General features: G+C 68.5%; 49 protein-coding genes and 1 tRNA gene (2 of these 50 cut by a window edge). 34 read left to right on the top strand and 16 right to left on the bottom strand.

The genetic code is table 11. The features are described 5' to 3' along the window. The 7 genes from mutM to BM355_RS03165 form a co-directional block, all read left to right on the top strand. A protein-coding gene (gene mutM, locus BM355_RS03200; RefSeq protein ID WP_091695293.1) for a bifunctional DNA-formamidopyrimidine glycosylase/DNA-(apurinic or apyrimidinic site) lyase crosses the window boundary here: on the top strand, positions 1 to 415 show its 3' portion. Its footprint begins 557 nt before the window's first position; only the last 415 of its 972 coding nucleotides appear in the window; its start codon lies beyond the left edge, outside the window; it ends in the stop codon at positions 413 to 415. 35 nt (positions 416 to 450) lie between these two features. Continuing rightward, a complete protein-coding gene (locus BM355_RS03195) occupies positions 451 to 1695 on the top strand; it encodes an LCP family protein (RefSeq protein WP_177227809.1) in 1245 nt (414 codons plus the stop codon). A 12-nt stretch (positions 1696 to 1707) separates the two neighbouring features. Continuing rightward, complete coding sequence (locus tag BM355_RS14525) at positions 1708 to 4677, top strand: glycosyltransferase family 4 protein (RefSeq protein ID WP_245760566.1); 2970 nt, start codon at positions 1708 to 1710, stop codon at positions 4675 to 4677. A 120-nt stretch (positions 4678 to 4797) separates the two neighbouring features. Next, on the top strand, positions 4798 to 6042 hold the full coding sequence (gene wecC, locus BM355_RS03180; RefSeq protein WP_091694452.1) for a UDP-N-acetyl-D-mannosamine dehydrogenase: 1245 nt from the start codon (positions 4798 to 4800) through the stop codon (positions 6040 to 6042). Positions 6043 to 6053: 11 nt separating this feature from the next. Then, the gene (gene galE / locus BM355_RS03175; protein WP_091694448.1) at positions 6054 to 7043 is read left to right on the top strand and encodes a UDP-glucose 4-epimerase GalE; all 990 of its coding nucleotides are present in this window, start codon (positions 6054 to 6056) and stop codon (positions 7041 to 7043) included. A 2-nt stretch (positions 7044 to 7045) separates the two neighbouring features. Continuing rightward, a complete protein-coding gene (locus BM355_RS03170) occupies positions 7046 to 8662 on the top strand; it encodes a heparinase II/III domain-containing protein (protein WP_091694444.1) in 1617 nt (538 codons plus the stop codon). Positions 8663 to 8695: 33 nt separating this feature from the next. Next, positions 8696 to 13006: a glycosyltransferase gene (locus BM355_RS03165; RefSeq protein WP_091694440.1), complete on the top strand. Its 4311-nt coding sequence runs from the start codon at positions 8696 to 8698 to the stop codon at positions 13004 to 13006. A 57-nt stretch (positions 13007 to 13063) separates the two neighbouring features. Here the strand turns inward: BM355_RS03165 and BM355_RS03160 are convergent, their stop codons facing one another. The 3 genes from BM355_RS03160 to BM355_RS03150 form a co-directional block, all read right to left on the bottom strand. Then, a complete protein-coding gene (locus tag BM355_RS03160; RefSeq protein ID WP_091694437.1) occupies positions 13064 to 14620 on the bottom strand; it encodes a hypothetical protein in 1557 nt (518 codons plus the stop codon). An 81-nt stretch (positions 14621 to 14701) separates the two neighbouring features. Beyond that, the gene (locus tag BM355_RS03155) at positions 14702 to 15592 is read right to left on the bottom strand and encodes an ABC transporter ATP-binding protein (protein ID WP_245760565.1); all 891 of its coding nucleotides are present in this window, start codon (positions 15590 to 15592) and stop codon (positions 14702 to 14704) included. After that, a complete protein-coding gene (locus tag BM355_RS03150) occupies positions 15576 to 16460 on the bottom strand; it encodes an ABC transporter permease (RefSeq protein ID WP_177227808.1) in 885 nt (294 codons plus the stop codon). Before BM355_RS03150 ends, BM355_RS03155 begins: the two co-directional genes overlap by 17 nt. A gap of 329 nt (positions 16461 to 16789) precedes the next feature. Between BM355_RS03150 and wecB the strand changes: the two genes are divergently transcribed. Together wecB and smc are read left to right on the top strand one after the other, a co-directional pair. Further along, positions 16790 to 17932, top strand: a complete 1143-nt coding sequence (gene wecB, locus BM355_RS03145) for a non-hydrolyzing UDP-N-acetylglucosamine 2-epimerase (protein ID WP_091694430.1) — start codon at positions 16790 to 16792, stop codon at positions 17930 to 17932. A gap of 19 nt (positions 17933 to 17951) precedes the next feature. Continuing rightward, a complete protein-coding gene (gene smc, locus BM355_RS03140) occupies positions 17952 to 21611 on the top strand; it encodes a chromosome segregation protein SMC (RefSeq protein WP_177227807.1) in 3660 nt (1219 codons plus the stop codon). On the opposite strand, the gene BM355_RS03135 is transcribed toward smc, so the two are convergent. Beyond that, positions 21559 to 22872, bottom strand: a complete 1314-nt coding sequence (locus tag BM355_RS03135) for an MFS transporter (RefSeq protein ID WP_091694423.1) — start codon at positions 22870 to 22872, stop codon at positions 21559 to 21561. The genes smc and BM355_RS03135 overlap by 53 nt on opposite strands. A gap of 66 nt (positions 22873 to 22938) precedes the next feature. Here BM355_RS03135 and ftsY point away from each other — a divergent pair, with 66 nt between their 5' ends. The 18 genes from ftsY (at position 22939) to BM355_RS03045 (ending at position 39400) form a co-directional block, all read left to right on the top strand. Continuing rightward, positions 22939 to 24135 (top strand): signal recognition particle-docking protein FtsY, encoded by a 1197-nt coding sequence (ftsY, locus tag BM355_RS03130; protein WP_245760564.1) that lies wholly within the window; start codon positions 22939 to 22941, stop codon positions 24133 to 24135. A gap of 182 nt (positions 24136 to 24317) precedes the next feature. Beyond that, entirely contained in the window at positions 24318 to 25661 is a 1344-nt protein-coding gene (locus BM355_RS03125; RefSeq protein ID WP_245760589.1) for an ammonium transporter, read from the top strand. A gap of 154 nt (positions 25662 to 25815) precedes the next feature. Next, a complete protein-coding gene (gene ffh / locus BM355_RS03120; RefSeq protein ID WP_091694417.1) occupies positions 25816 to 27408 on the top strand; it encodes a signal recognition particle protein in 1593 nt (530 codons plus the stop codon). Between the two features lie 161 nt (positions 27409 to 27569). Beyond that, on the top strand, positions 27570 to 28499 hold the full coding sequence (locus BM355_RS03115) for a VOC family protein (protein ID WP_091694414.1): 930 nt from the start codon (positions 27570 to 27572) through the stop codon (positions 28497 to 28499). Between the two features lie 163 nt (positions 28500 to 28662). Continuing rightward, entirely contained in the window at positions 28663 to 29130 is a 468-nt protein-coding gene (rpsP, locus tag BM355_RS03110) for a 30S ribosomal protein S16 (RefSeq protein WP_091694410.1), read from the top strand. Positions 29131 to 29132: 2 nt separating this feature from the next. Next, positions 29133 to 29372, top strand: coding sequence for an RNA-binding protein (locus BM355_RS03105; protein ID WP_091695273.1), 240 nt, complete (start codon positions 29133 to 29135; stop codon positions 29370 to 29372). Positions 29373 to 29508: 136 nt separating this feature from the next. Beyond that, positions 29509 to 30120, top strand: a complete 612-nt coding sequence (rimM, locus tag BM355_RS03100) for a ribosome maturation factor RimM (RefSeq protein WP_091694406.1) — start codon at positions 29509 to 29511, stop codon at positions 30118 to 30120. Then, positions 30117 to 30866, top strand: coding sequence for a tRNA (guanosine(37)-N1)-methyltransferase TrmD (gene trmD / locus BM355_RS03095; RefSeq protein WP_091694402.1), 750 nt, complete (start codon positions 30117 to 30119; stop codon positions 30864 to 30866). Before rimM ends, trmD begins: the two co-directional genes overlap by 4 nt. Before the next feature lie 240 nt (positions 30867 to 31106). After that, complete coding sequence (rplS, locus tag BM355_RS03090) at positions 31107 to 31475, top strand: 50S ribosomal protein L19 (RefSeq protein WP_091694399.1); 369 nt, start codon at positions 31107 to 31109, stop codon at positions 31473 to 31475. Between the two features lie 104 nt (positions 31476 to 31579). After that, positions 31580 to 32317 (top strand): signal peptidase I, encoded by a 738-nt coding sequence (gene lepB / locus BM355_RS03085; RefSeq protein WP_091694396.1) that lies wholly within the window; start codon positions 31580 to 31582, stop codon positions 32315 to 32317. After that, positions 32317 to 33111: a signal peptidase I gene (gene lepB, locus BM355_RS03080; protein WP_091694393.1), complete on the top strand. Its 795-nt coding sequence runs from the start codon at positions 32317 to 32319 to the stop codon at positions 33109 to 33111. The genes lepB (BM355_RS03085) and lepB (BM355_RS03080) overlap by 1 nt, the downstream gene beginning before the upstream one ends. Continuing rightward, on the top strand, positions 33108 to 33863 hold the full coding sequence (locus tag BM355_RS03075) for a ribonuclease HII (protein ID WP_245760563.1): 756 nt from the start codon (positions 33108 to 33110) through the stop codon (positions 33861 to 33863). The genes lepB (BM355_RS03080) and BM355_RS03075 overlap by 4 nt, the downstream gene beginning before the upstream one ends. Beyond that, positions 33860 to 34180 carry a DUF2469 domain-containing protein gene (locus BM355_RS03070; protein WP_091695264.1) on the top strand — a complete coding sequence of 107 codons (321 nt, stop codon included), beginning with the start codon at positions 33860 to 33862 and terminating at the stop codon, positions 34178 to 34180. Before BM355_RS03075 ends, BM355_RS03070 begins: the two co-directional genes overlap by 4 nt. A 149-nt stretch (positions 34181 to 34329) precedes the next feature. Next, the gene (locus tag BM355_RS03065; protein WP_091694390.1) at positions 34330 to 34761 is read left to right on the top strand and encodes a YraN family protein; all 432 of its coding nucleotides are present in this window, start codon (positions 34330 to 34332) and stop codon (positions 34759 to 34761) included. A gap of 44 nt (positions 34762 to 34805) precedes the next feature. Further along, the gene (locus BM355_RS03060) at positions 34806 to 36392 is read left to right on the top strand and encodes a YifB family Mg chelatase-like AAA ATPase (protein WP_091695261.1); all 1587 of its coding nucleotides are present in this window, start codon (positions 34806 to 34808) and stop codon (positions 36390 to 36392) included. Continuing rightward, positions 36389 to 37624 (top strand): DNA-processing protein DprA, encoded by a 1236-nt coding sequence (gene dprA, locus BM355_RS03055; RefSeq protein WP_091694387.1) that lies wholly within the window; start codon positions 36389 to 36391, stop codon positions 37622 to 37624. Before BM355_RS03060 ends, dprA begins: the two co-directional genes overlap by 4 nt. Before the next feature lie 23 nt (positions 37625 to 37647). Next, a complete protein-coding gene (locus BM355_RS03050; RefSeq protein ID WP_091694384.1) occupies positions 37648 to 38682 on the top strand; it encodes a tyrosine recombinase XerC in 1035 nt (344 codons plus the stop codon). Between the two features lie 214 nt (positions 38683 to 38896). After that, positions 38897 to 39400, top strand: a complete 504-nt coding sequence (locus BM355_RS03045) for a DUF3145 domain-containing protein (RefSeq protein ID WP_091694379.1) — start codon at positions 38897 to 38899, stop codon at positions 39398 to 39400. Between the two features lie 89 nt (positions 39401 to 39489). Here the strand turns inward: BM355_RS03045 and fabF are convergent, their stop codons facing one another. The 6 genes from fabF to aceE form a co-directional block, all read right to left on the bottom strand. Next, positions 39490 to 40740 (bottom strand): beta-ketoacyl-ACP synthase II, encoded by a 1251-nt coding sequence (fabF, locus tag BM355_RS03040; RefSeq protein ID WP_091694375.1) that lies wholly within the window; start codon positions 40738 to 40740, stop codon positions 39490 to 39492. A gap of 123 nt (positions 40741 to 40863) precedes the next feature. Beyond that, entirely contained in the window at positions 40864 to 41109 is a 246-nt protein-coding gene (locus tag BM355_RS03035) for an acyl carrier protein (RefSeq protein WP_091694372.1), read from the bottom strand. A 93-nt stretch (positions 41110 to 41202) separates the two neighbouring features. Further along, entirely contained in the window at positions 41203 to 42258 is a 1056-nt protein-coding gene (locus BM355_RS03030; protein ID WP_091694369.1) for a beta-ketoacyl-ACP synthase III, read from the bottom strand. 39 nt (positions 42259 to 42297) lie between these two features. Beyond that, positions 42298 to 43233 (bottom strand): ACP S-malonyltransferase, encoded by a 936-nt coding sequence (locus BM355_RS03025; RefSeq protein WP_091694364.1) that lies wholly within the window; start codon positions 43231 to 43233, stop codon positions 42298 to 42300. Between the two features lie 78 nt (positions 43234 to 43311). Next, complete coding sequence (locus tag BM355_RS03020; protein WP_091694359.1) at positions 43312 to 44511, bottom strand: PucR family transcriptional regulator; 1200 nt, start codon at positions 44509 to 44511, stop codon at positions 43312 to 43314. Positions 44512 to 44666: 155 nt separating this feature from the next. Then, positions 44667 to 47366, bottom strand: coding sequence for a pyruvate dehydrogenase (acetyl-transferring), homodimeric type (gene aceE, locus BM355_RS03015; protein ID WP_245760562.1), 2700 nt, complete (start codon positions 47364 to 47366; stop codon positions 44667 to 44669). A 389-nt stretch (positions 47367 to 47755) separates the two neighbouring features. Here aceE and BM355_RS03010 point away from each other — a divergent pair, with 389 nt between their 5' ends. Both BM355_RS03010 and BM355_RS03005 read left to right on the top strand, forming a co-directional pair. Continuing rightward, a complete protein-coding gene (locus tag BM355_RS03010) occupies positions 47756 to 48136 on the top strand; it encodes a DUF3052 domain-containing protein (protein ID WP_091695258.1) in 381 nt (126 codons plus the stop codon). 11 nt (positions 48137 to 48147) lie between these two features. Continuing rightward, positions 48148 to 48627: a redoxin domain-containing protein gene (locus BM355_RS03005; protein WP_143109401.1), complete on the top strand. Its 480-nt coding sequence runs from the start codon at positions 48148 to 48150 to the stop codon at positions 48625 to 48627. Positions 48628 to 48698: 71 nt separating this feature from the next. Here the strand turns inward: BM355_RS03005 and BM355_RS03000 are convergent, their stop codons facing one another. Both BM355_RS03000 and BM355_RS02995 read right to left on the bottom strand, forming a co-directional pair. Further along, on the bottom strand, positions 48699 to 49655 hold the full coding sequence (locus BM355_RS03000) for a phosphotransferase (protein WP_143109400.1): 957 nt from the start codon (positions 49653 to 49655) through the stop codon (positions 48699 to 48701). 63 nt (positions 49656 to 49718) lie between these two features. Beyond that, positions 49719 to 49792 (bottom strand) — tRNA-Val (locus BM355_RS02995). A gap of 129 nt (positions 49793 to 49921) precedes the next feature. On the opposite strand from BM355_RS02995, the gene BM355_RS02990 reads away from it, so the two are divergent. Next, complete coding sequence (locus BM355_RS02990; RefSeq protein ID WP_091694344.1) at positions 49922 to 50308, top strand: PadR family transcriptional regulator; 387 nt, start codon at positions 49922 to 49924, stop codon at positions 50306 to 50308. Continuing rightward, entirely contained in the window at positions 50305 to 51444 is a 1140-nt protein-coding gene (locus BM355_RS02985) for a hypothetical protein (RefSeq protein ID WP_091694339.1), read from the top strand. The genes BM355_RS02990 and BM355_RS02985 overlap by 4 nt, the downstream gene beginning before the upstream one ends. On the opposite strand, the gene BM355_RS02980 is transcribed toward BM355_RS02985, so the two are convergent. The 4 genes from BM355_RS02980 to BM355_RS02965 form a co-directional block, all read right to left on the bottom strand. Then, the gene (locus BM355_RS02980; protein WP_091694335.1) at positions 51419 to 52201 is read right to left on the bottom strand and encodes a YwaF family protein; all 783 of its coding nucleotides are present in this window, start codon (positions 52199 to 52201) and stop codon (positions 51419 to 51421) included. The two genes, BM355_RS02985 and BM355_RS02980, sit on opposite strands and share 26 nt — an antisense overlap. A gap of 42 nt (positions 52202 to 52243) precedes the next feature. After that, positions 52244 to 53086: a carbon-nitrogen hydrolase family protein gene (locus BM355_RS02975; RefSeq protein WP_218154298.1), complete on the bottom strand. Its 843-nt coding sequence runs from the start codon at positions 53084 to 53086 to the stop codon at positions 52244 to 52246. Further along, entirely contained in the window at positions 53083 to 54804 is a 1722-nt protein-coding gene (locus tag BM355_RS02970; RefSeq protein WP_245760561.1) for a flavin monoamine oxidase family protein, read from the bottom strand. The genes BM355_RS02975 and BM355_RS02970 overlap by 4 nt, the downstream gene beginning before the upstream one ends. Before the next feature lie 69 nt (positions 54805 to 54873). Then, on the bottom strand, positions 54874 to 55419 hold the full coding sequence (locus BM355_RS02965; protein WP_091694331.1) for a YceI family protein: 546 nt from the start codon (positions 55417 to 55419) through the stop codon (positions 54874 to 54876). A gap of 185 nt (positions 55420 to 55604) precedes the next feature. On the opposite strand from BM355_RS02965, the gene ppk2 reads away from it, so the two are divergent. The 3 genes from ppk2 to gndA all read left to right on the top strand — a co-directional run. Next, the gene (gene ppk2, locus BM355_RS02960; protein ID WP_091695245.1) at positions 55605 to 56516 is read left to right on the top strand and encodes a polyphosphate kinase 2; all 912 of its coding nucleotides are present in this window, start codon (positions 55605 to 55607) and stop codon (positions 56514 to 56516) included. After that, positions 56516 to 57274, top strand: a complete 759-nt coding sequence (locus tag BM355_RS02955) for an SGNH/GDSL hydrolase family protein (RefSeq protein WP_091694327.1) — start codon at positions 56516 to 56518, stop codon at positions 57272 to 57274. The genes ppk2 and BM355_RS02955 overlap by 1 nt, the downstream gene beginning before the upstream one ends. Before the next feature lie 230 nt (positions 57275 to 57504). Then, a protein-coding gene (gene gndA, locus BM355_RS02950) for an NADP-dependent phosphogluconate dehydrogenase (RefSeq protein ID WP_245760588.1) crosses the window boundary here: on the top strand, positions 57505 to 57671 show its start. Its footprint extends 1285 nt past the window's final position; the window shows 167 of its 1452 coding nt (coding positions 1–167); its start codon is at positions 57505 to 57507; the stop codon falls past the right edge of the window.

Here is a 57671-nt window from a genome sequence, read left to right as displayed (position 1 = left end):
TCGCCTGCGGAGACGTCGGACCGGACTGAAGCGGGCGCTGCTGGACCAGTCTCTGGTGTCCGGCATCGGCAACATCTACGCCGATGAGGCCCTGTGGCGCGCACGTCTGCACTATGCCCGGCCGACGGAGACCATCAACCGCACGGAGTCCTCACGTCTGCTGGCCGCCGTCCAAGAGGTGATGAAGCAGGCCCTGGCGGAGGGGGGAACCAGTTTCGACTCCCTGTACGTCAACGTCAACGGCGCCTCCGGATACTTCGACAGATCGCTGCAGGTCTATGGCCGAGCCGGAAAGCTGTGCTCACGGTGCGCCGGTGCTGGTCGTGAGACGCTGATCAGACGAGAGAAGTTCATGAACCGCTCCTCGGCCTTCTGCCCCGTCTGCCAGCCGGTTCCGCGCCGAGCTCGACGATGATCCCGCGCTACCATGGGACAGATCCGAATCCGTCGATGGGAACCACTGTGTCGTCTGACTCGCAGCACTTCTCGCCGCGACGCGCCGCTCGCCACCGCGCCAAGCGGCACACCTGGCGCAATGCCTTCCTGCTGGTCGGCGGCCTGCTGGCGGTTCTGATCATCTGTGTGCTCGTCTATGTCGGGTTCATCGGGGCGGCCTTCAACGATCGCCGTCAGACCGTCGATGCCGGGATCACCGCGGGGGACGACGGCGTCCTGAACGTCCTGCTGCTCGGGTCGGACTCCCGTGGCGAAGGGCGCAACACCGCTGACGTCAAGGGCGAGGACGGTGCGCGCTCGGACACCATGATGCTCGTGCACGTGCCGAAGGACCGGAAGAACGTCTATGTGATGTCGATCGTGCGCGATCTCTGGGTGGAGATCCCCGGTCATGGCGAGCGCAAGGTGAACGGCGCTCTCGGTCTGGGCGGCTACCCGCTGGTCATCAGGACCGTCGAAGACCTCGTGGGGGTCGAGATCGACCACCTGGGCGTCATCGACTTCGAGGGGTTCAACGGCCTGACCGAGGCCCTGGGCGGCGTCGAGCTGTGCAATCCTCATGCCTTCTCCTCCGGCGTCATCAACCCCTCGTTCTTCCCGCAGGGTGACATCCTGCTCAACGGGACCGATGCCCTGCGCTACGTGCGCGAACGTAAGGCCTTCTTGGACGGGGACTTCGAGCGCGTCCAGAACCAGCAGCGCTTCGTCAATGCGGTGGCCGGTCGCATCCTGACCGTGGAGACGCTGGCCAACCCCCAGCGCATCATGGACGTGGTCAACGGCTTCACCCCGTTCATCACCGTGGATGAGCGCCTGGATGCGGCCACCCTCGCCGGCTACGCGTGGTCCATGCGGGAGATCAGGCCCTCGGCCATCGAGATGTTCACCATTCCCCACGGTCCGCCGGCCACCACCTCCGGCGGGGCCTCCATCGTCGAGCAGGACCCGGAGGGCCTGGCCCGGCTCCAGCGCGCTCTGCGGGATGACTCGGTGGATGAGTTCCTCCAGGGAGAGCAGGGCGGCGGCTCGGCTGAGGAGACCTCCGAGCCAGGCCAGCCCGACGGCGGCACCTCCCGTCCCAGCCCCACCGTCACCTCGTCCGGTGGTGGGCAGGGTGACGAGAATGCCGCAGGCGGCTCCGGAGAGGCCGGCGCAAGTGCCTCCGCAGAGCCCACTGAGTCCGCCGTGGCGACACCGCAGGCCACGCGGACGCCGGCTGCTGTGTGCGCAGGGGGCTGACCCGTGCGCCTGATGCTGATCACCCATTCCTACCTGCCGGAACGGACGCCGCCTCAGCGCCGGTGGACGGCGTTCATCCGGTCCTTCCGCGAGGCCGGCTGGGACGTGGACGTCGTGGCGCCTCCGGCCGACCACCACGCCGCTGATGCCCCGTCACCGCAGCGGCTGGGGGAGACGGAGACCGGCCCCTGGGGGGAGCGCATCCATCGCACCTGGTCCGCCAGTGCCTTTCCTGCCACCCGCATCGGACGGTTCGCCGGCCATATCGTCAATGCCCTCGGGGCACTGCCGGTGGGCCTGGCGGTGGACCGGCCGGACGTCGTCGTGACCACCGTGCCGGCCCTGCCCAATGCCGCGGCCGGGTGGATCCTCTCCGGCGCGCGTCGGGCCCCGCTGATCGTGGAGATGCGGGATGCCTGGCCTGACCTCGCCCGGGAGGCCGGAGTGCGGGCCGGGGTCCTCAGCCGGGCCATGGAGTCGGTGGTCACCGGCGCCCAGCGGGCGGCCCAGACCGTGGTGACGGTGACCGAGGGATTCGCCGATCGGCTGGTCAGCCGGGGGATCGGCCCTGTGGTGACCGTGGGGAACGGCGCGGAGCTGACCGCGGTCCACCCGCTGCCGCCGCGACAGCGTGCCGCCGGCGAGCTGCACGTGCTCTACTTGGGCAACCACGGTGAGAGCCAGGGGCTGGAGACCGTGATCCATGCGGCAGCGTCCGTGGTCGGGGAGGGGATCCAGGTGCGCATGGTCGGCTCTGGAACCCAGCGGCCCCGGCTCGTCGAGCTCAACCGCGCACTGGGATCACCGGTGGAGATGCTCGATCCGGTGGTGGCCGAGCAGGTGCAGGAGCACTATGACTGGGCGGACACCTGTGTCGTGGCGCTGCGACCGGACTGGGAGAGCTTCCACCGGACCATCCCGTCCAAGACCTTCGAGATCCTGGCGGTCGGGCGGCACATCACCGGCGTCGTCGTGGGGGAAGCCGCCGAACTGCTGCGCCGGTCCGGGGCCGCTGACATCGCTCCGGCTGACCCGGAGCAGCTCGCGCAGCTCTGGAGACGGCTGGCTGCGGACCCGGAGTCCACCGACACCGGCGGACGAGGAAGGACCTGGGCAGTGCAGAACGCAGACCTCTCGGCCCTGGGAGACCGATTCGTGGAGATCGCCGAGACCGTGGTCGCCGAGCATCGGCCGATCGCGGCGGCCTCTGCGCAGAAGTCCCTGCCCCGCCAGTGGGCGGCGAATCTGGCGTTGACGGCCACCACCGTCGCGGAGCACCTGAGCGACGATCCGGCGCTTCTGGCACTGCAGGTCTCCCGTCGGCTGCCGGCCGCGGTGCGCGGACCTCTGGCCCAGTTCATGGCACGTCTCGACGGGGGAGCCCTGCAGATCCCCGGGGCCATCGGGCTGGCCGCGGCGGGTCGTGACGAAGAGCTCACGGCGCGGGCGGAGGGGGCTGCTCAGCGAGGTGAGGCGGATCGGCGCCTGGTCCACTACGCCGATGTCCTGACCAGCGTCGGGGACGTGGAGACGGCGGCACGACTGCTGGATCAGGTCGACGCGCGGACCGCTGGACGTGCGGCAGCCCTGGCACGCCTGGACTGGCACGCCGGACGGATGCACGAGGCCGTCGACCGCCTGTCCGGCGCGGGCAGAGAGGGGCGCCAGCGGGACAGGCTGGGCTCGGAGCTGGCGACCTTCACGGGCTACCGTCCCCGGCTGGCGGCCATGGAGGGGTACAGTCCGCGGCCCCGTGCCGCGCTCCACGTGCTCAACAACTCCCTTCCGCACACCGGATCCGGGTATGCCCAGCGCACGCATGCCATCCTCACGGCACTGCGGGACGCCGGCTGGGACGTCGCTGCGGTCACCCGCCTGGGGTGGCCGGTCCAGACCGGAACCCTGTGGGCGGCACCCGTGGACACCGTGGACGGCATCGAGTATCACCGACTCCTGCCTCCTCGACTCGCGGCCGGACACGACGCGCGCCTGCAGCAGCAGGCCGAGCTGCTCCTGGAGCTGGTCCGCGACGTGCGCCCTGCGGTGCTGCACACCACCACGCACTTCACCAACGCGCTGATCGTGCAGGCGGTGGCCGAGGCCGTGGGCATCCCCTGGGTGTATGAGGTCCGAGGACAGCTGGCCGACACCTGGGCCTCGACTCGCGGCCCGGATGCCCTCGAGTCCGATCGCTACCTGCTGTTCACCGAGCGCGAGGCGGAGGCGGCGCGGTCGGCCGATGCCGTGGTCACCCTGGGGCGATCCATGCAGGAGAACCTGATCCGCCAGGGGGTCGATCCGCAGGACATCGTGCTGTGCCCCAACGCTGTGGGCGGTGTGTTCCTGGAGGAGCCGACCTCCCGCGAGGAGGCGCGGCGCCGTCTCGGTCTGGACCCCGAGCTGAGCTATGTGGGAACGGTGAGCTCCATCGTCCCCTACGAGGGCTTGGACACCCTGGTGCGGGCAGTGGCCCAGCTGGCTCCCGGCCGGCCAGACCTGCGCCTGCTCCTGGTGGGCGACGGCACGGCCCTGCCCGGGCTGATCGACCTCGCCGAGCGCCTGGGGATCAGGGATCGGCTGATCGCACCGGGACGGGTCGACCGAGGTCTCTCTCCGGACTACCACCGCTCCATGGACGTCTTCGTCGTGCCGCGGCGGAACTCCGATGTCACGCGGTCGGTCACGCCGCTCAAGCCGGTGGAGGCCTCAGCGTCTGCGCGCCCGGTCATCGCCTCGGACCTGCCGGCTCTGGCCGAGCTGGTCCAGGACGGGGTGACAGGCCTGTTGGTGCCGCCTGAGGATCCCGGTCGGCTGGCCACGGCCCTGGGCGAGCTGCTGGACGACCCGGATCGCGCTCGCAGCATGGGAGAGGCCGGTCGCCGGTGGGCTGTGACGGAGCGCACGTGGGCCGCCAATGCCACGCGGTATCACGAGCTCTATCTCAGTCTGGTGCCTGTCGAACCAGGGGCTGGAAGGGCCTGATGCATATAATCGCACTGGACCTCGTCCCCCTGGCTGCTCGTGTGATCGCGTCTCATGGGGGACTGGCATGGTGCGGACCGGCATTCCCGGCTCCCTGACTTCGAACGAAGGATTCTCTGCATGAAGGACATCTCCAGTGTTGCTGTGATCGGTCTGGGCTATATCGGTCTGCCCACGGCTGCGATCCTCGCCGAGAATGGCACGCGTGTGTTCGGTGTGGATGTGAATCAGACGACCGTGGATGCGGTCAATGCCGGTCAGGTTCCGTTCGTGGAGCCGGATCTGGGTGAGTTCGTGGAGCGGGCGGTGGCCAAGGGTCTGCTCTCGGCGTCCACGGACACGCCGGCTGCTGATGCCTACATCGTGGCGGTGCCCACCCCGTTCACGGCGGACATGTCTGCTGATCTGTCCTATATCGAGGCTGCTGGTCGGGCGTTGGCCCCGCAGCTGGTCGGTGGTGAGCTGATCATCCTGGAGTCCACCTCCCCTCCCGGTGCCACGGAGCGGTTGGCTGAGGTGGTGTACCAGGAGCGTGCGGATCTGGCCCAGGAGCAGTCCTTGGACTTCGCGCACTGCCCGGAGCGGGTGCTGCCGGGCAAGGTGATGACTGAGCTGGTGACCAATGACCGGATCGTGGGCGGGACCACTCCGCAGGCCGCGCAGCGGGCCAAGGAGCTCTACGAGCGGTTCTGCAAGGCCGAGATCCTGCTGACCGATACCCGCACGGCGGAGATGGCCAAGCTGGTGGAGAACTCCTTCCGGGATGTGAACATCGCCTTCGCCAATGAGCTCTCGATGATCAGCCATGAGCTGGGGATCGATGTGTGGGAGCTGATCGAGCTGGCCAACCATCATCCGCGGGTGAACATCCTGCAGCCCGGCCCCGGTGTGGGTGGGCACTGCATCGCGGTGGATCCCTGGTTCATCGTCGATGCTGCCCCGAGCACCTCGCGGCTGATCCGTTCGGCCCGGGAGATCAATGACTCCAAGCCGGACTGGGTGATCCGTCAGGTCAAGGCGGAGGCCTTCGATGTGCAGAACGAGAAGGGCTCTGCCCCGGTGATCGCGGCCCTGGGGTTGGCGTTCAAGCCGAACATCGATGACCTGCGTGAGTCCCCGGCCTTGGGGATCACCGCCCAGCTGTCCGAGCAGTTCCCCCAGAGCCAGATCCTGGCCGTGGAACCGCATGTGGAGGCACTGCCAGCGGCCCTGACCGGCCGGGAGAACCTGAGCCTGGTCAGCGCCGAGCAGGCCCTGGAACAGGCCGACATCATCGTGCTGCTCGTGGACCACGATGCCTTCGCCCCGTTGAAGGACCAGGCCACCGGACTGCGCGTGATCGACACCCGCGGCCAATGGCGCTGAGGGGCAGCGGAATGCGCCTGCTGGTGACGGGAGGCGCCGGGTACATCGGCGCCCACTTCGTTGCGGCTGCCCTGGATGCGGGGATCTCGGACATCGTGGTGGTGGACGACCTTTCGACCGGGCTGCGTCGTCGTGTTCCGGATGAGGTCAAGTTTCATCAGCTGGACCTGGCCACGGACAGCGCCGTCCAGGACCTGGCCACGATCCTGGACGAGGATCGCATCGACGCTGTGGTGCACTTCGCGGCGAAGAAGGCCGTCGGTGAGTCCGTGGATCAGCCTGAGCTGTACTTCAGGTCCAATGTCGGGGCGACGATCAATGTGCTCTCCGCCATGCGTTCGTCCGGTGTCTCAGCCCTGATCTTCTCCTCGTCGGCTGCGGTGTACGGCGAGCCGTCCACTGCCGTGGTCTACGAGGACACCCCCTGCCTGCCCATCAACCCCTACGGGCAGTCCAAGCGCATCAGTGAGCTGGCCCTGGCCAACGCCGTCACAGCATGGGGATTGAAAGCTGTCTCCCTGCGGTACTTCAACGTCGCCGGGGCCCGTGACTCACAGTTGGCGGACACCACCACCACCAACCTGATGCCGGCGGTGCGAGAGGTCATCACCCGGGGAACACGCCTTGCCGTGTTTGGAGACGACTATCCGACTCCAGACGGGACCTGCGTGCGTGACTACGTCCATGTCCTGGACCTGGTCGACGCTCATCTGACGGCCCTCGAGCGTATCGGGCGGGATGCAGACCCAGGACTGCACACCTACAACGTGGGCACGGGCCAGGGCAGCAGCGTCCTGGAGATCGTGCACGAGTTCCGTCAGCAGCCCGGTGTGCAGCTCGACTATGACCTGCGTGACCGGCGTGCCGGCGATCCGGCGTCTCTGACCGCCAACGTGGACCGGATCCGCGACGAGCTGGGGTGGACTGCCCAGTACGGCCGGGACAGCATCGTCGCCTCCGTCGTCGAACACCCCCCTGCGACCGATCAGGCTGACGGCTGACCATGGCCACCTACGACTATCTCTATCGCGCTCCGCTCATGGTCTCGATGCGACGGGCGCGAACGCGATTTTTGCGTGATCAGGAGATATTCTGCGACGGACGCTACCGGCCTCTTGAAGGTGACATGGTCTGGCGTCACCGGCGGACACGGAGCCTGGCCCGCCATCTCCATGCCTGGACGTTCTACTACCATCTTCGCCCGTTCGGGGAGGAACACGACCGGCAAATCCTCGACCTGCTCATCCGTATCTTGAGGGAGTGGCGCGCTGTGGTCGGCCTGCCCCCCACCCGCATTCCGATGTCGTACCACGACGAGACGACAGCACAACGGACCATCGCGCTGACCTGCCTGATCAAGGACTACGCGGAGCTTCTCACTTCAGCACAACGCGATACCGTGCTCGAGATCATCCGCGAAGGCGCCGCCCTGCTGGTCAGCGAAGAGTTCCACAGCTCGGGAACGAACCATGGCATGTACCAGGATCTGGCACTGTTGGCGGCCGCACCGTTCCTCGAGGACGGGGAACGGACCGCAGAGCTGGCTCACTCTCGCTTGACGGACTACTTCGAGACGTCCTTTACCGGTGATGGAATCCACCGCGAACAATCCCCCGAGTATCACTGCTTGGTCACGTCACATATCAGGCGCTACGTCCAGGCGATCGCAGACGAACGGCCCGAGACCGCCACCAGACTGCGTCGGCTGCTGGAGTCTGCTGAGCCCTACGCACTTCTCAGCATCTCACCCTTGGGAGCCTTCGCGCCGGTCAGTGACGTCACCAGCACACCAGTCCTGGCGACCGGATATGCGCGATCCTTCAGTTCCGAGGAGTATCGTTTCGCCGTGACCCAAGGATCCCAGGGGAACCCTCCGAGTCTCCATCAGCTGATCGCCGAAGACACCGGAGTGGCCGTCTATCGTGCCGATTGGCGGGATCCAGATTCGCTCTACCTCTATTTCAGCGCCGCCTACAACGCCGACTACCACAAGCACTCCGACGACCTCAGCCTGTATCTGGTACATCGCGGGCTCGAGCTGATCAGGGAAGCCGGACCAAACGGATATCAGATGGAGGATCCGTACACCGTCTACGCGTTCTCCAGCTTCGCGCACAACACGCTGATCGTGGACGGCGCAGGACTGCCGCGCATCGAGCCTGACGCTCAGCACAAGGTCGGGTTAGTCAGTGTTCCCACGCGCTCTGGCACCCCATTCGCAGTCCGGGGCCGCCAGAGTCGATTCACAGGGGTGGAACACCACCGGCAGGTGAGTGTGCACCAGCCCAAACGCCAGGGCTCTCAGTCCGTGAGGATCGAGGACACCATCACGGCCGAACAGCTGCACGACTACGATCTACTCTGGCATTTCGGGCCCGAGGTGGTCGCGGAGCTGGACGGAACCACTGTCCGGATCGCCGATCGCCACGGCTCGGCAGTCGCGACCATGAGGTTCACCTCACAGACCCAGCTCACTCTGTCGATGGTCCGGGGCCAGACCGAACCACAGATCCAGGGATGGTACTTCCCTCAGATGGGCCGTCCGATGCCGGCACAGACCGTCATCGTGTCGCTCTCTGCTTCTGATGCCATCGTGCACACCGACATTGACCTCCGCTAACACGTGACTCAACGCACCAAGGACCCTGACTCCATGCTCAAGCTGTTCCTCCGTTTCTCTCGTCGCCAGAAGATCGTGGTGGGCTTCTTCACACTCGCCGCGATCTTCGGGACCGTGTTGGCCTTCCTGGTGGATCCGACGGTGCTGCTGATCGGCTTGTTCTGGCTCCAGGCCGTGGCCGTGTTCGTGATGGTCATGTTCCTGCGGCGGTTCAATGCCAAGGTCACGCGTCTGATGCGGGGGCGAGCTGTTGCAACGCGCCCGGTGAAGGCGACAGCCACGCCTCGGCCCGCAGCAGGCGCCACCCTTGAACAGCTCCGCGCTCAGCATGCTCGCCGAGCCACCCCCGCCACTGCCGTGGCTCTGTCTCGCAAGATGATCCAGGAACAGGGCGACATCTCAGGTGCCCACCAGATCATGGAGACGGTCCGCACCGGCAAGGGAGCGACGGAGAACGACCGTGACTATCTGAGGCGCGTCGACTCTCTGCAGCGACTGCTCCACGAGGACGTCGAGCTGCCCTGCCGGAACAGGACCTACAACTACGTTCCGCGCCGCAACAAGGTGATGTATGCCGTCGGCATGTCTCCGGTCTCGGTGAACAACGGCTACACCTCCCGCACCCGCGGAGTGGCCGCGGGACTGACAGGGCAGGGAATGGACGTGCTCGTCACCCCCCTGCCCGGCAAGCCCTGGGACAAGAAGCCCCTGGACCACTTCACCGTTCCGAAGGAGCACCGTCGGTACCGCCAGGTGATCGATGGTGTCACCTACTCCCACAACCCCGGGTTGCCTGCCTGGCAGGGGGACCTCGATGTCTTCTTCCAGGTCTGCGCCGATGCCTACGTCCGCGAGGCGATGATCGAGAAGCCGGAGTTCATCCTGGCCGCCTCGAACTACCTCAACGCCCTGCCAGCGCTGATGGCTGCTCGCCGTCTGGGAGTCCCCTTCGTCTATGAGATGCGCGGGTTCTGGGAAGTCTCGGCGGCCTCGGTGCGTCCTGGCTGGGGAGAGTCAGACCAGTATCGACTCGACCGCCGTCTGGAGTTCCGGGTGGCAGATCAAGCAGACCGGGTGGTCGTCATCACCGAGGAGATGCGTCAGGACCTGATCTCTCGCGGAATCGATGCTGAGAAGATCACCGTGGCACCGAACTGCGTCGATGCCGAGGAGTTCGCACCCCTCGGAAAGGACGGTGCCCTGCTGCGGCGGCTGGGCTTCAGCGACCCGGAGCTGCCCGTCATCGGCTTCGCAGGGAGCGTCACCGACTACGAGGGCCTGGACCTGGTCGCCCAGGCGCTGGCCGAACTCAAGAGCCGAGGCCGTCAGTTCAACGTGCTGATCATGGGGGCCGGAGCCTACCTGGCCGATCTCCAGGCGTTGATCACTCGACTGGGTCTGGACCCTGAGACGCGCTATGTCAGCGGAATCCCCGGCCAGCAGATGCCGGTGTACCTCTCCAGCATCGACATCTTCCCGCTCGCCCGGAAGTCTCTGCCGGTCACCGAGCTCGTCTCGCCGCTGAAGCCACTGGAGGCGATGTCCGTCGGAGGCGCGGTGGTGCTCTCCGACGTCTCCCCCCACCTGGTCTTCGCCGGTGAGGATCAGCAGCGCGCCCTGACCTTCCACAAGGACGACGTGACCGACCTGGCTGCACAGCTGGACCGACTCCTCGCGGATCCTGAGGAACGCCGCGCCATGGGTGTCCGTGCCCGGGCGTGGGTCAAGGAGAGCCGACAGTGGAGCGTCGCGGGTCAGGCACTCCGGGACTCCCTGGTCTCCGTCCGAGACCAGAACGAGGATCTGGCGATGGCCGAGACCGATGAGGCGGCGGGGGAACGGCCGCTGAAGGAGTTCACGGTCGCCTTCATCGGGGACACGTTCACCTCAGAGACGTTCCTGCCTGAGCTCACCGCCCTGCGCGTGACACCCGAGGACTGGCGAGCTCAGTTCGCAGAGCACCAGGTGGATGCACTGTTCATCGAATCGGCATGGCAGGGCAACGACCGCGCCTGGGAGCGGATCATCGGGTACTACGACGATGAGACCCATGCCCCGATCGTCGAGCTGATCGAGCACTGCCGGACCTCGGGGATCGCCACGATGTTCTGGAACAAGGAGGACCCGGTCCACTTCAACAGGTTCAAGAAGACCGCGGCCTTGTGCGACTACGTGTTCACCACCGATGCCCGCACGATCGTGGACTACAACGCCCTGCCGGACAACGTGATCAAGACGGTGGCCTCGGCCCCGTTCGCCGCCCAGCCGCTCCTGCACAATCCGCTGCCCAGCACACGCGAGCAGGAGGAGGCCATCTCCTACGGCGGGACCTACTACGGCGACAAGTACGCCACGCGCAAACAGGGACTGGACTTCCTCTTCTACGAGTCCGCCCCCTACGGGCTGGCCATCTACGAACGGGTCCACAACGACCCGAACTCGCCTTACCGTCTGCCGGACCGCTTCCGCAGGTTCGCACGCCAGAGCCTGAGCTACCCCGAGATGTGCCAGGCTTACAAGGCCCACCCCATCCACCTCAACGGGAACTCGGTGGTCGACTCTCCGTCCATGTTCTCTCGTCGAGTGGTGGAGATCACCGCCTCCGGGTCGAATGTCCTGAGCTCGCCCGGACGGGGGGTGGATGAGACCTTCGCCGGTGCCGTGCCGACCGTCAGCACCCCCGATGAGGCCAATCGTCAGCTGAAGGCGTGGAAGAGCTCCGAGGAGCAGCGCCATCGGGACCTGTGGAAGGCGCTGCGTCACGTGAACCAGGCACACACCTGTGCCCATCGCCTGACGTACATGATGCGGGTCGCAGGCTTCCCCGTCCGCAGTCCTCAGCGCCCCGCCTTCGCCATCCAGTGTTCCGCCGCCGATGTCGCCGTGTTCGAGCAGCAGTCGATCCGGCCTGACCTGTACCTTGTGACGGACTCCGTCGGGGACGTCACCGCATCCGTGCCGGTGCTCGAACGTCCGGCTGAGCTCCGTGCCGAGGAACTGACCAGCCGGGGCATCGAGCATGTCATCATCGCTCGGCCAGCGGTGGGAACCCTGAGCCAATGGGATGTCGAAGACCTCGTCACAGCCCTGCGCTTCGGCGAGTGGAGCGCCGTGGGCAAGCGCGTCGTGCGGTGGAGCAGCGGGGAGCCCCACCTGCGCGTCGCGGCGCTGAACGCAGACCTCAACGATCAGCTGGTCCTCTACTCGGCCGACCACTATGCCGCTATCCAGGCCGGAGAGACTCCGGTGCTGACAGACGACAAGGTGTTCGCCTGGCAGGTCGTGAAGGACGAAGCCCCGTTGGAGACGACGACCTCGACACCAGCCGTCGTCGAGGTTGATCCGACAGGTCAGCAGACCGTGCTGCTGGCCGGACATGACTTCAAGTTCTTCCCGGAGATCACCTCGGGACTGCAGCAGGCCGGCTACCGGGTCATCGTGGACCGGTGGGGTGGACACAACATCCACGATGAGGCGCAGAGTCAGCGGCTGCTGGCCGAAGCAGATGTCATCTTCTGCGAATGGGGACTGGGCAACGTCGTCTGGTACAGCCGGCACAAGCGACCGGGCCAGCGTCTGGTGGTGAGGATCCACGCCCAGGAGCTGCGCAAACGGTTCCTGAACGACGTCGACATCGACGCGGTGGACAGCTTCGTCTTCGTGTCTCCGGTGGGGATGCGACGTGCACAGATCCTCTTCGACATCCCGGCATCCAAGTGCACCGTCATCGGCAACACCTTCGACATCGGCCGCTTCGGTGCCTACCGCCCGACGATCGACCGCCACACCCTGGGCATGGTCGGTTCAGTCCCTCAGTCCAAACGACTGGACCTGGCGCTCGATGTCATCGAGGACCTCACCGCCCATGATCCGGCGTTCCGCCTGGTCATCAAGGGCAAGGAGTACTCCGAGTACGCCTGGTTGATGAGCCGCGAGAAGGAGACCGCCTACTTCCAGGAGCAGTACGGTCGCATCGCCGACTCGCCTGCCCTCCAGAGAGCGGTGGAGTTCGGTGGTCACAGCGATGACATCGCCCAGTGGTACAGGACCGAGCCTGGCTTCATCCTGTCGACCAGCGACCACGAGGGGACCCACCAGGCCATCGCCGAGGGGGGTGCCGCCGGCTGCATTCCCATCATCTATCCGTGGGCAGGTGCGGAGTTCGTCTATGGCGATCGGTGGATGGTGGAGAGCACGGCCGAGGCCGTGTCGAGAATCCAATACCTGACGGCAGACCAGGATCGGTTCATGGAGGAGTCGTTCGCCGTACGGGAGTACATGAACAGCCACTTCGCCCCGACCGTGATCGTCGAGCAGATCCTGAAGGTCGTCAGGGGCCGTTGAGCACCCGTGTCCTGGCTCTTCCCCAGCCATCGCTGGGGGAGAGCCATTGCGGTGTGCTCAGCTGAGCGTGAAGTCCACCATCAGCAGGTGCGACAGCTGGACGGACTCGGGGGAATGGGAGTGGAACGGGTGGCCCTGCTCGCGCAGACGGGTGATGATCTGGTCTGTCCGGCCCATGGCATTGCCCATGATGAACCGGCGGACCTCCGGACGCTGGGCAGCGGCCTCGATGGCGGCCTGCCACTGCTCGAAGCTACGCTTCACCGGATCGTCAGGACGTGATTCCTGCACCGTCGGATCGGCATAGACCTGGCCCGAGGGAAGGTGACCGAGCGGCCGCAGGACTGTCAGGTGGTCGAGCTCGTCGTCCGTGGGGGCCTTCGTGGGGTCGTCGTAGGGGTGGTCCTTCAGCCCCGGGGCCAGTGACTCCATGACGTCCATCCGGAAGCGGCGGCGCTCACCCATCGGCAGAGCCGACAGCGCCTGCAGGGCGAACTTGGAGTTGAGTGGCGTGAACATCGGACGTGCCTGGGGAATGTGCCCGAAATGGAACCTGTTGCGGAATTGCATGTAGTGGTGGATGCTCGGCACCAGGTCTGGCGCCTGCATGATCAGCTCGTCCCGTGTGGACGAGACCTCGTGCCTCCACAGGTCGAAGTCTGCCGGAGGCATCTTGCCCTGGAACTGCCCCAGCAGGTCGACCGGGTCTGACGCGGTGTAGTACTGACGCCCGGTCTCCCCGCCGCCGCCGTGAGCGTGGATCTCGAAGGGGTTCTGGAACGTCGCAGAGACATAGACCGGGGTGTACACGCCCAGGCTGTGCTCCCTCCAGTGAGCGAAGGCACGGTCACCGGAGACCAGCGTGCGCGGAGCAGCCTGGGGCCCGTTGACGGTCAGGGCATAGTCGGCGGCGATGGACCTCGCCACGGCCAGATCGGCCTTCTGGTTGATACCGGAGAGCAGGGTGAACCTGTCGTCCTCGGTGCTGAAGAGGCCCGAGTCCACCAGGAAGGCGAAGACCGTGCGGGAATCAGCGCCTCCGCTGAGGTCGGCGGTGAAGGACACGCGGGGGTCGCTGAGGAGGGTGTGGACCCTGGTGCGCCAGACCGTCAGGTACTTCTCGAGGGCGTGCTCATAGTCAGTGATCTGTGGAGTCTGCGGCTGCCGGATCTGCAGGCGTCCCCTGCGGATGAGCACGGTCGTCCCGATGGGCAGCAGGCGGACTTCCTCGAATGCCGTCTGGAACGTGGTGAGCTGCATGGTGAACGCCTGTCGGATGGCGAAGGGCCGCAGCCGAGCAGGATTCGCCGTCAGAGTCCACCCTGCAGAACGCAGATGGTCGATCAGCCCGGAGTAGGAGGAGCCGATGGCCCACTCAGAGCCGGAGCGATAGAGGAAGAGCCGCCCGATCCCGTTCGCATCCGTTCCGACCTCGAGCGAACGACCGACTCGGCGGGCGACGACGTAGCAGCCGTCCTCGCCCGGGGGGACGGACCGGCCCGTGCTCCTGCGGTATTGGCTGAGTCCGGTCTCCCCGTTGATATAGTCGGCCCCGACGAAGGCGTACCCCTCGAAGTGCTCCGGATTGCGGGTACGGCTGGTGAGCAGGAGCACGCGGGGTTCCTCTTCTGTGGGGCGGCGATCCAGGGGTGCCGGATCTGCCGGTGTCGAACGCGATGGGTCCAGTGACCGTGGTCAACGGCCTGGCCCAGCGCTCCTGATGTCGTCGATGCGTTGGGCGAAGTCCTGCTGGTGTCTGGACTTCACCTCCACCGCCGTCTCCTCGCCGTGCCGACGCAGCGCATTCATGAAGTAGCTGTAGTGGGTCATCACCTGATCGGTCTCGCCGTCCTCGACGATCTCGCCCTGGTCCAGCCAGATCACTCGTGTGCACAGCTCCCGGATCGCCGAGGCAGAGTGATTCACGAGGAATCCGGTGCCTGAGCGGGCGATCAGGTCCTTCATCGCCTCATTGGACCGCTCCCGGAAGGCATCGTCTCCGGTGGAGAGCGCCTCGTCGATCATGATGATGCCCGGGTCGGCGGCCACCGAGATGGCGAAGCGCAGTCGTGCCCTCATGCCGGAGGAATAGGTGCGCATCGGCCGTCGGATGGAGTCCCCGATGTCAGCCAGCTCGGCGACCCGGGAGATGCGCTCCTGGACCTCAGCGGGCGTCAGTCCCATGGCGAGCAGTCCGATGCGGATGTTGTCGATGCCGGTGAGGTGGGGCATCAGAGCCGCGCCCACCCCCATCAGCTGCGGTTTCGAGGAGGCCTGGACCGTCCCGGAGGTGGGTGTCTCGACTCCGGCCAGCACGCGCAGCAGGGTGCTCTTGCCCGAGCCGTTGCGGCCGACCAGGCCGACGAACTCGCCCTGTCGGGCGGCCAGCGAGACGCCACGGACCGCATAAACCTCCGAGCGGTCCCCGCCGCGGCTGAACAGACGACGGGTCTGGTTCTCCTTGGCCATGCGGACCTGATAGGTCAGGTGGATGTCCGTGGCGAGCAGGCTCAGATCGCCCCAAGGGCGTGGCGGTGTGTCCGACGGCTCCGGGGTGTCCGGCTGGGACTCAGCGGTTCTGCTCACGTCCGTACTCCTCCTCTCCCAACCAGAACACGAAGAACCCGATGAGGAACACCGCGGCGGTCCAGCAGAGCAGCATGATCCAGTGCTCCGGGCTGGGGACCGTCCCGTCGATCAGGATCTCGCGGTACATGGAGAGCAGCACGAACACCGGGTTCATCTCCACGATGGCGTGCAGCGCAGGGTGGTTGGCCGTGAGCCGTTCGATGGGGAAGATGACCCCGGAGCCGTACATCAGCAGTCGCGTCACGAACTGCATGAGCTTGGTCAGGTCCGGGATCTTCGTGCTGATCCGCGCCATGATGAGCATCAGTCCGAAGTCGAAGACGGACTGCACCAGCATCAGGACGGGGAAGAGCAGCCAGGTCCACTCAGGCGTCTCGTGGGGTGGGATGAGCATGATCAGCCCGAACATGACCAGCACGGCCAGCATGCGCTGCATGATGTCGAAGATCAGGTCCGCGACCGGCAGGGCCATGCGGGGGAACTGGAAGGCCCGGGTCAGGGACAGGTTGGAGGAGATCGTCCGGGTTCCTGCCGTCAACGCCGTGCTGGTGAACTGGTACATGAACACGCCGATGATGACGAATGCGACGAAGTTGTCCATCCCTCGGTCGAACTGCAGCAGGACGCCGAAGATCAGCCAGTAGAACACGGCGTCGAGCAAGGGACGCAGGACCAGCCACACTGAGCCCAGGCGACTGTCGTCGTTGCTGGTGATCACCCGGCTGCGGGACTGCCACCAGATGAAGTGCCGCCGCTGCCACAGCTGCCGGACGTACGAGCCCAGGCCCGGGCGACCGGTGACCGGGGTGAGACGGTCGATCCCGTCATACGACTCGCGGACGGCCTCCACGAACTTCGCGGTCATGGACGGATTCCGCCCATCAGCACTCCCGGTCGTCATGGTCTCTTCGTCTGCCTTCCGTGGTTCCGTCGCCGCCCATGCCCGGGTGCTCTCTGTCCACCGGACCGGGGAACAGCCAGGCCGGACGGCGCGGTGGTCGGGGACCAGTCTAGGAGACGAGGAGGCTGGGCCAGCCGTTGACACCCGAACGGACCCTCAACACGGCCACAGGGGGTGTGCCGTGGCCAGCGACCGGGTGACCTAAGGTATGTGGTAGCTCGACACGGACCAGGATGCCCCGGCGCCCGGGTCCGACCCAGAGGATCGAGACGTCTGCCTTCCCGAGGAACACTGTGAAGAAGATCATGCCGATCTACGGCACCCGTCCCGAGGCCATCAAGATGGCTCCCATCATCACGGCGCTGCAGGCCGATCCGGATCTGGAGTGCGTCGTGACGGTCACGGGCCAGCACCGGGAGATGCTGGACCAGGTCAACGAGCTCTTCGGCATCACCCCCGACCACGACCTGAACATCATCCAGCCTCGGCAGACGCTCAACGGAGTGATGACCCGCACCATCGAGGGCCTGGACGCCCTGTTCGAGAAGGACGCCCCGGACGCCGTGGTGGTCCAGGGCGACACCACCACCTCGACCGCCGGCGCGATCGCCGCCTTCTATCGGGGCATCCCCGTGGTCCACGCCGAGGCCGGACTGCGCAGCTTCGACCTGTTCTCCCCCTTCCCGGAGGAGGCCAACCGCAAGATGACCTCGCAGATCGCCAGCCTGCACCTGGCCCCCACCTCCACCAGCCGCGACAACCTGCTGCGCGAGGCGGTGCCCGCCGAGGACATCTGCATCACGGGCAACACGGTGATCGATGCCCTGCTGGAGGTCGTGGAGAAGCAGGTGCCCTTCACCGACCCCGTCCTGGAGGAGCTCTCGGCCAACGGTCGACGACTCGTGCTGGTCACCACGCACCGTCGCGAGAACCAGGGCGAGGCCATGCGTGGCGTTGGCCGTGCTCTGGCGCGTCTGGCCCGGACGTACGCGGATGTCGACTTCGTGCTTCCGGCCCACAAGAACCCGGTCGTGCGAGAGGCGATCCTCCCCGAGATCGCGGGTCTGGAGAACGTGATCGTCACCGAGCCGCTGGCCTACGGCGAGTTCACCCGGCTGATCTCGGTGGCAGACGTCGTCCTGACCGACTCCGGCGGTGTGCAGGAGGAGGCTCCCAGCCTGGGCAAGCCCGTGCTGGTCATGCGCGAGAACACCGAGCGACCTGAGGCCGTCACTGCTGGCACCGTGAAGCTGATCGGCACCGACGAGGAGCGTGTCTTCTCCGAGGTGCAGACCCTGCTGGACGACGCCGACGCCTACCAGGCCATGGCCGCCGCGGTGAACCCCTACGGTGATGGCAAGGCCGCTGCGCGTACGGTCGCGGCCATCCGCCAGATGCTGGAGATGGGCGAGCGCCTGCCGGACTTCGGCGGCTGAGGCCGCCTCCGGATCCACGGTGTTCCTGAAGACCCTGACCGTGCGCGGGTTCAAGTCCTTCGCCTCCGCCACCACCTTCCACTTCGAACCCGGGGTGACCGCCGTCGTGGGCCCCAACGGCTCGGGAAAGTCCAACGTGGTGGACGCCCTGGCCTGGGTGATGGGGGAGCAGGGCGTCAAGAACCTGCGCGGGGGCAAGATGGAGGACGTCATCTTCGCCGGCACCTCCGGCCGTGCTCCGCTGGGCCGAGCCCAGGTGACGTTGACCATCGACAACGCGGACGGTGCCCTGCCGATCGAGTACAGCGAGGTCACCATCTCGAGGACCCTGTTCCGCAGCGGCGGGTCGGAGTACGCCATCAACGGCGCATCCTGCCGACTGCTGGACATCCAGGAGCTGCTCTCGGACTCGGGGCTGGGACGGCAGATGCACGTGATTGTGGGTCAGGGGCAGCTGGACCGGATCCTGCAGGCCACCCCGGAGGAGCGCCGCGGCTTCATCGAGGAGGCCTCCGGGATCCTCAAGCATCGGCGGCGCAAGGAGCGCACCGTCCGCAAGCTCGAGTCCATGCGGGCCAACCTGGACCGGGTGCGTGATCTGACCGAGGAGGTCCGGCGTCAGCTCGGGCCGCTCTCCCGCCAGGCCGCCACCGCACGGAAGGCCCAGCGCATCCAGTTCGACGTCCGGGACGCCCGGGCGCGCCTGCTGGCCGATGACCTCGCCGCCCAGCGGGCCGCCGTCGGGAAGCTCGCCGCCGGCGACCGTGAGCTGGAAGCCGCCCTGGAACAGGCTCAGGCGCGCCTGGCTGAGGGCGAGCGCCAGGCGGCCAGCCTGGGCTCCCAGGCGCAGTCGGTCTCAGACGCCGCCGCGGCGGCACAGCGCCACTGGTACGAGCTCTCCACTCTGGCGGAGCGGTACCGTTCCCTGGCCGCTGTGGTGGAGGAACGTGCCGGGTCGCGTCGGCACCCTGCCCCCGCGCCCAGTGGACCGGACCCGCAGACGGCCCGTGCTCTGGCCGAGAAGGCTCAGCACGAGGCCGAGCAGGCCGACGCGGCAGTGGAGCAGATGCGCGCTGAGCTGGAGCAGGCCACAGCCCAGCGGCAGGCGGCTGAGGCGACAGCCCGCCAGGCGCACGAGGCGTACACGCGTGCCCTGCAGCGCATCGCGGACCGTCGTCAGGCCGCGGCGGTGGCCGCCGGCCGTGCCGAGGCGGCCCGCGCCCGGCAGGAGTCCCTCACCGCCCAGGACGCTCGACTGGCCCAACGCGCTGAGGACTCGGCGCAGACCGTGGAGCGTCTGCGCGCCGAGCTGACCGCGGAGCAGAACCGACTGGCCGGGTCCATGGACACCGAAGAGGCCCTGGACGCCGCCTACGAGCAGGCCGCCGAACAGGCCGCTCAGGCCCAGCAGGAGCATGCGGCACTCCAGGCGCAGGTGGCTGAGGCCGCAGCCGCTCACCGTGAGGCCACAGCCCGGCGCGAGGCACTCCAGGAGCTGCTGGAGCCGGAGGCCGACGCCGCCATCTCCGCCCTGACCGATCACTCGGTGCGGAGCCTGGCCGAGCGGGTGCGCATCCGCGAAGGCTGGGAGGCCGCCGTCGCCGCCGCGCTGGGCGGCCCGGGCGAGCAGCTCGTCCTCCCGCACGTACAGGCCGCTGAGTCGGCGCTGCAGGCCCTGGAGGCCGCCGGCGCCACGGCGGTCCGGCTGCTGCACCCCCTCCCGGATGTTCCCGACGACGGCCCGGCACCGCCGGCGGACACCTCACCTGGGGTGCCCGCCGCGTCAGTGGTGGAGACCGACGATCCGGGTCTGACCGCCACGCTGCGCCTGCTGCTGGATGACGTGGTCCTGGTCGAGGACCTGGAGCAGGCGCGGGAGGTGGTGTCCGGCGTGGGCGGAGCGAGCGCCCGCCGCAGGGCGGTGACCCGCGACGGTGCCGTGCACGGACCCGGCTGGTTCGACGGACAGGGCACCGGTGCCGGCAGCAGGATCGAGCGACAGGCAGCCGCCGACCGGGCCGCCGAGGTCACCGTGCAGACCTCACATGAACTGGATCGCCTGCGGTTCGCCCAAGCCGGGATGCGGGAACGGCTTCAGGCCGCGCAGGAGGCAGAGGCCCTCGCGTTGGAGGAGCTCAACGAGTCCGATGCCCGGTACACCGCCGTCACCGAACACCTGGCACGGCTCACCGAACAGCTCCAGCTCGCCCAGGACGAGGGGGCGTCCCTGGCGGCCGAGCGGGAGGCCCTGGCACGGCGACTCGAGGAGTATCAGGACGTGGTGACCGAGGCCGAGCGGCAGGCCGAGGAGGCCGCGAGGTCGGTGGCGGGGGAGTCGGCCTCGGCTGCACCGACCGACGGCGCAGAGACCTCCCCAGTGGATTCCGCCGCGCGCGACGCCGCTGAGGAGGCGGCCGCCCAGGCTCGACATGCCGAGACCGAGGCACGACTGGCGCTGCGCACCGCGGAGTCCGTCCAGGGCCAGACCCGGCACCGTGCCGACCAGGCTCGACGCGCGGTCGCCGCCGCGGACCTGGCTCGAACGGAGTACGAGCGATCCGAGACCCAGCGCCGCACCCGACTGCGCCGGCTGGAGGCGGTGGGGGCCGCCGTCGGGCAGGCCAGGTCGTGGCTGGACGCCGCCGTGACCCGCGCCGCCGCCGACCGACAGGAGCTGGATCGGGAACGGGAACAGCTGGAACGGCGACTGAACGAGCTGCGCCAGGCCGCCGACGAGGACCGTTCCGGCGTGACCCAGGCTCAGGAGCGGCTCCATGCGGCGCAGATGGCGCGGCAGGAGCAGCAGCTTCGGCTGGACCAGATGCAGGAACGGGCCCGGGAGGATCTGGGCATGACACCGGACTACCTGCTCGAGCACTTCGGGCCGGAGGTTCCGGTGCCCACCGGCCCGCCCCCGGAGCCCCACGAGGGGTCAGCGGCAGACGCCGGCTCCGATCAGGTGGTCGTGCCGGCGGGAGAGCCGGAGACCGTGCCCTTCGACCGGGCCGAGCAGCAGAAGCGGCTGCGCCGCGCCGAACGCGAGCTGTCCGCCCTGGGCCGGGTCAATCCACTGGCCTTGGAGGAGTTCGACGCCGTGGAGGAACGCCACCGGTTCCTCTCCGAGCAGCTCCAGGACCTGGAGTCCAGCCGGAAGGACCTGCTGGCCATCATCCAGGACGTGGACGACACCGTCCTGACCGTGTTCCGATCCGCATTCGAGGACACCGCCGAGCAGTTCCAGCACGTCTTCGCCACCCTGTTCCCCGGGGGCGAGGGGCGGCTCTTCCTGACCGATCCGGATGACCTGCTCAGCTCCGGTGTGGAGGTGGAGGCACGGCCGGCGGGCAAGAAGGTCAAGCGGCTCTCCCTGCTCTCCGGGGGAGAGAGGTCCCTGGCGGCCGTGGCCATGCTGGTGGCGATCTTCAAGGCCCGCCCGAGCCCGTTCTACGTGATGGACGAGGTCGAGGCCGCCCTGGACGACACGAACCTGGGCCGACTGCTGCAGATCTTCCGGGAGCTCCAGCGCGACAGCCAGCTGATCATCATCACCCACCAGAAGCGGACCATGGAGGTGGCCGATGTGCTCTACGGCGTCTCGATGCGTGGCGACGGCATCAGCCAGGTGATCAGCCAGCGTCTGGACGGTGCCGCAGATCCTCCTGGGGATCCGGGGGAGTGATCTTCGGCAGTGCACCGGTCCTGGGGCCGCCGGGTGCCACCGGCAGGTTCGTCTCCGGGGCGAAGGTCCAGGACAGGGCACCGACCAGCAGCACGCCGCCGGTCAGGGCGAACGCCCAGCCATAGCCTGCGGCGTCCACCACCAGTCCGGCCACGAGCGGACCGATGATCGCTCCGAGGTCGGCGGACATCTGCGCCGTGGACATCACCGATCCAGCCTTGCGCTCCTGCCCCACGAGGTCGGCGATCGCCGCCTGCTGAGGCGCATTGAGCAGCCCGGTGCCCATCCCGGCCACCACGCACAGGCCCAGGAAGAGCCAGGGGCTGGTGGCCCATCCGATCACGCCGGTGGCCACCGCGGCGACGATCAGACCGATGATGATCAGCGGCTTGCGGCCATGCACATCCGAGAGCCGTGAGGAGAAGGTCACCGCCACGATGTTGCCGGCGGCGAACACGGACAGCGCAGCACCGGCCATCTGCGGGCCGTCCAGCACCGCCCCGGCACCGGTGAAGGCGCCGGCGGCGAACAGCGGGGTCAACGAGTTGCGCACCCCGAAGGTGGCCCAGCCGTTGGCGAAGAACGAGGTCAGCGAGGCACGGTAGGCGTGATGCGTCCAGGCCTCGGACAGCGGCATGGAGCTGCGGCGATCCGGCGCGGCACGGTCGGCCAGACGAGAGTCCCGCAGCAGGAAGAAGACCAGTCCCGCGGCGATCACCAGGGAGGTTCCGTAGATCAGGAACGGGACGCGGTAGCCGAAGGCCGCCAGCAGTGAGCCCACCACCGGACCGGCGATGTTGCCGATCAGGAAGGCCGAGGCGTAGGCGCCGGAGACCCTGCCGCGGATGGTCGGCGGGGACTTGCGGGCCAGGAAGGCCATGGCCGAGACCGTGAAGAGGGTCGAGCCGATGCCGCCCAGCGCACGGAAGATCAGCAGCTGGGCGTAGTCCTGGGCGAAGGCGATCAGGAACATCGACAGGGCGACGACCAGCACGCCGGTCATGTACACGGGGGTCTCGCCGAACCGGCTGGTCACCTTGCCGGAGACGGGCGCGAACAGCAGGCGCGTCAGGCCGAAGGCGGAGACCACGGCGCTGACGGCGGTGGCTGAGGCATTAAAGGACTGGGCGTACTGGGGCAGCACCGGGGCGATGATGCCGAAGCCGATCGCGATGATGAAGGCCGCCGCGACCAGAACCTTGATCTCCCGGGGGAGAGGAGTCCGCTTCACGCGCGGGGAAACAGAGCGGTCTGCGGGCATGGCCCCGATTCTCTCATGGTCCGGCCGAGCCGGGCTCCCGCGGCGACGCTGTGCCAGACTGGAGGGGTGGATCCCATCTCTCTGATTGCTCTTGCTGCCATCCTCGTCGTCGGCCTCGTGCTGCTGGGCCTGCTGGACCGTCGGCCCAAGCCGCCGAAGGGCGCCTACCCGACCACCCGCGACGCCAACGACCCCGCGCCGACCGGCTCGACGGCCGTCCTGGACCGGGACGAGAAGACGGACGTCGCCGTTGTCGAACCCGTGGCCCCGGCCGCTCCCGCCGAGCCGGAGATCGTCGAGCCCGAGGCCCCGGCAACTCCTGCACTGGACCGGCCCGAGCCGGCCGGCAGCCGCCTGGCCCGGCTGCGCGCGCGCCTGGTCAAGTCCAACAACATCTTCGGCAAGGGACTGCTGGCCCTGCTCTCCCGGGACACCATCGACGACGACGTCTGGGACGAGGTCGAAGAGACCCTGCTGATGGCTGATCTGGGCACCGAGCCCACGATGGAACTGGTGGACCGCCTGCGTGAGCGCGTCACCGTGGAGGGCACCCGCAGCCCAGAGCAGGTCCGGACCCTGCTGCGGGAGGAGCTCGCTGCCATGGTGGACCCCTCCATGGACCGCCGTCTGGCCGCCACCCGCAAGGACGGCCGTCCTGCCGTGATGATGGTGGTGGGCGTCAACGGCGTGGGCAAGACCACCACCGTGGGCAAGATCGCCCGCGTGCTGGTGGCTGAGGAGCGCCAGGTCGTGCTCGGCGCTGCTGACACCTTCCGAGCCGCTGCCGCCGAGCAGCTGGCCACCTGGGGTGCTCGCGTGGGCGTGGACACCGTCAAGTCCGATCAGGACGGTGCCGACCCGGCCTCGGTGGCCTTCGAGGCCGTGCGCGTGGGCATCGAGCAGGAGTCCGACGTCGTCATCATCGACACCGCCGGCCGTCTGCAGAACAAGTCGAACCTGATGGACGAGCTGGGCAAGATCAAGCGGGTGGTGGAGAAGCAGGCCGAGGTGGACGAGGTCCTGCTGGTGCTGGATGCCACCACCGGACAGAACGGTCTGACCCAGGCCAAGGTCTTCGCCGAGGTCGTGGACATCACCGGCATCGTGCTGACCAAGCTGGACGGCACCGCCAAGGGCGGAATCGTGGTGGCGATCCAGCGTCAGCTCGGTGTCCCGGTCAAGCTGATCGGGCTGGGGGAGGGAGCCGACGACCTGGCGCCCTTCGACGCCGAGGGCTTCGTGGACGCACTGCTCGAGCCGTGAGATCCGCAACACAGCTGTAACGCACCGGCCGCAGCGGTCATCTGATCGAAACGGCCCTGGGGGCACCGTGTAACACGGTGCCCCCATGCTCTTAACCAGCGCGCTGTTCCGCCGGTCCCCTCCGGGGCCGGCACCCGTCTCAGGGACAGCGCCCCTGGTGAGAGGAAGAGCTTGTGGACACGATCGAACTGAATGCGGGGCACATCTGGATGATGGTGTGCGCCGCGCTGGTGCTGCTGATGACGCCGGGACTGGCGTTCTTCTACGGTGGGATGACGCGGGCCAAGGCCTCGCTGAACATGATGATGATGTCCTTCGTCTCGATCGGCCTGGTCGGGCTGGTCTGGGTGCTGTGGGGCTACAACATGACCGGTGGCGATGGCTTCCTGCAGATGGTCGGCAACCCCCTGGCCGACCTGGGACTGTACTCGGCGGTGGGCACTGAGGACATGATCGGCATCGGCTTCGGGGCGACCTTCGCGATCATCACCGTGGCGCTGATCTCCGGCGCCGTGGCAGACCGTGCCAAGTTCAGCGCCTGGTGCGTCTTCGTCCCGGTCTGGGTCACGCTGGTGTACTGCCCGCTGGCCTTCATGGTCTGGGGTGGAGGGCTGCTCTCGGCCGACGGCGCCATCGGCACCGCACTCGGGGAAGCGGTGGACTTCGCCGGCGGACTGGTGGTCCACATCTCTGCCGGCACCGCCGCCCTGGTGCTGGCACTGCTGCTGGGCAAGCGCGCCGGCTTCGGCACGGACCCGGGCCATCGCCCGCACAACATCCCCTTCGTCATGCTGGGCGCCACCCTGCTGTGGTTCGGCTGGTTCGGCTTCAACGGCGGTGCTGCTGGCGACGCCACCGAGGCAGGACTCATCTGGGTCAACACGCTGGCCGCCCCGGCGGCCGCGATGATCGGCTGGATCATCACCGAGACCCTGCGCATCGGGCGTCCGACCTCTCTGGGCACTGCCTCGGGCATCGTCGCCGGGCTGGTCGCCATCACCCCCGCCTGCGCGTTCGTGGACCCGGTCGGCGCCATCGTGATCGGCCTGGTCTCCGGCGTCCTCTGCGCTCTGGCTGTGGGGCTGAAGTACAAGCTGGGCTTCGACGACTCCCTGGACGTGGTGGGTCTGCACCTGGTGGCCGGCATCGTCGGCACCGTGATGATCGGCCTGTTCGGTCTGCCCATGGACGACGGCCGGGCAGGTCTGCTGTACGGCGGAGACGGGATGCTGCTGGTCGCCCAGGTGGTGGCCGTCGTCGTGGCCATGGTCTTCGCCGCAGTGGTGACCCTCATCATCGGGCTGGTGCTGAAGTCCACGATCGGACTGCGGGTCTCCGCTGAGGACGAGGAGCGGGGGGTGGATCTCTCCCAGCACCGCGAGTCGGCCTACGCGTTCGGCGGATACGGCATGGGCTCCTCCTACGCCGACGCCGAGTCCACGGCTGATCCCCAGCAGGACACCGGCGGCGTCGAGCTCGATGCCGCCGGGCAGGACCGCCGAGTTGCTACCCTGGATAACCGGTAGTCTGCGCTGAGAGTGCGGCGACGGCCGCGACAGCTTCACCGCCGGGGGCGGACCGCTGAACGCGGTCCGCCCCCGGCTTTCGACGCGTCAGACCACAGACCCTGCGGTCCGGAGGACTCCGGCCCATCATCGACTACCACAGGAAGAGCACCCCGTGTTCAACTCCCTCTCCGATCGCCTCACGTCCACCTTCAAGAACCTCAAGGGCAAGGGGCGGCTCACCGATGCGGACATCGACGCCACCGCACGCGAGATCCGTCGCGCTCTGCTGGACGCGGACGTGGCGGTCCCCGTGGTGCGCGAGTTCATCGGTCAGGTCAAGGAACGGGCGCTGGGCTCGGAGGTCAGCCAGGCGCTGAACCCCGGCCAGCAGGTGGTCAAGATCGTCAACGACGAGCTGGTCCAGATCCTGGGCGGCGACACCCGCCGGATCTCCCTGGCCAAGAACCCGCCCACGGTGATCATGCTTGTGGGCCTCCAGGGTGCAGGCAAGACCACGCTGGCCGGCAAGCTCTCCAAGCACCTCAAGGACCAGGGGCACACCCCGCTGCTCGTGGCAGCCGACCTGCAGCGACCCAATGCCGTCAAGCAGCTCCAGGTCAACGGCGAACGGGCCGGCGTCCCCGTGTTCGCGCCGCACCCGGGCGTCTCCAGCGAGTTCGAAGCGGCCACCGGTGACCCGGTCCAGGTGGCACGCGACGGCGTGGCCGAGGCCCGGAACCGTCAGTATGACGTGGTGATCGTGGACACCGCCGGTCGTCTCGGCGTCGATGCCGAGCTGATGGAGCAGGCCGCGAACATCCGCACGGCCGTTCAGCCGGACGAGGTCCTCTTCGTCATCGACGCGATGATCGGTCAGGACGCTGTGGCCACCGCCCAGGCCTTCAACGACGGCGTCGGCTTCACCGGCGTGGTCCTGACCAAGCTGGACGGCGATGCGCGTGGCGGTGCCGCCCTCTCGGTGCGCTCCGTGACCGGCAAGCCGGTGATGTTCGCCTCCACCGGCGAGGCGCTGACCGACTTCGAGGTCTTCCACCCGGACCGCATGGCCTCGCGCATCCTGGATATGGGCGATGTCATGTCGCTGATCGAGCAGGCTGAGCGCTCGTGGGACAAGGCCGAGGCCCAGAAGATGGCCCAGAAGTTCGTCGATCAGGAGGACTTCACCCTCGACGACTTCCTGAACCAGATGCAGCAGCTCAAGAAGATGGGCTCGATGAAGAAGCTGCTGATGATGATGCCGGGCGCCCAGGGCATGCGCCAGCAGCTCGAACAGTTCGACGATCGGCAGATCGACCGCATCGAGGCGATCATCCGGTCGATGACCCCGCATGAGCGGGTGGCTCCCAAGATCATCAACGGCTCCCGCCGGGCTCGCATCGCCAAGGGCTCGGGCGTCCACGTCTCCGAGGTCAACGGGCTGCTGGAGCGGTTCGGCCAGGCGCAGAAGATGATGAAGAAGATGGCCGCCGGTGGAGGCGGCATGCCGGGAATGCCGGGGATGCCGGGCATGGGAGCCGGTGCGGCACGCAAGGGCAAGGGCAAGAAGGGCAAGGCCCAGAAGCCCCGCTCGGGCAATCCGGCCAAGGCTGCTGCCGAGATGAAGGCACTGGAGGAGCGGCGTCAGCGTTCGGCCCAGCAGGCCACGGGTGCGGCGTTCGGTCGTGACGGGCAGCTGGGACAGGACGGCTTCTCCGCCGAGGACCTGAACCTGCCCAAGGGATTCGAGAAGTTCCTGCGCGACTGACCAGCACCACGCTCACCGGAGCCTCTGTCCGACGGCTCGGCACCTGCCCTGGTGCCGAGCCGTCGTCGTCGGGACCTCCGGAAATACTTGAATCCTCAAACACGTTGTCCACGGTGACGAGATGACCTGCCGCAGAGCGGCACTGCACCAGGAGTTCCACCATGACCATTGCCTCCCTCACGCCGTCCACCCCGTACCAGCCGGTCTCCGGACGGCCGGCCGAGGACCTGCTGCCGGCCGAGCTGACCATGGGGGTGGTCACCCTCAAGACCGATGACGTGCCTCGCCTGCGCTCGTACTATGAGCGGGCCCTCGGTCTGGTCCCGGTGGCCGAGCATGGCCCGGACGTGGTGCTGGGCAGGGTCGGGGTGCCTCTCGTGGCGATCGAGGAGGCCCGCGGTCTGAAGCTGCCCGGTCGCGGCGAAGCCGGGCTGTACCACACAGCCATCCTCTTCCCGGATCAGGCCTCCCTGGCGGCCACGGTCTACGCGGCCATGCAGGTCGATCCCACCCGGTTCGTGGGCTCCTCAGACCATCTGGTCTCCCAGGCCTTCTACTTCCAGGATCCGGACGACAACGGCATCGAGCTCTACTGGGACCGCCCGCGCGATCAGTGGCAGTGGAACGGTGACCAGGTCTCCATGGACACCCTCTACCTGCCGTGGGACCGCTTCGTCCAGGAGCACCTGACCGAGCAGGCCGTCTCCGGACTGCATCAGGCGCCGGCGCAGGTGGGGCACGTCCACCTCCAGGTCGGCGACGTGGAGACGGCCCAGCACTTCTACGTCGACGTCCTGGGGTTCGAGCGCACCACGACCTTCGGCACGATGGCCCTGTTCGTCTCTGCTGGCGGGTACCACCACCACATGGCCATGAACACCTGGAACTCCACGGGCGTGGGGCCACGCCGCAACACCCTGGGTCTGGGCAGCGTGCAGATCACGCTGCCGCGCGGAGAGGGCCTGGCGGCAGTGGCGGACCGACTTCTCACGGCCGGCCATGTGATCGAGCAGACCGGGCAGGCCCTGCACGTGCGTGATCCGTGGGACACCCGGCTGATCCTGGCCGAGGCCGCCGCGCCGTCGGTGTGAGAACCGGCGATGCATCTGGCACAATAGGACGGTACTGAACCGTCGGCAGGACGACCCTCTATCCTCCGCGTCGACGTTCCGTCAGCAGTCACGAGAGAACCGCCAACCCCACGGCCGGACCTCAGACTGCGCCTGCAACCAAGAACCAGGAGCAACCACACCCGTGGCCGTCAAGATTCGTCTGAAGCGTTTGGGCAAGATCCGCGCACCCTACTACCGCATCGTCGTCGCCGACTCCCGCACCCGCCGGGATGGTCGCGCGATCGAGGAGATCGGCAAGTACCACCCCACCGAGGAGCCCTCGTTCATCGAGGTCGACTCCGAGCGTGCCCAGTACTGGCTGTCCGTGGGCGCCCAGCCCACCGAGCAGGTCATGGCCCTGCTCAAGGTCACCGGTGACTGGCAGAAGTTCAAGGGCCTGGAGGGCGCCGAGGGCACCCTGAAGACCAAGCAGCCCAAGGAGGCCTTCGTGGCGCCCGCCAAGGGCTCGGTCATCCTGCCCGAGGCCATCACCCCCAAGGCTGAGTCCACCGAGGAGGCCCCCGCAGAGTCTGCCGAGGCCACTGAGGACGCACCGGCAGAGGCCGCTGAGGAGACCTCCGAGGCTCCGGCCGACGAGAAGTCCGAGTGACCATGCTGCAGGAGGCGCTGGAACACCTGGTCCGGGGAATCGTGGATTCTCCCGACGACGTCCGGGTGGACCTGCGCAACCAGCGGCGCGGTGAAGTGCTCGAGGTGCGCGTCGACCCCTCTGACCTGGGTCGCGTCATCGGCCGTCAGGGTCGGACCGCCACCGCACTCCGCACCGTGCTGGAGGGCCTTGCCGGCCATCCGGTCCGAGTGGACGTGGTGGACACCGACCGCCGACGCTGACCAGCGCAGCTCGACCAGCATGATCCGATGGCCCGTGGCCGGAGTTCCTCCGGACGCGGGCCATCGTGCTGTGACCACCAGCCCTGACCACCCCGGTCATCGCGACCGCACCGACTCCTGATGGAGGACCCTTCAGATGAGCACCGAGAGCACCGAGAGCACTGAGAGCGCCGCCGATGACCTGGTCCGGGTGGCCCGGATCGGCAAGCCGCATGGGATCCGAGGCGAGGTCACCGTCCAGCTGTTCACCGATGCTCCCGAGGAGAGGTTCGTCCCCGGAGCGCAGCTGCAGACTCGTGCTGCCCGCGGTGCCACGGCGCCGGCCCTGCTGACGGTGACCCGAGCTCGATGGAACAAGGAGATCCTGGTGCTCGCGTTCCAGGAGTGCCCGGACCGCAACGCCGCCGAGGCCCTGCGGGGAACGGAGCTCTTCGCGGCACCGGACGCGGCCGGTGAGGACGACGCCTGGTACGAGGAGGACCTGCTCGGACTGGCCGTGCTGGTCGACGGGGAGCGGGTCGGCGAGGTCACCGCTCTGATCACCGGTGAGGTCCAGGACCTGCTGGACGTGGAGCTGGACGAGCGTCACGGCGGCCACCGGGCCTTGATCCCCTTCGTGGACGAGATCGTCCCCGACGTGGACCTGGGCGCGCAGACGGTGCTGCTGACTCCACCACCAGGTCTGCTCACACTCAACGCCGAGACCGACGAGGACAAGGCGGCACCCGGACCGGAGGTCCAGGGATGAGGATCGACGTCGTCACGATCTTCCCGGAGTACCTGGGCGCACTGGACGTCTCCCTGATCGGCAAGGCCCGCCGAGAGGGACTGCTCGAGATCCGCGTGCACGATCTGCGGGAGCACGCCTTCGACCGGCATCGCACTGTGGACGACACGCCCTACGGAGGCGGTGCCGGCATGGTCATGAAGCCCGAGCCCTGGGCCCTGGCCCTGGAGCAGATCGCGGCCGACTCCCCACTGGCGCTGGACGCGGAGGGGGAGACTGGCCGTCGTCCCGTCCTGTTGGTGCCGACGCCCTCGGGCCAGCTCTTTCGTCAGCAGGTGGCCCAGGAGCTCTCCGCGGCCGACCATCTGGTGGTGGCCTGTGGCCGCTATGAGGGGATCGACGAGCGGGTCTTCCACTGGGCGCAGGAGCAGTATGAGGTCCGCTTGGTCTCCTTGGGGGACTACGTGTTGAACGGGGGAGAGGTGGCCGCACTGGCGATGGTCGAGGCCATCGGCCGTCTGGTGCCCGGCGTGGTGGGCAACCCCGAGTCACTGGTGGAGGAGTCCCACAGTGACGGGCTCCTCGAGTATCCGGTCTACACCAAGCCCTCCTCCTGGCGAGGTCATGACGTCCCGGAGATCCTGCTCTCCGGAGACCATGGGAAGATCGCCGCCTGGCGGCATGAACAGCAGGTGGAACGCACCCAGCGCCGCCGTCCGGACCTGCTGGAGCGGCTCGACGTCTCCACCGTGGCCCAGGAGGACTGATCCGGCTGGTCCGGCTGATCGGTCTGCTTCGTCGGACTGTGGCATAATGGGTCGCTGTGCCAGCTGGGCGCGCGACCTGCCACAGGGGGCGGGCGTCAACAGCACGGCCATCCGGCGGCCACACGGTCTGACCGGACTCACAGCTCCGGCTCTGCCTCTCCTGAGGTCTGCACCAGCAGACCCAGCGGGTGAGCCGTCGACCACGTGGATGACCTGTGGCGTCCACCAGGAGAAGCACACATGCACATCCTTGACACTCTGGACTCCGCGTCCCTGCGCACCGATGTCCCGGACTTCCGTCCCGGCGACACCGTGAAGGTGCACGTCAACATCGTCGAGGGCAAGACCGCCCGTGTCCAGGTCTTCCAGGGCTACGTCATGGGCCGCCAGGGCCACGGCATCCGGGAGACCTTCCGCGTGCGCAAGGTCTCCTTCGGCGTGGGCGTGGAGCGCACCTTCCCGGTGCACTCCCCGGTGATCGAGAAGATCGAGGTCGTCACCAAGGGTGACGTCCGCCGCGCCAAGCTGTACTACATGCGCGATCGTCACGGCAAGGCCGCTCGCATCAAGGAGAAGCGCGACTTCGGCAAGGACGCCTCCAAGGCCTGATCTGCCCTGCGCACCACCTCGGGCGCCGGAACTCCCCACCAGGAGTCCGGCGCCCGTGGCGTCTGCGAACCTCTGCCCCCGAGCTCACGAACACCAGGACCCTGATGGACAGCACCGCCGTCACCGAGTCTCCACGTCCGTCCGCCACCCGATCCCGCCGGTGGCGCCGCTGGGCGCTGTCCGGGGTGGCCGTCGTCGTGATGGCGGTGTTGGGTGCCGCCCTGCTGCGCTCCACCGTGGCGGATCTGTACCTGATCCCCTCCGGATCCATGGAGCCCACGCTGCAGGAGGGGGACCGCGTGGCGGTGGACCGCGAGGCCTACCGCGGGGCGCCGGTCCAGCGCGGGCAGATCGTGGTGTTCGACGGCGAGGGGAGCCTGACGCAGTATCAGTCCCGGACCAGTGTGGAACGGGCGTTTCAGGGGGCGGCCCAGTGGCTGGGCCTGGCCCCGGACCCCAGCGCCTACGTGAAGCGCGTGATCGGCGTGGGCGGAGACAGTGTGCGCTGCTGCACGGACGAGGGGCTGCTGGAGGTCAACGGTGAGCCACTGGCCGAGCCCTACCTGGCCGAGTCTGCCAGCACGGACGCGCCGGCCTCCCAGGTGCCGTTCACCGTGGAGGTCCCCGAGGGGCGGCTGTTCCTGCTGGGGGATCACCGCGCAGCCTCGGTGGACTCTCGCGCCCTGCTGGGGGCACCCGGGGGCGGGATGATTCCGCTGGGCAAGGTCGAGGGCCAGGTGACGCAGATCGTTTGGCCCACCGAGCGGCGTGGTCCGGCCGGTACAGTGGAGGGTCGGGCCAGTGACGGCCCGGTGCATGGTGACGGTGGAGAGGACCGGTAGTGGATCAGGACAACGAGGCCTCGCGACGTCAGGACCTGCCGGGAGACAGCCATCGCCCGGACGAGGTCGGCTCGAGCGCAACGGCCGCGGACACTCAGGAGCCCACCTCGGGTCAGCGACTCTGGAAGGGCGTCCAGGAGATCCTCTGGATCGTCGGCATCACGCTCGTCATCTCCTTCCTGATCAAGACCTTCCTCTTCCGTGCCTTCTTCATCCCCTCGGGCTCCATGGAGGAGACGCTGCAGGTGGATGACCGGATCTTCGTGAACCTGCTGATCCCCGAGCCCTTCGGCCTGGATCGCGGAGACGTGGTGGTCTTCCAGGACACCAAGGGCTGGCTGGCCGAGCCGGCCCCGCGTCCGGCGAATCCGGTCCGGGACGCGCTCGAGTTCGTGGGCCTGATGCCGGACAGCTCCCAGCAGCACCTGGTCAAGCGCGTCATCGGCATGCCCGGCGATCACGTGGCGGCCGCCGGCGACGGCACCGCGATCACCGTCAACGGCGTGCCGGTGGACGAGCCCTACCTCCACCCCGGCGCCACCCCCTCGGACATCCCGTTCGACGTGGTGGTCCCCGAGGACAAGGTCTGGGTGATGGGCGATCACCGCAACGCCTCCGCGGACTCGCGCATGCACCAGCACGGCCCGGGGGAAGGTTTCATCGACCTGGATGATGTGACCGGCCGGGCCGAGGTCATCGCCTGGCCGATCACCCGCTGGGGCGGGGCCGGGGGAGACCGGGAGGCCTTCGAGCAGGTGCCCGAACCCAGGGCTGTGGAGCCCGGCCAGCAGTGAGTCCCACTGGTCCGCTCCGTTCCACCCGCACCCTGCCTGACCTGAGCATCGAGTCCTCCCTGGTGCAGGGCTCGGGCCTGGTGGCCGGGATGGACGAGGTGGGACGCGGTGCCTTGGCCGGTCCGGTCACCGTGGGCGTGGTGGCCGTGAGGATTCCCGACGACGGCGCTCACCCGGCCGTGCAGGACTCCAAGGCCTTGGCTCCGGCCAGGCGAGCCGCCCTGGTGGGTGAGATCGGCGCGTGGGCCGCGGGGGCCGCCGTCGGGCATGCCGCACCGGCGGAGATCGACCGGTACGGGCTCAGCACGGCGCTGGGGCTGGCCGGGCGCCGGGCCTGGCACGCCCTGATCGCGCAGTTGGACGGCGCGGTCCCGGTTCTGCTGCTGGATGGACGGGACGACTGGCTCACCCGCACGCCCGACGAGGTCTGCACGGGGCTGTGCCCGCGCCCGGAGAGGATCCATCTGAAGGTCAAGGCCGATGCGCTGTGCGCCAGCGTGGCAGCCGCGTCCATCCTGGCCAAGGTGGAACGGGATCAGATCATGGTGGAGCTGGACGCCGCCTTCCCGGACTACGGGTGGGCCGGCAACAAGGGGTACGGGGCCGAAGGGCATCGGCGAGCTCTGGTGGAACGGGGGATCACCGAACACCACCGCCGCTCCTGGCGGCTGCTGCCCGAACCCGTGGTGCAGCAGGACGAGCTGTTCGGCGATCTGCTCGAGGGACAGGACGGTGCACAATGGAGGGCATGAGCGGCGACGATCTGGACGACTACGAGGCCGAGATGGAGCTGCAGCTCTACCGGGAGTACCGTGACGTCGTCGGGCTCTTCCGGTACGTGGTGGAGACCGAGCGGCGGTTCTACCTGGCCAACGAGGTCACCGTCACCCCCCATGCGGACGGCTCGGACCTGTACGTCGAGGTCCAGCTCGAGGACGCCTGGGTGTGGGACATCTACCGCGCCAAGCGCTTCGTGAAGAAGGTGCGTGTGCTCAGCTTCAAGGACGTCAACGTCGAGGAGCTGCCGACCGCCGAGGACCTGGGGATGCCGGACGGCCCTCTGTCCTGACCCAGCTTGACCTGGTCTGATCTGATCTGGCTCGCCACCCTCGGTCCGCTCCTGCACAGCGGGTTCGTCCACTGATCCTGTCCACAGTCGCACCGGCACGGCCACATCATGACCTGCCACCGCGCCACAGTGGTCGTGGAGGTGCACAGATGCAGACGCAGCAGACAGACCAGACGAGCAGTGCGGACGAGACCACCCGGCACGTGCCCGTGGCCTCGACCGCACACACCGCCCTGGGGCGGTACGGGGAGGACCTGGCAGCTCGGTGGCTCCAGGACCAGGGATACCGGATCCTGGATCGGAACTGGCGGTGCCCGGCGGGGGAGCTGGACATCGTGGCCGAGGTCCAGGGCTGGTGGGTCGCCGTGGAGGTGAAGACCCGCCGAGGCGTGGGCTACGGGGAGCCCTTCGAGTCGATCAATCGGCGCAAACTGCAACGTCTGCACCGACTGGCACGAGCCTGGGCCGCCGAGCACCCCGGGGTGTCACACCGGGACCGCTGGCGGGTGGACGCCGTGTCCGTGCTCATCCCCGCCGGCGGCGGACTGAAGATCGAGCTGCTCAAGGACCTGCAGCCGTGAGCGCGCAGGCACCTGCCCAGCGCCCCCGTGTGACCCGGGCGCTGATGGGCAGGACGCTGGCGGTCGCTTTGACCGGGATGCACGGGCACCTGGTGGAGGTGGAGGCGGACATCGGTCAGTCCCTGCCAGGATTCGTCCTGCTGGGACTGCCGGATCAGTCTCTGCAGGAGAGCCGAGATCGGATCAAGGCCGCGGCCCGGAACTCCGGACTGCCGCTGACTCGTCGGCACCTCACCGTCAATCTCGTCCCGGCGGCGCTGCACAAGAGAGGCCCGGGATTCGATCTGGCCATCGTGATGTCGGCCTACACCGCTGACCGGCAGGTCACCGGCACCGACCAGGCGGTGTTCCTGGCCGAACTCGGTCTCGATGGACGGCTGCGGCACGCCCCGGGGATCCTGCCCTCGGTCATGGCCGCCGTGGATGCCGGTCATCCGGACGTGGTGGTGGCGGCCGCATCAGTCGAGGAGGCATCCCTGGTGCCAGGTGCCCGGGTGAGGGGTTTCGAGACCCTGTCCGAGGTCATCCGAGCTTTCGGAGGAGACCCGGACCCGGTGACGATCCCCGCCGTGATCCGCCCCCCGGCTTGTCGGCACCGGCCCGAGGACGGGGCGGACCAGGAAGGGGCCACGCCGAGACTCCGTGTCATCACTGCGGCGGAGCTGCCGGACCTGGCGGACGTCCCCGGTCAGTCCGAGGCGCGGTACGCCCTGGAGGTGGCTGCAGCAGGAGGGCATCACCTGCTGCTGGAGGGCAGCCCTGGCGCCGGGAAGACGATGCTGGCCGAACGGCTGCCCAGTATCCTGCCCTCGTTGGATGACCGCACCGCCCTGGAGGTGACCGCTGTCCGGTCCCTGACGCCGAGGTCCGGGGAGGCGGCCAGCCTGGTCCGTGCTGCACCGTTCGTGGCCCCGCACCACTCCTCCAGTATGGCCGCACTGGTCGGCGGCGGATCCGGTCTGGCCCGGCCCGGGGCGGCCTCGTTGGCCCACGGCGGGGTGCTGTTCCTGGACGAGGCCCCTGAGTTCGAACGGCGCGTGCTTGATGCCCTGCGCCAGCCGCTGGAATCAGGGACCGTGACCCTGCATCGGGCCGCCGGTGCGGTGTCCTATCCTGCGCGGTTCCAGCTGGTGCTGGCGGCCAATCCGTGTCCCTGCGGCTGGGGCATCGGGCGTGCGGCCCGGTGCCGATGCACCTCACTGCAGCGCCGTCGGTACGCGGCCAAGCTCTCGGGTCCGCTGCTGGACCGGGTGGATCTGCAGGTCACTGTGCCCGCCCTGGACGCCTCGGCTCTGACTCGGGGTGCTGGAGGTGAGAGCAGCGCCTCGGTGGCCGAGCGGGTCCAGGCCGCCGTGGATCGGCAGCTGGCCCGCTTGGCGCCGTGGGGGTTGAGCAGGAACTCCCACCTGCCCGCCTCAGCACTGCGCCAGGGCCGCCTGGCACCTGACCGCGCGGTCCGCCGGGCACTGGACCACGCCCTGGACCACGGAGAGCTGACCGCCCGCGGCTATGCCCGAGTGCTCCGGGTGGCCTGGACTGTGGCGGACCTGAACGGATCGGAGACGCCGACGGCCGCAGACATCGACACCGCCCTCTATCTGCGCCGACGCACGGAGCGTGAGGACACATGAACCCCTCCACTGGACCCACTGAGGACGAGCGTCGCGCCCGAGCCGCCCTGACCCGTCTGCTCGAACCCGGTGACGGGCTGGGCGCTCTGGCCGTCCGCTGCTGGGGAGCCGAACGGACGCTGCAGGTGCTCGGCGGGCCGGACGCCCCTGAACCGGGCGAACGTCAGGACCTCGTGGTGGCCGCTGCCGACCAGGGCCACCGGGTCACCTCGAGGACCTGGTCCGCTGCACAGGAACGGTGGAGCACACGTCGAGCTGACCTGGCGCCGGACCGGGACCTGGAGACCATCCACCGCCTGGGCGGCCGTCTGCTGGTCCCCGGCGACCCGGACTGGCCCGTGGCCGTGGACGATCTCGGCGGGCAGGCTCCGTTGGCGCTCTGGTGCCGCGGCACGTCCACGATCCCGGCTGTTCATCGGACCGTGTCCGTCGTGGGCTCTCGTGAGGCCACCCAGTACGGTCAGCAGGTCACCGCCCAGCTGGTGTCCGGGGTGGCCCGGCGCGGCATGACCGTCCTGTCCGGCGGTGCCTATGGGATCGACGCCGCCGCGCATCGGGCGGCCCTGGCTGCGCCGGACGCTGAGCCGCCCACTCTCGCCGTGATGGCCGGTGGCCTGGACCGGTTCTATCCAGCAGGCAACGAGCAGCTGCTGCATCAGGTGGCCGAGACCGGGCTGCTGATCTCGGAGATGCCGCCGGGAGCCAGCCCCACCCGCTACCGATTCCTGGCCCGGAACCGGCTGATCGCCGCACTGGCCGGGGCCGTCGTCGTGGTCGAAGCGCGCTGGCGCTCCGGTGCCCAGAACACGGCCGGACATGCGCTCGGCCTGGGACGTGAGGTCGGGGTGGTCCCCGGACCCATCACCTCCGCCGCATCGGCTGGGTGCCACCGTCTGCTGAGGGAGACCCCGTCCACACTCGTCACCGAGGCTGACGAGATCATCTCCCTGATGCCGCACCATGCCCTTCCCGACGACGGCCTCTCCCGTCCCAGCCCCGCCGCCGGCGCCACGAAGGCGGGGGAGCAGGAGCGGGCGCACGATCACCTCACGGTCGAGGAGCTGCTCGTCTTCGAGGCGCTTCCGGTCCGGGCACCGGCCGAGGTCGCGCGGATCTGTTCGGTGGCCGGACTGGGCACCGGAACAGTGCTGGGCGTGCTGACGCGACTGGGGCGGCAGGGCCTGGCCGAACAGCGGGGGGCGGGGTGGCGGCGGGGGTCCACTGCTCGCTGAGCCGGTAGTGGCACAGTGGAGACATGCCCGCAGACCGCCCTTCACCGCAGGTCTCCGCTCAGGACCATGACTGGGTGGAGGACTTCGCCGTCCATCTGCAGCACGAGCGGAACCGTTCCCCGCAGACGATCCGTGCCTACGTCTCGGACCTGTATGGCCTCGTCCACGACGTGCTGACCGCCTCCGGATGGACGGATGAGGCCCAGACCCTGCCGCCGGCCGTGCTGGAGACCGTGGACCTGCACGATCTGCGGGGCTGGCTGGGGCGACTCTCCGGCACGGGGGCGGCGCGGTCCACCTTGGCCCGCAAGACCGCATCGGTACGGACGTTCATGGCCTGGGCCGTCAGAGAGGGGCGTCGGCCCACCGACCCGTCTCTGCGTCTGTCCAGCCCCCGCCGGTCCTCGTCGCTGCCGGAGGCATTGAACGCCGGTCAGGCCCACCGCCTGATCGAGACCGCTCAGCAGCGCGCTCGTACCGCCGCGTCGTCCGGATCCGAACCGTCCCCGGAGGGCTCACCGGCGCAGCGGGCGGTGGCGCTGCGCGATGTTGCCGTCCTGGAGGTCCTCTACGCCACCGGCATCCGGGTGGCGGAACTGGCTGTACTGGACCGGGCTGACATCGACCATGAACGACGCACCCTCCGCGTGACCGGCAAGGGGGACAAGGAGCGCACCGTGCCCTTCGGGGTCCCGGCTGGGCAGGCCCTGGACCGCTGGCTGCATCACGGGCGCCCTCAGCTCCAGAGACAGGGCCCCGCCGCTCACCCCGGCCGCGATGCCGACGCCCTGTTCCTGGGTGTCCGTGGTGGACGACTGGGGGTCCGCCAGATCCGCACCCTGGTGGATGACCTGCTGGCCGCACTCGGCGACACCTCGGCACGGGGTCCACATGTGCTGCGCCACACGGCGGCGACCCACCTGCTGGACGGGGGCGCGGACCTGCGTGCCGTCCAGGAACTGCTGGGCCACTCCTCCCTCCAGACCACGCAGCTGTACACGCACATCTCCATCGAACGGCTCCGCCAGGGGTACCAGCAGGCGCACCCCCGGGCCTAGTGCCCGGGCCCCGACACGTTCTCTGATCCTCCGCCTGGTGGCACTGGGGCCGGGACTAGGGCACAATGGGTCCGGAAGCCACCGACGGGTGGCCTCACTCGCATCTGAATACACACAGACCGGCGTTTCGGCGCCGCCTCCCGTGGATCCTTCGGATCCGTCCCGCTGCAGTGGTCGTTGGGGAAGACGTACCGCACAGCACTGGGAGGAACGTATGTCTGTAACACCAGCCCGTGGAATCCTGTACATCCACTCGGCTCCAGCCGCGCTTTGCCCGCACATCGAGTGGGCAGTGGGGTCAGTCCTGGGTGCCCAGGATGCCCTCGAGTGGACGGCTCAACCGGCGTCCCCTGGCGCCTATCGTGCCGAGATCAGCTGGACCGCACCGCAGGGCAGCGGCTCTCGCCTGGCCTCAGCCCTGCGTGGGTGGGCCCACCTGCGCTATGAGATCACCGAAGAGGCCTCCGCAGGCTGCGATGGCAGCCGCTGGTCCCACACCCCGGAGTTGGGCATCTTCCATGCCACCACGGACGTGACCGGCAACATCATGGTCTCCGAGGACCGGATTCGATTCGCCTACGAGCAGGGTGCCGGTGATCCCTCTGCCGTCTTCCACGAGCTCAGCCTGGCCCTGGGTGAGGCGTGGGACGAGGAGCTCGAGCCGTTCCGCCAGGCCGCTGAGGGCGCTCCGGTGCGCTGGTTGCACCAGGTCGGCTGACCCCGGCTTCGTCACGACCCCAGACACGAGTCAGGACCTGCCACACCAGTGCGTGGCAGGTCCTGACTCGTGTTCCGGGCAGACCGGGATCAGACCGAACGGAACAGGGTGACGGCGTTGTGCCCGCCGAAACCGAACGAGTTGTTCACGGCCATGGTCTGCGCCGGCAGGTCACGCGGAGCACCGGAGACCACGTCCAGCGGGATCTCCGGATCCTGGTTCTCCAGGTTGATCGTCACCGGTGCCTTGCGCTCGTGCAGGGCCAACGCCGTCAGCACGGACTCCACGGCGCCGGAGGCGCCCAACAGGTGACCCATCTGGCTCTTGGTGGCGGAGACGCACATGTTCTCCAGGTGGTCACCGAACACGGCCTTCAGGGCCACGTACTCGGGCTTGTCACCGACCGGGGTGGACGTGGCGTGGGCGTTGACGTGTGAGACCTCGGTCGGAGCCGCACCGGCCGAGTGCAGGGCCTGGCGCAGGGCACGAGATGCACCCAGGCCTTCCGGTTCAGGAGCGGTGATGTGGTGGGAGTCGGAGGTGACGCCAGTGCCGGCCAACTCCGCGTAGATCTTCGCTCCGCGTGCTCGGGCATGATCCTCGGACTCCAGCACCAGGGCGCCGGCGCCCTCTCCCATGACGAAGCCGTCACGGTCGCGGTCGTAGGGTCGAGATGCTCGCTCGGGCTCATCGTTGCGGCGGGACAACGCCTGCATGGAGGCGAACGCGGCCAGGGGCATGGGGTGGATGGCCGCTTCGGCACCGCCGCACAGGACCACATCGGCCTCACCGGAGCGGATCAGCTCCAGTCCCAGGTGCAGGGCCTCGGTGCCGGAGGCACAGGCGGAGACCAGGGTGCGAGCACCGGCGCGGGCACCGAGGTCCAGGCTGATGGCGGCAGCGGGGCCGTTGGGCATCAGCATGGGAACGGTCATCGGCATGACCCGCCGCGGACCCTTCTCACGCAGGGTGTCCCAGGCGTCCAGCAGGGTCCAGACCCCGCCGATGCCGGTGCCGAAGGAGACGGCGAACCGCTCGGGGTCCAGGCCCTCTCCCACCGAGCCCTCGAGCCCGGCGTCGGCCCAGGCCTGCCGGGCGGCGATCAGGCCGAACTGGGTGGAGGGGTCGGCACGCTTGATCTCCACGCGGCTGAGCGCCTCGGAGGCCGGGGTGCTCACGCGGGCGGCGAAGGTGACGGGCAGGGAGTACTGCTCCACCCAGTCGTCGGTGAGGGTGGCTGCTCCGGAGGTGCCTGCCAGGGCGTTCTTCCAGAGGGTGGGCACGTCACCGCCGATGGGGGTGGTGGCGCCGAGTCCGGTGATGACTGCTGTTCGTGTCATGGGTCTGCCTTCAGTGGTCTGCGGCGTGCTGCCCAGACATCGGGGAATCGTTCGGTTCAGGGGTGCGGGGGATGGGCCGGGGCGATCATCATCCAGCCCCGGCCCATCGGGTCCCGCAGAGGGTCAGGCCTGGGCGTTGTCGATGTAGTCGACGGCGTCACCGACGGTCTTGAGGTTCTTGACCTCCTCGTCCGGGATCTTCACATCGAACTTCTCCTCGGCGTTGACCACGATGGTCATCATCGAGATGGAGTCGATGTCCAGATCGTCGGTGAAGGACTTGTCCAGCTGGACCTCTTCGGTCTCCAGGCCGGTCTCCTCGTTGACGATCTCGGCCAGGCCCAGCAGGATCTCTTCCTTGGTTGCCACAGTGTTCTCCTTCGGTGAGGTGACGGACCGGCGGTTCTGCCGGCCCGGGGTGGGTGATGGTGTTCCCGGTGCCAGTCTGGCACGCGGAGTTGCTCAAGGCAGGCGGACGACCTGCGCGCCGTAGACCAGTCCGGCGCCGAATCCGATCTGCAGGGCCAGACCTCCGCTCAGGGAGGGGTTCTCCTCCAGCACGCGGTGCATAGCCAGCGGAATCGAGGCGGCGGAGGTGTTCCCGGCATCGACGATGTCACTGCCGATCACCACGGACTCGGGCAGCTTCAGCTGCTTGGCCATCTCATCGATGATCCGGGCATTGGCCTGGTGGGGCAGGAAGGCGGCCAGGTCCTGGGGCCCGACGCCGGCCGCGTCCAAGGCCTGCTGGGCCACCTTGGCCATGGACCAGACCGCCCAGCGGAAGACGCTGGGTCCGTCCTGGCGCAGGGTGGGCCAGAGCTTGTTCTCCGGGTCGGTCAGCTCGGTGGTGTCTCCAGTGGTGCGGGCCTTCTCAATGGCGTCGCGCATGTCCAGCTGGGAGCGGGTCATGGAGACGGTCTCCCACCGTTCGCCGTCCGAGCCCCAGACGCTGGGGCCGATGCCGGGCTCATCCGAGGCGCCGACCACCACTGCTCCGGCGCCGTCGCCCAGGATGAAGGAGATGGAGCGTTCGGTGCCGTCGATGACATCGGAGAGCTTCTCGGCACCCACCACGACCACGTGGCGTGCCATGCCGGAACGGACCAGGGCGTCGGCCTGGGCCACCCCGTAGCAGTAACCGGCGCAGGCGGCCGAGACATCATAGGCCGGTGCGGGCGTGGCGCCGATGTTGTGGCACAGCGCCGCAGCCGCGGACGGGGTGGCATAGGGGAAGGTCACCGTGGAGACGATCACCGCGTCGATGTCCTCACCGGTCAGGCCGGCCCGCTCCACGGCCTCCCGGGCGGCCTCGGTGGCCAGGTCCAGCAGCGAGGTGTCGGCATCCGCGCGATGGCGGGTGATGATCCCGGTGCGCTGCCGGATCCACTCGTCCGAGGAGTCGATGGGACCGGCGATGTCGTCGTTGGTCACGATCTGGGTGCCGCGGGCGGCGCCCACGCTCAGGATGCGGCTGCCGGCCGCGGGAGTGTACTGCTTCAAGGTGGGGGTGCTCATGGGGTCCTCGGTCTGTGGGGAGAAAAGGGCGGCTCGGCGTCAGTCAGCCACAGGGGTGGCGTGCTCGGTGATGAAGGCCCGGGCCTTCTCGAGGTCGTCAGGGGACTTCACCGCCAGGGTGGGCGTGCCCTTGAGCGCTCGCTTGGCCAGGCCGGTCAGGGTGCCTCCAGGAAGCAGCTCCAGGATGCCGGTGACGCCCGCCGCACCCAGGGACTCCATGCACAGGTCCCAGCGGACCGGGCAGGTGACCTGGTCGATCAGTCGTTCCACCACCTCGGACCCGTCGGTCACGGTCTGCCCGTCGCGGTTGGACAGCAGCGTGACAGTCGGGTCCTGGGGCTGCAGCCCTGCGGCGTAGTCACGCAGCGCCGGCACGGCCGACTCCATGTACGGGGTATGGAAGGCCCCGGCGACCTTCAGACCGATGACCCGGGCCTTGGCGGGTGGCTCCTCGGCCAACGTGGCCAGGGCCTCCAAGGAGCCTGCGGCCACGGTCTGACCGCCGCCGTTGGCGTTGGCCGGGACCAAGCCCAGCTCCTCCAGCCGCGCGGTGACCTCGTCCGGGTCGCCGCCCAGGACAGCGGACATGCCGGTGGGAGTGGCTCCGGCCGCCTCAGCCATGCCGGTGGCGCGGATGCGCACGAACTCGAGTGACTGCTCGTGGGTCAGGACACCGGCCAGGGCCGCGGCCGTGATCTCACCGACCGAGTGGCCGGCGGCCATCCAGCCTCCGGCAGGCAGGTCCTGCACGCCCAACGCGTGGGCCGAGAGCAGCCCGGCCGCCACGATCAGCGGCTGTGCCACGGCGGTGTCCTTGATGGTCTGCTCGTCGGAGACGGTGCCGTGGGCGGTCAGGTCGACTCCAGCGGCCTCGGACCACGCGGCCAGCCGGTCGGTGACGCCGTCCAGTTCGGTCCAACTGGAGAGGAATCCGGGGGTCTGGGAGCCCTGTCCAGGGCACACGATGGCGAGCATGGTCCAACTCTGTCAGCCTCAAGGCCCGCCAGCCCGGCGCCACGGACACCAACCTCATCGAACCTCTTTGGAGGGTTCCTACAAGCTGAAGGCTTCGGTCGGCGCATGGAGCCGGCCGACGGCGAGGGCCGTCTGCAGCACGTAGGCGTCACGGGGGACCAGCGGATCCCAGCCGGTGATCTCCGAGACCCGCCGCAGCCGGTAGCGCACCGTGTTGGCGTGGATGAACAGCTCCCGGGCGGTGCCCTCGAGGGAATGTCCGAGCTCACAGTAGGTGTCCACGGTCTCCAGCAGGTTGGTGCCGGCGGCGGCCAGTGGAGCGTGCACGCGGTGGAGCAGGACCTCAGTGGCGGTGGGATCTCCCTGCAGTGCCCGCTCGGGGAGCAGGTCCTGGGTGTCGGCGGGGCGAGGCACTCGGGTCCAGGCGCAGGCAGCGGACAGCCCGGCCAGGGCCTCCCGGGCGCTGCGATGGGCCTCCGTCAGAGAGTCCACCATGGGGCCGTAGACCACCGGTCCGTCCCCGAAGCCCCCCACGAACACCTCGGCGGACCGGGCCGGGTCCACGACCCCTCCCACCACCAGGATGAGACGTTCTGCCTGGACTCCCACCATCAGGTCCAGGCCGGCGCGCAGAGCCGAACGGCGCAGATCGGAGATGAACCCGGGCTGATCAGTGGTGGGGGTGCTGCCGGCCATGACCAGCACGCCGTCGGTGCCGTTCCAGCCCACGGCGGCGGCGCGGGAGCGGATCTCATCCGGCTCGTCTCCTCGCAGCACGGCGTCCAGCAGCACCGCCTCCAGTCGTGAGTCCCAGGCGCCGCGTGTCTCGGCGGCTCGGGCATAGACGTCGGCCAGGGCGAAGGCGATCTCCCGGGAGTAGCGCAGCACCGCCTCGCGGACCGCGGACTGGTCCCGGTCCTGCACGATCCCGGGCACCAGGGCCTCCACCACGTCCACCACGGTGCGGATCAGCTGCAGGGCCTTCTGCAGGCTGATCGCCTTGGTCAGCTCGGTGGGGGCTCCGCCGAAGACCTCGGCCAGCAGGGTGGTCATGGTGGTGGAGGGCCGTTCGAACCAGGCCAGGAACCCGGTCAGGCCGCGCTGGGCCACCATGCCCAGGGAGGAGCGATCGTCCGGGCTGAGCTTGCGGTACCAGGGCAGGGTGCTGTCCAGCCGCTGCAGGGTGGCGGTGTTCAGCGATCCCAGATGGGACCTCAGCCGGCGCAGGGACTCTTCGGAGACCTTGCGCGGCGGGGGCGTGATGCGAGCCTCGGACATGTGCTCGAGCATAGGGCCTGGATTGTGGACTTCCCACAATTGCGGCGTCCCGGTCCACTCCACAGACGCCGGGAACGACGACGGCCGGTGAGGTCCCGCTGGAACCTCACCGGCCGTCGTCGGGCCTGCTCAGGGAGAGCAGGCGAGGGGTCGCCTTACGCGTCGCCTCCGGCATTGCCGGTGGTGCCGGCGGAGACGTCGTCGATCCGGTACTTCTCGAAGGCCTTCGCCGCGGTGCCCTTCTCGACCTTCTCCTCCTGCTCCAGCATCTGGAGGGCACGCACCACCATCGAGTGGGAGTCGATGGCGAAGTGACGGCGTGCCGCTGCGCGGGTGTCCGCGAACCCGAAGTCGTCGGCACCCAGGGTGGCGTAGCGGTTCGGGATGTACTGGCGGATCTGGTCCGGGACCATGGTCATGTAGTCCGTGGTGGCCACGATCGGTCCTTCAGCGCCGGCCAGCTTGGTGGTGATGTACGGGACCGGGGCCTCCTCGGAGGGGTTCATGAAGCCCTTCCGCTCGGCCGCCACCGCCTCGCGGCGCAGCTCGTTCCAGCTGGTCACCGACCAGACGTCCGCCGAGACGTTCCAGTCCTCGGCCAGGATCTGCTGGGCCTCGATCGCCCACGGCAGGGAGACACCGGAGCCCATCAGCTGGACCTTGGGTCCCTCGCCCTGACCGTCCTGGTACTTGTAGATGCCCTTGAGTAGGCCCTCCACGTCCAGGTCCTCCGGCTCGGCCGGGTGCTGGATCGGCTCGTTGTACACGGTGAGGTAGTACATGACGTTGCGCACGTCCTCGCCGCGGTCGTGGTCGCCGTACATGTCCTCCAGGCCCTGGCGGACGATGTGGGCGATCTCGTAGCCGAACGCCGGGTCGTAGTGCTTCACGGCCGGGTTGGTGGCGGCCAGGATCGGGGAGTGCCCGTCCGCGTGCTGGGTGCCCTCACCGGTCAGGGTGGTCCGTCCGGCGGTCGCGCCGATCACGAACCCGCGGGCCATCTGGTCCGCTGCGGCCCAGAAGGTGTCCCCGGTGCGCTGGAAGCCGAACATCGAGTAGAAGATGTACACCGGGATCATCAGCTCGCCGTGGGTGGCGTACGAGGTGCCGGCGGCGTTGAACGCCGAGGTGGCACCGGACTCGTTGATGCCCACATGGAAGAGCTGGCCCTGCGGGGACTCCTTGTAGGACAGGAACAGGTCCCGGTCCACGGAGAGGTAGTTCTGTCCCTTGGGGTTGTAGATCTTCGCGGTGGGGAAGAACGAGTCCATGCCGAAGGTGCGGGCCTCGTCCGGGATGATCGGCACGATCCGCTGGCCGATGTTCTTGTCCCGGAGCAGGTCCTTGAGCAGACGCACGAACGCCATGGTGGTGGCGGCCAGCTGCTTGCCCGAGCCCTTCTTGGCCTGCTTGTAGGCAGACTCCGGGGGCAGCGGCAGCTTGGAGTACGTGGACCGGCGCTCGGGCAGGAATCCGCCCAGCTCCTTGCGCCGCTCCATCATGTACTTGATCTCCGGTGCATCCGGGCCCGGGTGGTAGTAGGGCACGTTGTACGGATCGTTCTCGATCTGCTCGTCCGTGACCGGGATGCGGTGACGGTCGCGGAACATCTTCACGTCCTCCACCGTCAGCTTCTTCATCTGGTGGGTGGCGTTGCGGCCTTCGAAGTGGGTGCCCAGCCCGTAGCCCTTGATGGTCTGGGCCAGGATGACGGTGGGCTTGCCCTTGTACTCCATGGCGGCCTTGTAGGCGGCGTAGACCTTCTTGTAGTCGTGGCCGCCGCGCTTGAGGCCCCAGATCTCGTCGTCGCTCATCTCCGCCACCATCTCCTTGGTGGTGGAGGAGCGGCCGAAGAAGTGCTCGCGGACGAATCCGCCGTCCTCGGCCTTGTACGTCTGGTAGTCGCCGTCCAGGGTCTCGTTCATGATGCGCACGAGCTCGCCGTCGTCGTCCTTCTCCAGCAGCTGGTCCCATTCGCGGCCCCACAGGACCTTGATGACGTTCCAGCCGGCGCCGCGGAAGTAGGCCTCCAGCTCCTGGATGATCTTGCCGTTGCCGCGCACCGGTCCGTCCAGGCGCTGCAGGTTGCAGTTGACCACGAACGTGAGGTTGTCCAGCTTGTCGTTGGCGGCGATGTGCAGTGCGCCGCGCGACTCCGGCTCGTCCATCTCGCCGTCGCCCAGGAACGCCCACACGTGCTGCTGCGAGGTGTCCTTGATGCCGCGGTTGTGCAGGTACCGGTTGAACTGGGCCTGCAGGATGGCATTGGAGGGCCCCAGGCCCATGGACACGGTGGGGAACTGCCAGAAGTCCGGCTTCATCCGCGGGTGCGGGTAGGAGGGCAGGCCGTGCGGGGCCTTGGACTTCTCCTGGCGGAACCCGTCCAGCTCCTCCTCGGTCAGGCGTCCCTCCAGGAAGGCACGGGCGTAGTTGCCGGGGGAGGAGTGCCCCTGGAAGAAGATCTGGTCGCCGCCGCCGGGGTGGTCGGCTCCGCGGAAGAAGTGGTTCAGGCCCACTTCGTACAGGGTGGACTGACCGGCGTAGGAGGAGATGTGGCCGCCGACCTCCACACCCTTGCGCTGGGCGCGCTGGACGATCATCGCCGCGTTCCACCGCAAGTAGTTGCGGTAGCGGCGCTCCATCTCCTCGTCGCCCGGGAACTCGGGTTCCTGGTCCACCGGGATGGTGTTGACGTAGTCGGTGGTGGTGACCATGGGCACGCCCACCGACTTGGTGCCGGCCCGCTGCAGCAGGCTGCGCATGATGTATTCAGCGCGCTCGGTGCCACGCGACTCCACCAGGCCGTCGAAGGACTCGATCCATTCGGCGGTCTCCTGCGGATCCTTGTCGGGCATCTGATTCGTCAGGCCACTGAGGATATGGGAGCTTTCTTCAGCTGCGCTCACGGCAACCTCTCTTCATAGCGGATGGTGTCCACGGTGCCGGACCGGGCTGCCGTCGGGATCTTGTCCTGCGGCGTCCCTGGGCCAGGACTTCCAGTGTCGACTGTAGTGCCTGTGGGACCCCAGGGTCAGCCTGCGTGACGTCGGTGACGGACCGCTTGTCTGGGGTGCGGCGTGCCCTCAGGGCGGCAGGGCAGTACCCTTGGTCGGAAGGGCCCCCGCCCGGTGGGCCCTGGATTCCACAGGATCCACTGAGGATGTGAGAGGAACGTGACGTGAACCAGCCAGAGTCGGCAGCCGCAGCACCCACCGCGGAGGCCGGAGAGGGACCAGCACAGCTGATGGGTCTGACCCACGGACAGCTGGTCCAGGAGTTCGGCTACGACGATGACGTCGACTTCGACTTCCGTGACGCGCTGGAGGACGGACTCGGCTCCGAGCTGCTCACGGAGGACGACCAGGAGCCCGTGGACGCCGTCATCCTGTGGTGGCGTGAGGACGACGGCGACGTCACCGACCTCACCGATGCCCTCGTGGACGTGCAGACCTCACTGGACTCCGGCCCGGTCTGGCTGTTCACCCCGCGCAAGGGCCGTGAGGGCTACGTGGATCCCGCGGATGCCAATGAGGCCGCTCCCACCGCCGGCCTGCACGTGACCACCACAGCGGGCGTCTCCGAGGACTGGTCGGCCACACGACTGGTCGGCCGCCGCAAGTCCTGACGGCCCACCCGGTGGTACCGCCGACCACCCCGCGTCTGCGCGATCAGCACGGCCAGCCGTGGGCCTGGCCTCCGCTGGCCCCGTCAGGCGAGCGGACGAAGGGATTCCTCCTTCCCGACGGCGGCTCCGTCGCCTCGCGCTGCTGGATCGCCTTTCTGCCGGGGGCCTTCACCCCGGTGTGCACCCGCGAGCTGGGCTGGATGCAGTCGCTGGCCGACCAGTTGGCCGATCAGGGCATCGCCCTGCGGATCGTCTCCTGTGACCCCGCGCCGGTGCTGCGTCCCGTGGCGGAGGAGTGGGGGATCAGCATTCCGATGCTCTCCGACTTCTGGCCGCACGGTGCTGCGGCACAGCTGCTGGGGGAGTTCGACGCCGAGTCCGGCCGTGCCCGGCGCTCCAGCGTGCTGATCGACGTGGACGGCACTGTCCTGCACCGGATCCAGGCAGCCCCAGGCGAGGAACGCACCCCCCAGTCCCACCTGAACCTCTGAACACGTGCGCGCTGCATGCCGCGACACGCCGATCGAGACCACATCCGTCGTGATCGTGATCGCATGCTGGATCAGGGTTCGGTGACGGTGTCCCAGCCCTGGCCGATCTCGTCGATCAGCGGGTTGATGTACTGCGCGTACTCGGCCACCATGTCTGGAGAGTCCAGCCGCCACCAGCAGTTCAGCCTGTTCGGCACCTGCAGCCGCACGGCAGTCTCCAGTGCTTCGTCCAGTTCCGCCGGGTCGCCCCACTCGGACAGGTAGGCACCCTTCACCGTCTCGGCGGCACGCGTGCCGTGCAGGCGCTGTGCGGTGACCAACAGGTGCCTGACCGTGCCGAAGGGGTGTCCGATCACGGCGTCGCCCCAGTCGGAGATCACTGGACCCGGGAAGGCGTTGCCCAGGTGGAGGTCGTTGTGGTCGATCGCCAGGTCCGGGATGCTGTCCGCCCGGACCCGGTCCCAACGCTCCACCACGTGCGCCATGGCCTCCAGGGCTCTGTCCCGGCGCCCGGTGCCCACATGGGCCGGGTGGTCCGGGGGCAATGCCGTGAACCAGGCCAGGGCCCGGTCCAACGTCTCCACGGCGTGATCCGGGCGGAACTCGTCCAGCCCCGGGCGGGTCACAGCCTCCAGGGGAACTGAGCGCTGCACCTGTGCGATGGCCTGGGCGAGGTCCCTGAGGATCCGTAGCCCCTGGTCTGGATGCTTGGAGGCGCGAACGGAGAGCGTTCCGCCCTGATCCTCGGTGAGCATCCATCCTTCAGTGGGGTGATCGGCGACCACCGGCAGGATCAGTGCCGGTGCATGGTCACGCAGGATCCGCCGCAGAGCGACCTCGTGGTGGAGGCGGGGATGGCCGCGCTTGAACCACCAGCGCTGATCACCCGTGTCCACCGTCCAGATCGACCCCCAGTGCCGCTCCCGGACCTGGTCGATCTTCAGGTACTCAACGCCGAGGTGCTCCGAGATCCACGCCCGCGCGCGAGGGTGCCAGTCCTGCTCCATCGGGAGGTGCGATCCTTCCATAGGTCCTCCCACGGGTGCGCTGATGTGGCGGCTGCCGTGGCGGTGCGAAGAGATTCAGGTGGGTGGGCCAAGAGGGACTCGAACCCCCGACCCCTTCGGTGTAAACGAAGTGCTCTAACCAACTGAGCTATTGGCCCCGAACCCGGTCAGACCGGACCTCGCCATGCTAGCGCAGGCACCGCGGCGCCTTGACGAGACCCCCCTGGTGCATGCAGGGTGTACTGAGGGGTACGTACGGAACGTACCCATCGTACAGAGGTGAGGCGATGGGGTCAGCGGCAGGGCAGCAGTGGCCCGCGGCCTGGTCTCGCACGGCGCTGCCCACGGCCATCCTGGCTGTGCTGCGGGGCGGCCCCCGCCACGGTTACAGGCTCGCCACCGAGCTGGAGGGCCGCGGCTTCGGCCGGCCCCGCGGTGGATCGCTCTACCCGCTACTGGGACGGCTGGAGGAGGACGGGCTGATCGCCTCCACCTGGGAACCAGGCCAGACCGGCCCGGGGCGGCGGACTTACCGGCTCACCGCCCAGGGGACAGCACAGCTGGCCCAGGAGCGCGCCCAGTGGGCGGCACTGGTCACCGCCCTGACCGCGGACGCAGCCACAGAGCACGACGACGGCCCCGTCACCACGGGTGCCCAGGGGGAGGGACCATGAAGGACACCACCGAAGACCTGGAGCGGCTGGAGTCCGAGGTCAAGGACCACGGACACTCCGAGCGCGACCTGGACTGGTCACGGGATGCCTACTTCCGGCTGCTGCTCTCCCAGGTCCAGTCATCCCCGGCGCAGGGCGAGGTGCGCCGCGCGGCCGAGGCTGCACGAGGATCGGCCCAGTCCCTGGAACAGCTCCACGGGGAACCGGGCGTGTGGGCGGAGGCGACGGTGCACCGCTGGCTGCGAGAGAACCCGGAGCGCTTCATCCGGCACCGCGGCGAGACGGAGAACACCTGGAGCCTGCGCTCGGCCCTGTGGGGCATCCCCGCCGTGGCCGCAGGCATGTCCTTCCTGTTCGCGCTCTTCACGGTGATCCCGGGATGGGGCCCGGACCAGATGAGCCTGGGCTGGATCCTGGTGCCGGGCGCGATCGCCGTGCCGATCATCCTGCTGCACGCCGTCTACTCCTCCACCCTGGGACGCCGAGGGAATCTGCGCGCCGTGGCCGCGGCCGTCGTCGTAGTGGCGGTCTCCGCTGTGGTGATCGCCGTGGTGGCCATGGCCACTCAGGATGTGCTGCTGCCGCAGGGGGTGCCCTGGATCTGGATCGCGACCGGCGCCTGGACACTCCTGGCCGTGGTCGCCTGGCAGCTGGCCCAGCGGATTCCTGGCAGCGGCGCGCACGATGATCTGGGCCTGCCCCGCCGGGTGCACACAGCCGAAGAACCGGTGGACGATCGGACCTGGGCCGACCAGTTCCGCTCGGCGCTGTTCCACCGGCGAGTGCTCAAGGACAGTGACGTGGACCGGGCAGTCCATGAGGCGCTGACCCATGCCCAGCAGTCCAGCAACCTGGCGGTCGAGGAGTTCGGCTCGCCCTGGGACTACGCCCACGCGCTCGCCGAGGATCCGGTGGTCCGGCCGCGGCGGATGACCCTGTTCACCGGGGCGCTGGCCGCCGCCTGGACGGTCCTCTTCGCAGCGCAGCTGGTGGAAGGGCTCGGCATGGATGAGGTGCCCGTCCTGGAGAGCGTCTTCCGCGCGGGCATGCTCCTGCTGTTCCTTGGGGCGACGATCTCCTCTGCGCGGGACTGGCGCCGGGCGGCCAGGCTCAAGACCGAGCGAACGCGCGGGTAGTCGGCGAGGCTGCGGCTGCGGGGATGGCCCGCCTCCTCACCAGACCCCAGCGGTCGGCGAGCGGTGCGTGCTCGGTGCGGGCCGTCGTCGTGAAGGGCCAGGTCATCAGTGCCCAGACGGCGCCCACCAGGAGGAACTCGACCCCGATGTACCAGGGCCAGCCACCCAGCACGTCCAACAGGGATGGTCCCGCCGGGGCATGGGCGAGATAGGCGTAGTTGGCGCCGGTGACCGCATTGGCCACGGCCGCCACACCGGCCCACCCCACTGCGATGCCGAAGGCCGCCCCATAGCCGCGCCAGGTCGGCCGATAGCCCAGTCCCCACACCAGCACGAGCGGGGCCCACAGCACCATGGCATGCAGGAACCAGTAGAGGCTGAACTCCAGGACAGGGTCGCCCAGGTAGGTCAGGTCCGGCGTCAGCACCGACTGCAGGTTCAGGGTCAGGCCCCAGTAGAAGCTGACCGCCACCGCCCAGCCCGCACGGGTGATCAGGGCGATCGCGGTGATGATGCGCAGGGCGTCGGAGAAGTGGAACGGCAGCGACTGCTCGATGTCCCAGTTCTGCGGCAGCAGCCCCCAGGCCATCCACAGGAGCGAGACCACGAGCAGCAGCCAGCCGGCGCCGCGGGTGAGGCGGTGTTCAGCAGGGGTGCCGCGCACCCGGCGGGCGTGGACCACCGCCAGGATCCCGACGACGACGATCACCACGAGCACGGCCAGGTGTTCCGGCCCGTAGGGGGTCATGCGATCCATGGCGACAGTGTAGGTCGCAGGAGCAGTGGGCGCCGACGACTGTCAGTACAGGTCGGTCCGGCGCTGGGTGAGGTAGGAGAAGTCACGCCGGGCATCCAGGACCCTGTGGGGATCCAGGTCTGCGATGACCAGCTGCTCACCGGTGGGAGCCCCGGTGGCAGAGGCCTCAGCCAGGATGGAGCCGTCCGGACCGGCGATGAGGCTGTCCCCGTTGTAGTCGAAGAGCGGGTCAGAACCGGTGTGGTTGGCGTACACCAGGGCCAGCTGGTTCTCGGCCGCACGGGCAGGGACCAGCACCCGGTTGACCACCTCGAAGCCCACCATGTTCGCCGTGGGCACCAGGACCAGGTCAGCACCCTGCTCGGCCAGCAGTCGGGTGGTCTCCGGGAACTCGACGTCGAAGCAGATCGCCGTTCCCACGGTCCAGCCGTGCCACGTGGCCACCTGCGGCGCGCGGTCAGCTGCGGAGAACTGCTGCGCGTCCACGTCCCCGAACAGGTGCATCTTCCGCCCGCCGGTCAGGCGCTCGCCGGACTCGCTCACCAGGCTCACGCTGTTGAAGACCGCCTGACCGTCCCGCTCGGGGTGGCCGAAGCAGACCGCCACCCCGTGCTGGTGTGCCATCTCGGCCACCGACTGTCCGGACGGTCCGTCCACCGGTTCGGCCAGCCGGGACACCGCCTCGGCTCCGATCCCGTAGCCGGTCAGCATCATCTCGGGGAAGACCACCAGATCCACGTCCTGCCCCGCGGCGTCGGCGAGCAGGCGGTCCATCAGGGACAGGTTCGCCGGGACGTCCTCCGGGATCGGGCGGCACTGGGCGGCCGCCACCCGGATCGGCTGCGGTGGAGGGCCCTTCAGGGAGGAGATGGAGGCGGGGCTCATGCCGGCAACCGTACCGGGCGCAGCTGATCGAACACATCGCCCGGGCCGGGGTTCGCCTCCGGGGTGCTCCCGCCCAGGTGGTCCACGATGCCCCAGACGGCGTTGAGCGCGGTCTGCACGGCGCCCTCGGCCCAGGCCGGAGTGAAGGAGACGTCGTCGCCGGCCAGGAAGATGCCCTTCTGCTCGGTGGGCAGGTCCTTCTGCACGAAGTGTCCGAACATGCGCTCGTTGTACCGGTAGTGTCCGGGCAGTGCGCCCTTGAACGCGCCCAGGAAGTACGGGTCGGCCTCCCAGGAGACGGTGATCGGCTCACCGATGATGTGTTGGCGCACGTCCACCTCGGGGTAGATCCGATCCAGGGCCTGCAGCGCCAGGTCGGCGCGCCGCTGGGCCGAATGGGGGAGCATCTTCAGCGCATCGGACATCCAGGAGTAGCTCAGGCAGATCACCGCCGGATCATCCGGCCCGTCCTCGAAGAAGTACGTGCCGCGGGTGAGCCGGTCGGTCAGCGTCATGGACATCCGCTCCCGCCCGGTCTGCGGATCGATGTCCCTCCAGAACGGACGGTCCACCTTCACGAAGGTCTTGGAGGACTGCATGTACCGGGTGCGGTCCAGTGCCATCCACACCTCCTGCGAGAAGAGCTCCTCCTCCACCTGCACCTGGGTGGTCAGCAGCCAGGTCTGGCAGGAGGCCAGCACCGTGCGGTAGGTCCGTTCCTCGCCCTCGGCGTCCACCACGCCCAGCCGTCCGTCAGCCGTGCGGTACACGCGGGTCACCGCGCCCAGGTGCCGCCCCTCGTGCAGGGAGGACAGCGAGGTCCCGGACGGCCAGTGCATGGCGTCGTCCACGGGCCGATCCCAGAGCCCGCGGGGCACCTGCTCGGCGCCGCCCTGGATCAGGTGCTGGTCGTCGTCGTACTCGCAGACCGCCACCCGCAGGATCTCCAGCATGGTGTTGGGGAAGTCCGAGTCCCAGCCGCCGGTGCCGAAGCCCACCTGGCCGAAGACCTCACGGTGCCGGTAGCTCAGCTGGGAGAACTCCTCCGAGGAGGCCACGAACTCGTAGAAGGAGTGGTCGTCCCACCGGGGGACCAGCTCGTCCCAGATGCGCTTGACCGCGGCGGCGTCCCGGGCGCGCATGGCCTGCTGCAGCTGTCCCAGGTGCAGGACCGTCTCCAGGGCGCCGTCCCAGGCTTCGGCGATCTCCCGGAACAGCGGGGGCAGATCATCCAGGGTCTGGGCGTACCAGGCCTCACCGGCCAGCTCGATCACCGTGGAGCCAGCGGCCTCGGTGAGCGGGTTGGGGAAGGGCCTGGTCTGCAGCCCGAGCAGGTCCACGTAGTGGAAGAACGCGGCGGAGGACCGGGGGAAGCGCATCCCGCCCAGTTCGGCGATGGTGGCCGGGTCTCCGTCCGCGAACGGCTCGGAGCGGAGTCGACCGCCCAGACGCGAGGCCTCGTAGACCACTGGACGCAGCCCCATCCGCATCAGCTCGTAGGCGGCGGCCAGTCCGGAGATCCCGGCTCCGATGATCGCCACCTCCTCGCCGTGGCACTCGGGCGGCACTGACCCCAGGCCGTCCGGGTGGGTCAGCCAGGTGTCGTAGGCGAAGGGGAAGTCCGGGCCGAAGGCGGTGAGTCCCGGCTGCGCTGGAGGTGCGGGATCTGCCGCGTGGTCCAGGCGAGGATGCGTGTCAGGAGTGTCTGAGAGGGTCACCCCCAGGACGTTATCAAAGTCACATTTCAGACTTTCCCGACGGCGGCCCCGCGCCCTGGCAGGGCCGGATCAGGCCTGCTTGACCAGGGAGATCTCGAACTCCAGGGAGATCTTGTCACTGACCAGCACCCCTCCGGAGTCCAGGGGAGTGTTCCAGGTGACGTCCCAGTCGCGGCGGTCGATCCGCCGGCTGCCCTCCAGGCCCGCGCGGACCTGGCCGTTCTGATCGGTGTCCATGCCGATCAGCTCCAGCGGCACGGAGAGCAGCCGAGTGATGCCACGGATGGTCAGCTCTCCGTTGACGATGAAGCTGTTGTCCTCCACCTCATCGATCTGGTGGGAGATGAACACCATCTCCGGGTGTTCGGCCACATTGAAGAAGTCGGCACTGCGCAGGTGCTCGTCCCGCTGGGCGTTGCGGGTGTCCACGCTGTCCATCTGGACCCGGATCGTGGCCGAGGAGCGGGCGGGGTCGGCCGGATCCACGGTGACCTCTCCGGTGACCTCGTTGAACGCGCCGCGCACGCGCGCCACCATGGCGTGACGGCTGGAGAATCCGATCCGTGAGTGGGCCGGGTCGATGGTCCAGTGTCCGGCGAGGTCCTGAGCGGTCATGTGATGTTCCCCCTGGGGTCACGGCCGGACGCGGATGCGCCGCACCTGGTGTCTGATGTCAGCGTAGTCGGACCACACGGATCTGGGGGAGAATGAAGGTGCACCCCCAGGGTGGTGTCTGGGCGGCAGGAGCCGCTGACCGTCCTGCGGCCCGGTGCGTGGAGCTCAAGGAGGAGACCGAGAAGATGCAGCTGACCCCGAACGTGCCCCGTGAGAACCTGCGAGAGTTCATCGACAAGCTGCGTGACGGCGGGTACAAGGTCATCGACGGCCACACACCTGACCCGGACCTGATCGCCCCGGACGGCAAGGCCGTGGAGACCTGGCGCGAGGACTACCCCTACGAGGAGCGGATGTCCCGCGAGGAGTACGAGCTGGAGAAGTACAACCTCCAGATCGAGCTGCTCAAGCTGCAGTACTGGGGCGAGGACACCGGCCAGCGCCACATCATCGTCTTCGAGGGACGGGACGCCGCCGGCAAGGGTGGCACCATCAAGCGCTTCACCGAGTACATGAACCCGCGGACCGCGCGCGTGGTGGCGCTGAACAAGCCCTCCGACCGCGAACAGGGCCAGTGGTACTTCCAGCGCTACATCAACCATTTCCCCACGGAGGGCGAGATCGTGCTCTTCGACCGCTCCTGGTACAACCGGGCCGGTGTGGAGCGGGTCATGGGCTTCAGCAGCGACGAGCAGTACGCCACGTTCATGAACCAGGTGCCGCTGTTCGAGAAGATGCTCGTGGACGAGGGCATCCACCTGACCAAGCTCTGGTTCTCCGTGACCCGCTCCGAGCAGCGCACCCGCTTCGCCATCCGGCAGATCGACCCGGTGCGCCGGTGGAAGCTCTCGCCCATGGACCTGGAGTCTCTGGACCGCTGGGAGGACTACACGGACGCCAAGGAGAAGATGTTCCTGCACACGGACACCGACCACGCTCCGTGGACCACCATCAAGTCCAATGACAAGAAGCGCGCTCGCCTGAACGCCATGCGCTACTTCCTCTCCCAGTTCGAGTACGAGGACAAGGACCACGAGGTGGTGGGCACCCCGGATCCGCTGATCGTCCAGCGCGGTCGGGACGCCGTCGGCGACTGATGCGCACCTGTTGCCGGCTGGCCGCGCTGGCCGCCTCGGCCCTGCTCGTCCTCGCCGGCTGCGGGAGCCAGCCCACCGGGGGAGGCGAGCCGTCCTCCTCGGGTGCGGCGCCGTCGTCGGGACCCGCTGCTGAGGCGCCGAAGCAGGCTGAGCAGGCGGTGACCGTGGAGGTCTACGGAGACTCGCTCACCGTGGCCGACTCCCCGGATCTGCGCGCGGGACGGACCGGCCCGCAGTCCTGGGTGCACCATGTGGACGATCACGGCGTGGCCGTGGTCGGTGCCGCCGGCCGCTGGGGTGCCACGGCGGATGAAGTCCTCCAGGTCCACCTGCGCACCGGTGAGGACGCGGTGCAGGCTCAATGGCTGCTCGCCTTCCTGGGCACCAACGACGCCGGTCGGGCAGGTTCCCCGGACAGCGGCGGCTTCACGGAGGCGCACGAGGCCTACGTGGAGCAGATCGGATCGATCGCCGAGCGCACCGGGTACCCGGAGGAGCGCGTGGTCGTCGTGGGCGTGGGGCCGATCAACGCCGAGGTGGCGGAGCGGACCCAGGCCTGGAACGAGCTGACGGCGCAGGCGGCGCAGGAGCGCGGCTGGCAGCTGGTGGACCCGTGGGAGCGGCTGCGCGGACCGGACGGGCGCTACGCGGACCCGGACCACACCACGGACGGACTGCACCTGTCCGAGTCCGGGGCACAGCTGCTGGCCGAAGGGATCGCCGAGGACCTGCATGAGGTGTCCCGTTCGGCTCCGTGAGTCCCCGCGCGCGTAGGCTGGTGCACAGAGCAACGTTCCCCTCCACCTCACCTCACTCTCAGGGCGCACCGACGCCCGGGAAGGCAGCGCGCATGAACGAGTCGATCACCACCGCCAAGGACAAGCTGGACCCGCAGGAGGGGCCGGAGACCGGACAGGCCCGCCAGGCGGCCACACCCGGAGACGGCCGTGAGGGACGGGCGGACATCGGGGTGACCGGGCTGGCCGTGATGGGCGCCAACCTGGCTCGCAACTTCGCCCGCAACGGCTACACCGTGGCCCTGCACAACCGCAGCCGTGCCCGCACCGACGACCTCGTGGCCCAGTTCAGCGAGGAGGGCGACTTCATTCCCACCGAGACCCTGACCGAGCTGGTGGCGAACCTGGCCACCCCACG

It is taken from the genome of Micrococcus terreus (assembly GCF_900116905.1).
GTDB lineage: Bacteria > Actinomycetota > Actinomycetes > Actinomycetales > Micrococcaceae > Citricoccus > Citricoccus terreus.
The sequence above is the reverse complement of the archived record's forward strand: the minus strand, read 5'-3'. Positions and strand labels throughout refer to the sequence as shown.

What these genes read in the sequence shown, in the direction of transcription:
- BM355_RS03195 (WP_177227809.1), top strand. Translation starts at nt 451, where the DNA reads ATGGGAACCACTGTGTCGTCTGACTCGCAGCACTTCTCGCCGCGACGC.
- BM355_RS14525 (WP_245760566.1), top strand. Translation starts at nt 1,708, where the DNA reads ATGCTGATCACCCATTCCTACCTGCCGGAACGGACGCCGCCTCAGCGC.
- wecC (WP_091694452.1), top strand. Translation starts at nt 4,798, where the DNA reads ATGAAGGACATCTCCAGTGTTGCTGTGATCGGTCTGGGCTATATCGGT.
- galE (WP_091694448.1), top strand. Translation starts at nt 6,054, where the DNA reads ATGCGCCTGCTGGTGACGGGAGGCGCCGGGTACATCGGCGCCCACTTC.
- BM355_RS03170 (WP_091694444.1), top strand. Translation starts at nt 7,046, where the DNA reads ATGGCCACCTACGACTATCTCTATCGCGCTCCGCTCATGGTCTCGATG.
- BM355_RS03165 (WP_091694440.1), top strand. Translation starts at nt 8,696, where the DNA reads ATGCTCAAGCTGTTCCTCCGTTTCTCTCGTCGCCAGAAGATCGTGGTG.
- BM355_RS03150 (WP_177227808.1), bottom strand. Translation starts at nt 16,460, where the DNA reads ATGACCGCGAAGTTCGTGGAGGCCGTCCGCGAGTCGTATGACGGGATC.
- BM355_RS03135 (WP_091694423.1), bottom strand. Translation starts at nt 22,872, where the DNA reads ATGCCCGCAGACCGCTCTGTTTCCCCGCGCGTGAAGCGGACTCCTCTC.
- BM355_RS03115 (WP_091694414.1), top strand. Translation starts at nt 27,570, where the DNA reads ATGACCATTGCCTCCCTCACGCCGTCCACCCCGTACCAGCCGGTCTCC.
- BM355_RS03105 (WP_091695273.1), top strand. Translation starts at nt 29,133, where the DNA reads ATGCTGCAGGAGGCGCTGGAACACCTGGTCCGGGGAATCGTGGATTCT.
- rimM (WP_091694406.1), top strand. Translation starts at nt 29,509, where the DNA reads ATGAGCACCGAGAGCACCGAGAGCACTGAGAGCGCCGCCGATGACCTG.
- trmD (WP_091694402.1), top strand. Translation starts at nt 30,117, where the DNA reads ATGAGGATCGACGTCGTCACGATCTTCCCGGAGTACCTGGGCGCACTG.
- rplS (WP_091694399.1), top strand. Translation starts at nt 31,107, where the DNA reads ATGCACATCCTTGACACTCTGGACTCCGCGTCCCTGCGCACCGATGTC.
- lepB (WP_091694396.1), top strand. Translation starts at nt 31,580, where the DNA reads ATGGACAGCACCGCCGTCACCGAGTCTCCACGTCCGTCCGCCACCCGA.
- BM355_RS03070 (WP_091695264.1), top strand. Translation starts at nt 33,860, where the DNA reads ATGAGCGGCGACGATCTGGACGACTACGAGGCCGAGATGGAGCTGCAG.
- BM355_RS03065 (WP_091694390.1), top strand. Translation starts at nt 34,330, where the DNA reads ATGCAGACGCAGCAGACAGACCAGACGAGCAGTGCGGACGAGACCACC.
- BM355_RS03060 (WP_091695261.1), top strand. Translation starts at nt 34,806, where the DNA reads ATGGGCAGGACGCTGGCGGTCGCTTTGACCGGGATGCACGGGCACCTG.
- dprA (WP_091694387.1), top strand. Translation starts at nt 36,389, where the DNA reads ATGAACCCCTCCACTGGACCCACTGAGGACGAGCGTCGCGCCCGAGCC.
- BM355_RS03050 (WP_091694384.1), top strand. Translation starts at nt 37,648, where the DNA reads ATGCCCGCAGACCGCCCTTCACCGCAGGTCTCCGCTCAGGACCATGAC.
- BM355_RS03045 (WP_091694379.1), top strand. Translation starts at nt 38,897, where the DNA reads ATGTCTGTAACACCAGCCCGTGGAATCCTGTACATCCACTCGGCTCCA.
- fabF (WP_091694375.1), bottom strand. Translation starts at nt 40,740, where the DNA reads ATGACACGAACAGCAGTCATCACCGGACTCGGCGCCACCACCCCCATC.
- BM355_RS03030 (WP_091694369.1), bottom strand. Translation starts at nt 42,258, where the DNA reads ATGAGCACCCCCACCTTGAAGCAGTACACTCCCGCGGCCGGCAGCCGC.
- BM355_RS03025 (WP_091694364.1), bottom strand. Translation starts at nt 43,233, where the DNA reads ATGCTCGCCATCGTGTGCCCTGGACAGGGCTCCCAGACCCCCGGATTC.
- BM355_RS03020 (WP_091694359.1), bottom strand. Translation starts at nt 44,511, where the DNA reads ATGTCCGAGGCTCGCATCACGCCCCCGCCGCGCAAGGTCTCCGAAGAG.
- aceE (WP_245760562.1), bottom strand. Translation starts at nt 47,366, where the DNA reads ATGCCCGACAAGGATCCGCAGGAGACCGCCGAATGGATCGAGTCCTTC.
- BM355_RS03010 (WP_091695258.1), top strand. Translation starts at nt 47,756, where the DNA reads ATGGGTCTGACCCACGGACAGCTGGTCCAGGAGTTCGGCTACGACGAT.
- BM355_RS03000 (WP_143109400.1), bottom strand. Translation starts at nt 49,655, where the DNA reads ATGGAAGGATCGCACCTCCCGATGGAGCAGGACTGGCACCCTCGCGCG.
- BM355_RS02990 (WP_091694344.1), top strand. Translation starts at nt 49,922, where the DNA reads ATGGGGTCAGCGGCAGGGCAGCAGTGGCCCGCGGCCTGGTCTCGCACG.
- BM355_RS02985 (WP_091694339.1), top strand. Translation starts at nt 50,305, where the DNA reads ATGAAGGACACCACCGAAGACCTGGAGCGGCTGGAGTCCGAGGTCAAG.
- BM355_RS02980 (WP_091694335.1), bottom strand. Translation starts at nt 52,201, where the DNA reads ATGGATCGCATGACCCCCTACGGGCCGGAACACCTGGCCGTGCTCGTG.
- BM355_RS02975 (WP_218154298.1), bottom strand. Translation starts at nt 53,086, where the DNA reads ATGAGCCCCGCCTCCATCTCCTCCCTGAAGGGCCCTCCACCGCAGCCG.
- BM355_RS02965 (WP_091694331.1), bottom strand. Translation starts at nt 55,419, where the DNA reads ATGACCGCTCAGGACCTCGCCGGACACTGGACCATCGACCCGGCCCAC.
- ppk2 (WP_091695245.1), top strand. Translation starts at nt 55,605, where the DNA reads ATGCAGCTGACCCCGAACGTGCCCCGTGAGAACCTGCGAGAGTTCATC.
- BM355_RS02955 (WP_091694327.1), top strand. Translation starts at nt 56,516, where the DNA reads ATGCGCACCTGTTGCCGGCTGGCCGCGCTGGCCGCCTCGGCCCTGCTC.